This window comes from Paraprevotella clara YIT 11840 (assembly GCF_000233955.1).
Taxonomy (GTDB): Bacteria; Bacteroidota; Bacteroidia; order Bacteroidales; family Bacteroidaceae; genus Paraprevotella; species Paraprevotella clara.
The window spans coordinates 115,343-173,013 of record NZ_JH376593.1 but is presented as its reverse complement, the minus strand read 5'-3'; the positions used below and the strand labels follow the sequence as shown (position 1 = coordinate 173,013).

The 57,671-nt window shown below is 46.0% G+C and carries 40 protein-coding genes (2 of these 40 running past the window's edge); 23 read left to right on the top strand and 17 right to left on the bottom strand.

All coding sequences use genetic code 11. The annotated features are described in order from the left end of the window. Together HMPREF9441_RS05675 and HMPREF9441_RS05670 are read right to left on the bottom strand one after the other, a co-directional pair. Window positions 1-2,182: the beginning of a LamG-like jellyroll fold domain-containing protein gene (locus HMPREF9441_RS05675; protein ID WP_008619003.1), read on the bottom strand. 7,796 nt of this gene lie to the left of the window's left edge; only the first 2,182 of its 9,978 coding nucleotides appear in the window; the start codon lies at window positions 2,180-2,182; its stop codon lies beyond the left edge, outside the window. A gap of 20 nt (window positions 2,183-2,202) precedes the next feature. Next, a complete protein-coding gene (locus tag HMPREF9441_RS05670; protein ID WP_253270810.1) occupies window positions 2,203-6,594 on the bottom strand; it encodes a V-type ATP synthase subunit I domain-containing protein in 4,392 nt (1,463 codons plus the stop codon). 1,061 nt (window positions 6,595-7,655) lie between these two features. Between HMPREF9441_RS05670 and HMPREF9441_RS19035 the strand changes: the two genes are divergently transcribed. Continuing rightward, window positions 7,656-8,042, top strand: a complete 387-nt coding sequence (locus HMPREF9441_RS19035; protein WP_244949638.1) for a helix-turn-helix transcriptional regulator — start codon at window positions 7,656-7,658, stop codon at window positions 8,040-8,042. A gap of 19 nt (window positions 8,043-8,061) precedes the next feature. Then, the gene (locus tag HMPREF9441_RS05660; protein WP_008618999.1) at window positions 8,062-9,108 is read left to right on the top strand and encodes a helix-turn-helix transcriptional regulator; all 1,047 of its coding nucleotides are present in this window, start codon (window positions 8,062-8,064) and stop codon (window positions 9,106-9,108) included. On the opposite strand, the gene mutS is transcribed toward HMPREF9441_RS05660, so the two are convergent. After that, window positions 9,083-11,704, bottom strand: coding sequence for a DNA mismatch repair protein MutS (gene mutS, locus HMPREF9441_RS05655; protein ID WP_039864964.1), 2,622 nt, complete (start codon window positions 11,702-11,704; stop codon window positions 9,083-9,085). The genes HMPREF9441_RS05660 and mutS overlap by 26 nt on opposite strands. A 566-nt stretch (window positions 11,705-12,270) precedes the next feature. On the opposite strand from mutS, the gene HMPREF9441_RS05650 reads away from it, so the two are divergent. The 6 genes from HMPREF9441_RS05650 (at window position 12,271) to porZ (ending at window position 20,754) form a co-directional block, all read left to right on the top strand. After that, the gene (locus HMPREF9441_RS05650) at window positions 12,271-12,810 is read left to right on the top strand and encodes a flavin reductase (RefSeq protein ID WP_008618997.1); all 540 of its coding nucleotides are present in this window, start codon (window positions 12,271-12,273) and stop codon (window positions 12,808-12,810) included. A gap of 17 nt (window positions 12,811-12,827) precedes the next feature. Next, window positions 12,828-15,665 (top strand): leucine--tRNA ligase, encoded by a 2,838-nt coding sequence (leuS, locus tag HMPREF9441_RS05645; RefSeq protein ID WP_008618996.1) that lies wholly within the window; start codon window positions 12,828-12,830, stop codon window positions 15,663-15,665. Between the two features lie 70 nt (window positions 15,666-15,735). Further along, the gene (locus HMPREF9441_RS05640) at window positions 15,736-16,626 is read left to right on the top strand and encodes a YitT family protein (RefSeq protein WP_008618995.1); all 891 of its coding nucleotides are present in this window, start codon (window positions 15,736-15,738) and stop codon (window positions 16,624-16,626) included. Between the two features lie 6 nt (window positions 16,627-16,632). Beyond that, window positions 16,633-17,223 carry a non-canonical purine NTP diphosphatase gene (locus HMPREF9441_RS05635; RefSeq protein WP_008618994.1) on the top strand — a complete coding sequence of 197 codons (591 nt, stop codon included), beginning with the start codon at window positions 16,633-16,635 and terminating at the stop codon, window positions 17,221-17,223. 61 nt (window positions 17,224-17,284) lie between these two features. Continuing rightward, the gene (locus HMPREF9441_RS05630; RefSeq protein WP_008618993.1) at window positions 17,285-18,319 is read left to right on the top strand and encodes an acyltransferase family protein; all 1,035 of its coding nucleotides are present in this window, start codon (window positions 17,285-17,287) and stop codon (window positions 18,317-18,319) included. A 131-nt stretch (window positions 18,320-18,450) separates the two neighbouring features. Further along, entirely contained in the window at window positions 18,451-20,754 is a 2,304-nt protein-coding gene (gene porZ / locus HMPREF9441_RS05625; protein ID WP_008618992.1) for a type IX secretion system anionic LPS delivery protein PorZ, read from the top strand. Here the strand turns inward: porZ and HMPREF9441_RS05620 are convergent. The 4 genes from HMPREF9441_RS05620 to nadA form a co-directional block, all read right to left on the bottom strand. Then, window positions 20,744-21,850 (bottom strand): DegT/DnrJ/EryC1/StrS family aminotransferase, encoded by a 1,107-nt coding sequence (locus HMPREF9441_RS05620; RefSeq protein ID WP_008618991.1) that lies wholly within the window; start codon window positions 21,848-21,850, stop codon window positions 20,744-20,746. The two genes, porZ and HMPREF9441_RS05620, sit on opposite strands and share 11 nt — an antisense overlap. A gap of 435 nt (window positions 21,851-22,285) precedes the next feature. Further along, entirely contained in the window at window positions 22,286-23,236 is a 951-nt protein-coding gene (locus tag HMPREF9441_RS05615) for a GNAT family N-acetyltransferase (protein WP_008618977.1), read from the bottom strand. A 14-nt stretch (window positions 23,237-23,250) separates the two neighbouring features. Then, window positions 23,251-23,637, bottom strand: coding sequence for a sugar 3,4-ketoisomerase (locus HMPREF9441_RS05610; RefSeq protein WP_008618975.1), 387 nt, complete (start codon window positions 23,635-23,637; stop codon window positions 23,251-23,253). Beyond that, a complete protein-coding gene (gene nadA, locus HMPREF9441_RS05605) occupies window positions 23,637-24,629 on the bottom strand; it encodes a quinolinate synthase NadA (protein ID WP_008618974.1) in 993 nt (330 codons plus the stop codon). The genes HMPREF9441_RS05610 and nadA overlap by 1 nt, the downstream gene beginning before the upstream one ends. A 458-nt stretch (window positions 24,630-25,087) precedes the next feature. Here nadA and HMPREF9441_RS05600 point away from each other — a divergent pair, with 458 nt between their 5' ends. Continuing rightward, the gene (locus HMPREF9441_RS05600) at window positions 25,088-25,618 is read left to right on the top strand and encodes an RNA methyltransferase (RefSeq protein WP_021979827.1); all 531 of its coding nucleotides are present in this window, start codon (window positions 25,088-25,090) and stop codon (window positions 25,616-25,618) included. A 3-nt stretch (window positions 25,619-25,621) separates the two neighbouring features. Here the strand turns inward: HMPREF9441_RS05600 and HMPREF9441_RS05595 are convergent, their stop codons facing one another. Beyond that, the gene (locus tag HMPREF9441_RS05595) at window positions 25,622-26,248 is read right to left on the bottom strand and encodes a DUF4294 domain-containing protein (protein WP_008618970.1); all 627 of its coding nucleotides are present in this window, start codon (window positions 26,246-26,248) and stop codon (window positions 25,622-25,624) included. 182 nt (window positions 26,249-26,430) lie between these two features. On the opposite strand from HMPREF9441_RS05595, the gene HMPREF9441_RS05590 reads away from it, so the two are divergent. The 3 genes from HMPREF9441_RS05590 (at window position 26,431) to HMPREF9441_RS05580 (ending at window position 31,179) form a co-directional block, all read left to right on the top strand. Further along, window positions 26,431-28,200, top strand: coding sequence for a sialate O-acetylesterase (locus tag HMPREF9441_RS05590; RefSeq protein WP_008618969.1), 1,770 nt, complete (start codon window positions 26,431-26,433; stop codon window positions 28,198-28,200). 177 nt (window positions 28,201-28,377) lie between these two features. Further along, complete coding sequence (locus HMPREF9441_RS05585; RefSeq protein WP_244949636.1) at window positions 28,378-30,354, top strand: helix-hairpin-helix domain-containing protein; 1,977 nt, start codon at window positions 28,378-28,380, stop codon at window positions 30,352-30,354. Window positions 30,355-30,402: 48 nt separating this feature from the next. After that, window positions 30,403-31,179 carry a radical SAM protein gene (locus HMPREF9441_RS05580; protein ID WP_008618967.1) on the top strand — a complete coding sequence of 259 codons (777 nt, stop codon included), beginning with the start codon at window positions 30,403-30,405 and terminating at the stop codon, window positions 31,177-31,179. A gap of 252 nt (window positions 31,180-31,431) precedes the next feature. Here HMPREF9441_RS05580 and HMPREF9441_RS05575 read toward each other — a convergent pair whose 3' ends face one another. The 9 genes from HMPREF9441_RS05575 to HMPREF9441_RS05535 form a co-directional block, all read right to left on the bottom strand. Then, entirely contained in the window at window positions 31,432-32,784 is a 1,353-nt protein-coding gene (locus tag HMPREF9441_RS05575; RefSeq protein WP_008618965.1) for an MATE family efflux transporter, read from the bottom strand. Between the two features lie 89 nt (window positions 32,785-32,873). Then, window positions 32,874-33,977, bottom strand: a complete 1,104-nt coding sequence (locus HMPREF9441_RS05570) for a 6-bladed beta-propeller (protein WP_244949635.1) — start codon at window positions 33,975-33,977, stop codon at window positions 32,874-32,876. Window positions 33,978-34,066: 89 nt separating this feature from the next. Continuing rightward, entirely contained in the window at window positions 34,067-35,656 is a 1,590-nt protein-coding gene (gene nadB / locus HMPREF9441_RS05565; RefSeq protein WP_008618963.1) for an L-aspartate oxidase, read from the bottom strand. Between the two features lie 83 nt (window positions 35,657-35,739). Then, the gene (locus tag HMPREF9441_RS05560) at window positions 35,740-36,783 is read right to left on the bottom strand and encodes a hypothetical protein (RefSeq protein WP_008618962.1); all 1,044 of its coding nucleotides are present in this window, start codon (window positions 36,781-36,783) and stop codon (window positions 35,740-35,742) included. 8 nt (window positions 36,784-36,791) lie between these two features. Continuing rightward, window positions 36,792-37,523, bottom strand: coding sequence for a hypothetical protein (locus HMPREF9441_RS17380; protein WP_244949634.1), 732 nt, complete (start codon window positions 37,521-37,523; stop codon window positions 36,792-36,794). A gap of 219 nt (window positions 37,524-37,742) precedes the next feature. Next, the gene (locus HMPREF9441_RS05550; protein WP_008618959.1) at window positions 37,743-38,159 is read right to left on the bottom strand and encodes a hypothetical protein; all 417 of its coding nucleotides are present in this window, start codon (window positions 38,157-38,159) and stop codon (window positions 37,743-37,745) included. Between the two features lie 26 nt (window positions 38,160-38,185). Next, on the bottom strand, window positions 38,186-38,737 hold the full coding sequence (locus tag HMPREF9441_RS05545; protein ID WP_008618958.1) for a hypothetical protein: 552 nt from the start codon (window positions 38,735-38,737) through the stop codon (window positions 38,186-38,188). A gap of 4 nt (window positions 38,738-38,741) precedes the next feature. Next, a complete protein-coding gene (locus HMPREF9441_RS05540) occupies window positions 38,742-44,855 on the bottom strand; it encodes an RHS repeat-associated core domain-containing protein (protein ID WP_008618957.1) in 6,114 nt (2,037 codons plus the stop codon). Between the two features lie 5 nt (window positions 44,856-44,860). Continuing rightward, entirely contained in the window at window positions 44,861-45,154 is a 294-nt protein-coding gene (locus HMPREF9441_RS05535) for a T9SS type A sorting domain-containing protein (protein ID WP_244949633.1), read from the bottom strand. A gap of 705 nt (window positions 45,155-45,859) precedes the next feature. Between HMPREF9441_RS05535 and HMPREF9441_RS05525 the strand changes: the two genes are divergently transcribed. The 11 genes from HMPREF9441_RS05525 to HMPREF9441_RS05470 all read left to right on the top strand — a co-directional run. Then, window positions 45,860-47,074 carry a D-alanyl-D-alanine carboxypeptidase/D-alanyl-D-alanine-endopeptidase gene (locus HMPREF9441_RS05525; protein ID WP_008618954.1) on the top strand — a complete coding sequence of 405 codons (1,215 nt, stop codon included), beginning with the start codon at window positions 45,860-45,862 and terminating at the stop codon, window positions 47,072-47,074. Between the two features lie 638 nt (window positions 47,075-47,712). Continuing rightward, complete coding sequence (locus tag HMPREF9441_RS05515; protein WP_008618951.1) at window positions 47,713-48,066, top strand: NADH-quinone oxidoreductase subunit A; 354 nt, start codon at window positions 47,713-47,715, stop codon at window positions 48,064-48,066. Further along, entirely contained in the window at window positions 48,057-48,671 is a 615-nt protein-coding gene (locus HMPREF9441_RS05510) for an NADH-quinone oxidoreductase subunit B (RefSeq protein ID WP_008618950.1), read from the top strand. Before HMPREF9441_RS05515 ends, HMPREF9441_RS05510 begins: the two co-directional genes overlap by 10 nt. Then, window positions 48,668-50,284 (top strand): NADH-quinone oxidoreductase subunit D-related protein, encoded by a 1,617-nt coding sequence (locus HMPREF9441_RS05505; protein WP_008618949.1) that lies wholly within the window; start codon window positions 48,668-48,670, stop codon window positions 50,282-50,284. The genes HMPREF9441_RS05510 and HMPREF9441_RS05505 overlap by 4 nt, the downstream gene beginning before the upstream one ends. 21 nt (window positions 50,285-50,305) lie before the next feature. Continuing rightward, entirely contained in the window at window positions 50,306-51,406 is a 1,101-nt protein-coding gene (nuoH, locus tag HMPREF9441_RS05500) for an NADH-quinone oxidoreductase subunit NuoH (RefSeq protein ID WP_008618947.1), read from the top strand. Window positions 51,407-51,421: 15 nt separating this feature from the next. Further along, on the top strand, window positions 51,422-51,919 hold the full coding sequence (locus HMPREF9441_RS05495; RefSeq protein WP_008618941.1) for a 4Fe-4S binding protein: 498 nt from the start codon (window positions 51,422-51,424) through the stop codon (window positions 51,917-51,919). A 6-nt stretch (window positions 51,920-51,925) separates the two neighbouring features. After that, window positions 51,926-52,441: an NADH-quinone oxidoreductase subunit J family protein gene (locus HMPREF9441_RS05490; RefSeq protein ID WP_008618939.1), complete on the top strand. Its 516-nt coding sequence runs from the start codon at window positions 51,926-51,928 to the stop codon at window positions 52,439-52,441. 16 nt (window positions 52,442-52,457) lie between these two features. Continuing rightward, the gene (nuoK, locus tag HMPREF9441_RS05485; protein WP_008618937.1) at window positions 52,458-52,769 is read left to right on the top strand and encodes an NADH-quinone oxidoreductase subunit NuoK; all 312 of its coding nucleotides are present in this window, start codon (window positions 52,458-52,460) and stop codon (window positions 52,767-52,769) included. Window positions 52,770-52,797: 28 nt separating this feature from the next. Further along, window positions 52,798-54,687 carry an NADH-quinone oxidoreductase subunit L gene (nuoL, locus tag HMPREF9441_RS05480; protein WP_008618935.1) on the top strand — a complete coding sequence of 630 codons (1,890 nt, stop codon included), beginning with the start codon at window positions 52,798-52,800 and terminating at the stop codon, window positions 54,685-54,687. 34 nt (window positions 54,688-54,721) lie between these two features. Further along, window positions 54,722-56,224, top strand: a complete 1,503-nt coding sequence (locus HMPREF9441_RS05475; RefSeq protein WP_008618934.1) for a complex I subunit 4 family protein — start codon at window positions 54,722-54,724, stop codon at window positions 56,222-56,224. Window positions 56,225-56,232: 8 nt separating this feature from the next. Next, window positions 56,233-57,671, top strand: the 5' portion of a protein-coding gene (locus HMPREF9441_RS05470) for an NADH-quinone oxidoreductase subunit N (protein ID WP_039864960.1). 4 nt of this gene lie beyond the right edge of the window; only the first 1,439 of its 1,443 coding nucleotides appear in the window; the start codon lies at window positions 56,233-56,235; the stop codon falls past the right edge of the window.

Here is a 57,671-nt window from a genome sequence, read left to right as displayed (position 1 = left end):
GCGTCTGTTTCTCTGCCAAGGCGGCATCGTCCAGCTTGGCGAACAACTGGAAAGCCAGGCTGTCGGATCTGACAATGAAATCTTTGTCCCCGTCATTTTCCTTCTTGTTTTTGAGGAACGTGGAGTCATTCACTTCCAGATAGTACTCACCGGTCATGCGGTAGCTCTTGCCGCTGATGTCGGCCGTGGTTTCCAGACTGACCTCGACATTGGGCACACCCTGCCCGCTCTCGAAGGTGATGCGCCCGAAGATGTTGCCCGTTGCCGTACAGAAACCATAACTGTAATCGTGGGTCTTCACCTCTTCGTTGGCACACTCCTTCGAGCCTTCTATCATATATTCATACACCTTGCCCGGAACGGCCTTGGTGTCGGTATAGGAATAGTTCACCACACCACTGATAGCTTCCACAGTACCTATCTGCACGAAATCCTCCGTGTTGTCCTTGCCGGCATACTCACGCCGCTGCACAGAGAACACGTCCAACGAGCCCGATCCTTTGCCCACTTTCCAGTCCAGTTCCACGCGGTCGCCGAAATAACCCTTGGAAGACTTGAAATACTCCAGGCTGGCCACCTCGGAATCGTTCAATCCCTCGGGGATGGTGTCCCATACTACTATTCCGTTTTCATCTTTCCTTGATTTCAGGTAGTTTTCCACCGCCACGGGCTTCTGCTCCTTATACACCCCATGTTCGTGGTCCTCACCGGGAACCATCCTTATGGCCCAATTATAGAGCACGCAACTCTGCGCTATGAGCACCGTGTCGATACACTCTATCAACTTTTTGCCGCCTATGGTAACCTGCCGGGCGGAAAGATAGTCCTTGCAGTCAAAAACGATTTCCTCTTCCTCGGTGAAAGTCTCCCCATCGACCGACATCTTGGGAGTAAGGACAAACTTGGCCTTGTCCTCAAGCACCACATCGTTTCCTTCGGGATTGTAGTCCCAATACCACTTCAACTCCACCTGGCGCGCCTCCATCAACTTGGCCGTAGCGAAAGAATCCACCTTACTGTGCACCTGCTCCTTATTGATAGAAGCTGTCTTAAAAAGATATCTACCCCACTTGGAAGGAAGTTCACGCCAAATCTCATACGTCACTTTTTGTTTCGGATTATGAATCGTTTCCTTGTCCAGGAAAGTCGTCGAATCTTTTTTAAACGTGAATTTTTTAGTCTCGTCTCCGCCCTCTATGCTTTTCTCAATGATAAATCCGCCGGTACCACCGTCGAGCATGGTTCCGTCTTCTTTACCAGCAACAGTCCACTTCAACAAGGTGGCGCCATTCTTGTCCTGAGTGGCCGTCAAGGTCTTCACATGGTTATATTTGGGCACAATGAAATCCGTGGCCTTGGAAACCTCATAATTACCTTTCTTAAATCTCTTAAAACTATAAACAGCTGTCATCTGGCCTTTCTGTTCGATTGAATCCAGCTTGATATTAAAGAGGTTATTTCCAGTCTGGCTGCCAAGATTGCACTTATACTGCAGAGTCCCGACACCGGAAGACGCACCCGAAGCTTTTACCTGAACATCTCCCTCCTTACTGCCCGGCACGGTTTTATCGGAAACATCCGGAACTTTGAACTCATATGCTTCGGTCTTGGTCTTCGTTGCAGTAATGTCATAGTCACTGGCATTATTCTTATCCACCCTAAGATATACAGAGAATTCACATTTCTCTGCCAAAGCTTTTTCTTTCAGATAGAACCTCAACGTCGCATGCGTTTTAGAGCCGCTCTTGTCCGAATTCACGTTCGTCCAATTATTATAATCCACATTTCTTTCCACGTTGTTCTCATGCGAACCATTACCGGCAATAGTCACCTGCTCAATGTAATCATCTGCGTCGTGGTCTCTTTTGGCCTTCACCCAATACCACGAAGCATCCCCCTGTGGATCACCGGCACCGGGAAACGAATACAAATTCACAATATCTGTATACTTACCACTCCCCACTTTGATTCTGATTACGGAACTTCCATTGTTATGCAACCCTTCATCCTTACCGTCATCGTCATAAACAGGGATCGTGATGACGAAAGCCCCTGTCGACTTATCAAATGAAGACGAGATATCTCCTGCGCCCATATCGTAGGCCTGTAGCGGTATCGCCGCCCCCAAGAACAGACACAAGGCATACAGCCATCTCCATTTCTTTACATGTTGTTGTCTCATAAATTATTGTTTTAAATTGGTTATTTCTCCTTGATATACATCTTCTTGCCTCCCACGATATAGATACCTTCGGGCATGCCGCGGAACGCATCTTCGTCGGCCAGACGCACTTTCTTCACAAACCTTCCCTGCAAGGTATAAACCGGAACTTCCTCGGAATCGGCATATACCTTATAAATAGAGGTAGCCTCCAGTTCCTTGCGCACACGCTCTATTTCTTTGGCCAACCCCACGGTTGTCAGTTTCAGGTCTTCATAAAGAGTGGCAGCCTCACTAGTCTTATCAGCACGCGACAAGGCATCTTCGGCCAGTGCCACGGCAGCTTTCAGGGGTTCGTCCTTTACCTGCAAGAGCAAGGCTTCCGCACGGATAATGGAATCGTTGAGCGCGAGCATAGCCCGGTCGTACAAGGCGGCATTGTCCTTATACTTTTCGGACAGTTCGGGCCAAACGGCTTCCAATGCCGGAATGCGTCCGTCTTCCACTTCCAGCGCATCCTGACTGCGGCTGATGGCCTCGGCAATGGTCTGGTCGGCCATCAGCACCACCAAGGGTTCAGACTTGCCTATCACATCCAAAATCTCGGCCTCTTTCTTGGAGCAAGCTACCGATGCTTCCCTGTGGCAACGGCTCACGGTGTCGGTCATCAGGCGTATCGCCATCGTATCGGTATATTCCAAATAGGATTCCGACCGGCGGTAAACGTCCATAATTTCAGAACTTTCCCGATCTGCGCCATAATAGAAAACATGCTTGGACAGTGCGTCCTCACGGGCATCGGCCAACGCCTTGTGCAGGCGCGCCAGATTGTCGGCCAGCATCTGGTTCAGTTCGTCTACTTTCCCTTTCAGAGAGCCGGTGGCTGCGATAAGTTCGGCATACACCACGGCACCTTCTTCCATCGGGTCAAGATGTCCGACCATATCCTCGGCCTGTGCCAATAGTCCGGCCAGACTTTCGTCGGCAGTCCGTTCCAGCAGTTCCGTCGCCGTTTCCACTGTTTTACGCATGGCATCGGCAGCCTCTACATAAAGTTCCAGTTGCTCTTCATAAGCCTGTTCCAACACTTCCATCTGCCCGGTGATGGCTGCGATGCGGGCATCCATGGCATAACGGGCATTGATAGCGTTCGAGATTTTATCGCCAAATTCAAGGTTTGCCATCAGGGCATTCAACACTTTGGCACGATCAATAACTGCCTGAATGGCCGTTTCTTTCTTCGCACAACTGTCAGCCGCATAAGCATAACAGGTATCCAACTTCTCTACCATGGCTTGCAACGTAAAGATGTTCTTCTCTTCTTTTTCAATATAATCGGTAGCGATATTGTAGATATCCAGAATTTCCGAATCCGGATCGGCTGCACCATAGTACATCGCATGCTTGTTCTTGGCACTGATACACAAAGACTTCATGTCGGAAAGGGTGGTCTGGTATTTACGTACCGTCACGCTTACGGAATCTCTCAAGTTCAACCTGAACTTCATCAAAGAATCCAGGCAGCAACTTTCCGTCCGCGCCCATTCGGCACGTTCCAAAGCCTTGTACAGTCCTGTGCCTTCGCTTTGCTCACCATAGTAAACCTCCATTTCTTCGCGGCCAACCACAATCTCTTCTGCCAACTCCTCGTTAGCCTTACAGAAAGCGTTGTAGGCCTCTTCCACCTGTTTGATCCGGTCACGACGTTCTATCAGCAATTCCAACGAATAGGTTATCAACCCTTCTTGTCGCAACTCGTCGGCAAATTCTTTGTTTTCTTCGAGGTAAGGCCCCACATTAGACGTAGGCACGGAGTATTTGTCTGAACCGTATGTTTCGAAATTTTTCACCAACTTGTCATATATACCTATGTAGTCATTAGCCACGCCCCTTCGTGCCGTGCCTTCAACCTTCATTAACGCATCGTCCAAATCGGTTCTTATGTTTTTCACATTGGCTATCACGGAATAACGCTCATCGGTGTCGATGTTATTATACTCATCGGTTGCCGCCTTAATGGCCTGGTTCAACGGTTCGTTACTGGAATAATTCTGGTCGTATTTCAACTTAGTGTCGTCGATAGCCTTCTTCAAATCGGCCACGGCCTGTTGCCATTCGGCATCCGCTTCGGACACCATCGTTTGCAAATCGCGCAGATAACCGCTCAGCACATTCATATCGGTGCATACACGGTCTCCGCTTTCATCATCTGCAGCAACCAAAGCGTCTTCCACTTCTTTTATACGGCCGGTATACTTATCCGGAATATCCTCTGCATAACGCTCTTCCATCTTGCCATATACGCTTTCAATCAAATAAGCATCCAACCTCTTTACCAGTATCTGGTATTGGTTTAACGTTTGTTTAATTTCGTTTTCCAACGCCACGATATAGTTCTGGAGCACGTATGTCTCCAAGGAGTTTTTCACAGCATCGGCAGCCAGAATCTTATCTTTCAACGGGTCGTAATTATACTTTTTATTTAATTCAGTTGCATTATTGATAAGTTTTTCAAGTTCTAACTGATACTCATAGGGGTCGGAAGTTCCTCCCGTATTGTCATACACCTTATATAAAGTATCATAAGCTTGCTTCAACTCCGATATATTTTCAGTTTCTCCCAGAGTTTTTTTAGCGGATTCTATTGTTGTCTTCAAAGTTTCCAAACTCAAAGAGGTGTTCCACCTGTCGTAATAGCTTTGGGCTTTATCAATCATTTCCTGCAAGTTCCTCTTGCATTCCTCACTCTCATTTTTCCTGTCCTCTATTTTGGCATCGATGTCGCTCCACAGCTTTTCGGCAGTCTCGTTGGTAACCTGTCCTGTACGCTCTATCAAAGCCTGCAAGGCGCCATCTTCGTCGCCGTAAGTAGCCAGGCACTCTTTCAAATCGGCTATCCGCTGCTTGGCCATGCCTCTGTTCGCCGCCAATTCACAGGCTTTTTCCAATGCTGTCGTGGCAGACTTGATTTCGCTGTCTTTCACGCCCAAAGAACCGGCTCCGGCATGAACGCCTTCTGCTTGGGTTATTGCTGCCGACAAATCACTATCTTGCCAAGTCTCGTTGCCTTGTTGCGCCTCTTCAATCTTACCGTTCAAGGTAGCGGCCAAATTGTCATAATAATTTTTAGACACCGCATACTTTGCATCCAAATTTGCGGCTTCTTCTGTATAAACAGACAGAATCAAAGGCAATTCGTTGAAGACATCCTTTGCATGGTTCACAGCCTCAGACAAATCCTTACGGTCTTCGCTTTCTACTATTTGCGCCAGTAACAGTTCGGCTTTCCCGATTTCTTCTTCCAGTTTATTCCTGTTTTCTGTCCGCAAAGTGTTCAAGGTTGACAAGGAATTCGTCATCTCCACCCTTATGCTGTCCAGCTCCTCGTAAGTGATATCCGCCCGCTCATTGGCCGATTTACACTTTTCAATCTGGTCGTTTACTGTCTTCCATGCCGGTGTGTCGTCATTCCTTTCGTCCTTCTTGAAATATGTATTAAGGGTATTCGTAGTTTGCGTAATGTCCGTTTTCGTCAACTCTTTCAAGTCGACCATCCGGATAGCATCCTCCAATTGATCGGAATATGTTTTGATTTTTGTCAAATTACATGTCTCGCCGTTTATCATATAATAAGAAACGGTACTGTCTTTCACCTCAATCGTCATTTCACCGAAGGCATCCTCTTTATATACCACACATGACAGCGTACCGTTTTCTGTATACGTCCATTTGTAAACTTCCGTATAGGCCTGATTTGTTTTCAGACTTTCATATGGTCCTCCACTTAAAATCGTATTCATATAGCCTTCAAGAATCCTGCTGAATTCCACCAGATAATTATTCGACTTACCTTCTGCTATTTTCAAGAAGTCAGTCAAATCCGTACCTTTACCGATCTCTTCCACCTTTTCGACGGTCAAGACCGTATTCGCTATATACTTCAGTGTGTCTGCCACCTTCGATGCATCCTCTCCAAAGTTGGATTCTATGAATATCGAATCGGTGACAACAGCATCATCATAATAGTAATTATACAACCTCAAAGCTTTCTGACAGTCTTCCTCCATTTTGTCTAAACAGACTTTTTTGGAGTTAAACTCACTGATTTTCCCATTCAGATCATTTTTGGCATCCTCGACCTCCTTAAGAGTAGCTAAATCATTAGCCAACTTTTGTGCGGCATTCTCATAAGCTTCTTTCAAAGCACCATCCCTGTCTTTGTTAACTTCTGCTTCAGACATCAATTTCTCCAAGGCTTCTTTGGCTTGTTCCAAAGCCTCAGTGTCATCAGCAGGCGATGCCTCGGCAGGAGTCATGTTTTCGACTCGCGGCCACTCTTGCGGCCCTGTTCGCAACCATGCCCCGTTTGTCCAGGCCCATAAGACTCCGCCCGAGACCAACATGAAGCATGCTGTAGTAACTGTTTTCTTCATTCTCATTTTTTACATTTTTGATTTTTAGGTTTGTTCATTCCTTACCATACTTCAGAGGCAATCATGCATTGCATGCAAATCTCATCGTCTCCACTACGACATACTGCCGCATCTACATTAAATCACATTTTTCTTTCATTCGACATAATTAAAATTATTCAATAAAAAATACCTTGTATCCGCTATCAAAACCAGATTGTGCTACAGTCGTGGTAGTACAACCTGTTCCAAAACGAATCGGGGCACTATTATCCCCTTATTAATTTATTTTAAAATTATACTTTTTAAAGAGTTTAATGAAAAATAAAACAACCTATTTCAATCTCAAACGGAAGAAATAAGACTAACATACCTTAAAAAGCAGGATTACGACAAACATATACACTTAAAATAGCTATATTTGTATAGAATAAAATTTATATCTAATAACTATGGCTACTTTTTCTCTTTTTAATCGATTTCATCGGAAAATTAAGAGTTTTTTTGGAGGATATATAGAACACAATCATATAGACTACCAACGCCTATTAGTATATGTATACTTCGTGATAACGACGTATCTACTTATATTTTTCACCTTATTCAAGGGGTTTAGTGCAAAAACGGCCTTCTCGGCCTACATACAGATGGGGGTTTGTATCCCTTCATTATTAATATTCATACTGTTCCTAACACATAAATTCACACTGAAGCAAGCCTTATGCACTCACTTAGTATTATGTAATTCTTTCAATATTTTCCAAATGATTTTCTTGGCATACAACAATGAAGATAACCTTCCCTTTGTGGTTGTGCATACGGTCATACAAACCGTACTACTCTTTCTCTCACTGATTTCTTATTTAAAATTCTATCCTTTGTTCATCGCTTCATCCACTATAATATCCCTCTGGATATGTTGTATAATTACTGACATTCCTACATTGAACGACATATTCTGGATCATAGCGGTATTTCTTATTATTATAGTCCTTTTAGGCAACAGGCTTGTCAAGCTCATAAATGAACTCAGCCATACCAATAAACAACTTGTTGCAACCCAATATGAAGTATTCTCGCTTTTGGACTTAGACAAATCCGCACTAACCAGCTTGTTGGAACTGGCTGAAAACAAGAAACTGTCCTCCGAAGAAATAAACGGCCTGATGGATGGATTAATAGATAAGAAAAACATGCCGGACATCAAACAGCATATCTCGGAATGGTACACCCACTCCCAAAACAAGAAAAATATCATTGCCCAAAAGTTACCCATGTTATCTGAAACCCAGCAAGAAATATGCCGCCTTATTTTAGAAAACCATTCAACCGGAAACATTGCCAAAACATTAGGTAAAAGCCCGTCAAACATCACATGCCAACGTTCCAAAATACGCGCCAAACTCCATTTAAAAAAAGAAGAGGACCTGAAAACCGTATTACAGGAACGAATACAGAAGAGAATTTAATAACTTTCATTAAACCGATATGGAGAAACAAAAAAACAATAAACTGCATCGCCAACTCTTCGTAAGTCTCAGACACCATGTAGGTGATTCATTCATCGAGAAGCAAAGACTGCTCATATATATATATGTGAGTATAGGAGGAGGGTTATTACTGATACTAAACCTTATAGGACTATCAGGCCCCATGGGAAAATATTATTTCATAGCTAACAGTATCAATTTGTTCTTCATAACCTTTTTACTATTGGCTTTTCTACGCAAATACATAAATTTGGAAAACGCTGTTATCGGCCTTATGTCAGTATGCCAACTGTTTTGCATATCAGAAATGCTATTTATAACTTTTACTCTACAAAACTATGCCATACTTATTATAGGTAACATGATTCTGCTCATAGGCATTATCTTTCTCTCTACTCTCAGCCATTTAAAACCGTCTATCATTTCGATACAAACCCTGATATCGCTAATTGTTTATACCATCTGTTGCTTTACCCTGAACGACTCTATCCAGCCTCGTACTTATGGCGTATTGGTAATAACTTTTATTCTTTCCGGATTTTTAGGATACCACCTGACTAGAAAACTCACATCCATCACACAAATAAACAACAACTTGGAGCAGATACAAAAGGAAATGATATCCCTATTCAATATTGACAAGAATCATATCAATCATTATATCCGGCAATCACACACACAAGGATTGACAGAACAGCAAACCAACCAATATCTGAAAATCTTATTAGAAAACCAAGGCACACCAAGACAAAAAAGTATAGAAAACCATATAGCAAAATGGCACGAACAAACCCGAATAGACTATCAGAACATCAAATCCTTCTTTCCGGAATTGTCTCCTTCTGAACAGGAAATCGCTACTTTGATACTAAAAGGATACCAACTTAAAGAAATCTGTAGCCTGACCGACAAAAAGGAATCTAATGTCAATTGCCAACGCTCCAACATACGCAGAAAATTACAAATTCCTCCCGAAAAGAAACTACGCCACGCCCTGCTGCAAACAATCACACAAAAAACTATTTTCCACCCACAATCTTCTTAATGCCATCCAACTTATTCAAAGCCTCCATAGGAGTTAAGTTATTGATGTCGAGATGCAATATCTCATCCCGAATTTGGCACAGCACTGGGTCGTCCAGTTGGAAGAAGCTGAGCTGCACGCCGTTGTCTGCCTGCATGACCTGCTTTGCTCCACGGCTGTTTTTCATCACATCCTTGCTGTTGGCAGATTCCAGTTCCTTCAATATGGTATTCGCCCGCGACACGATGCTCTTCGGCATGCCGGCCAACTTGGCCACGTGGATACCGAAGGAGTGCTCGCTTCCTCCCCGTTCCAACTTACGCAGGAAGATGACTTTCTGATCCACTTCGCGCACCGACACGTTATAGTTCTTCACGCGGGGATACAACTTCTCCATCTCGTTCAGCTCATGGTAATGCGTGGCGAAGAGCGTCCTTGCCCTCCCTTTTTTATTTTCATGGATGTATTCCACGATAGCCCACGCGATGCTGATACCGTCGTACGTAGACGTGCCACGTCCCAATTCATCGAAAAGCACCAAGCTACGCGAGGATATGTTATTCAGGATATTGGCTGCCTCGTTCATTTCCACCATGAACGTACTCTCGCCCATGGAAATATTGTCGCTTGCTCCCACACGGGTGAATATCTTGTCCACCAATCCGATATGGGCAGATTCGGCCGGAACGAAGCAACCTATCTGGGCCATGAGCGTTATCAAGGCCGTCTGGCGCAACAGGGCTGACTTACCGGCCATGTTCGGACCCGTAATAATAATGATTTGTTGTTTCTCCGTGTCCAGATAGACATCGTTGGCAATATATTGTTCCCCTACCGGCAACTCCTTTTCAATCACCGGATGACGCCCTTGTTTGATGTCCAGCACATCGTCGTCTTGAATCACCGGACGGATATAACGGTTGTCTTGTGCCACTTGGGCAAAAGACAGCAAGCAGTCCAACCGTGCCAGTAAATTGGCATTAATCTGAATGGCCGGTGTGAATTCGGCCAAGGCCAACACCAGGTCATTATACAATTTCGTCTCGAGCACCAGGATTTTATCCTGTGCGCCCATAATCTTTTCCTCGTATTCCTTAAGTTCCTGGGTAATGTAACGCTCGGCATTTACCAGCGTCTGCTTGCGTATCCAATCGGCAGGCACTTTGTCCTTATGCGTATTCCGCACTTCCAGATAATACCCGAAGACATTGTTATAGGAAATCTTCAGACTCGGAATTCCGGTGAGTTCCGTTTCCCTTTGCTGTATCTTCAGCAGATAATCCTTACCTTCAAAAGCTATATGGCGAAGCTCGTCCAATTCCCGGTCTACTCCTTCGGCTATCACTCCCCCCTTGTTGACCAACAAAGGCGGGTCGTTCTGTACTTCGCGGGCTATGCGGTCGCGGATGGAAGCACATAGGTTCAACTGCTCCCCTATCCTCTTCAAAGTCTCGTCCGAAGCATGCTCGCAAGCTGTCTTAATCGGTTCGATGGCTTGTAAGGCCACTTTCAGTTGCACCACATCGCGCGGCGACACCCGTCCTACGGAAACCTTGGAAATGATGCGTTCCAAATCGCCCATCAGATGCAACTGGTCGCTAATCAGTTCCTTAAACTCCGGTTCGCGGAAAAAGTAATCCACCACATCCAAACGCTCGTTGACCGGTTTTTCGTCTTTCAACGGAAACAATATCCAACGGCGCATCAAGCGAGCGCCCATCGGGGTAATCGTACGGTCTATCACGCCCAACAGAGAATTACCACCGTCTACCATGGAATTCAACAACTCCAGATTGCGCACCGTGAATTTATCCAAACGGACGTAACGTTCTTCTTCGATACGCGAAATGGACGTGATATGCCCGATCTGGCTGTGCTGGGTCATCTCTAAATATTGCAGAATCACGCCTGATGCCACGATGCCGCATTTCAAATGGTCGATGCCGAAGCCTTTCAGATTTTTCACTTCGAAGTGTTTCAGCAACTTTTCCGTAGCCGAACGTTCGGAAAAGACCCAGTCGTCCAACTCGAACGTAAAAAACTTTGTTCCGAAATTACCCTCAAACAGATTCCGTTTTCCACGCTCGAAAAGCACTTCTTTCGGCGAAAAATTCCCCAAGAGTTTGTCTACATATTCAGACGTACCCTCTGCCGTGAGAAACTCTCCCGTGCTGATATCCAAAAAGGCTACGCCGCAAACATTCTTATTGAAATGTACGGCAGCAAGGAAATTGTTTTCCTTGTAACTCAATACATTGTCATTCATTGAAACTCCGGGAGTCACCAACTCCGTAATCCCCCGCTTCACCAATGTCTTGGTCAGCTTAGGGTCTTCCAACTGGTCGCAAATGGCCACACGCCGCCCTGCCCGGATGAGTTTAGGCAAATACGTATCCAAGGCATGGTAAGGGAAGCCAGCCATCTCCACCGGTTCGCCGTTCCTTCCGCCATTGCTACGTTTTGTCAAGGTAATACCCAATATTTCAGAAGCAACGACAGCATCCTCACAATAAGTTTCATAGAAATCCCCACAGCGGAACAACATGATCGCATCGGGGTGTTTCGCTTTCAAATCATAAAATTGCTTCATCATCGGGGTCAACCCTTCTTTTGCCATAATCGTTAACTTTTTAGAATCAACCACAAAAATACGATTATTTTTTCTGATTTGAAACGGATGATTCTGTTTTTCTACAAGATACAAAAAACGGGACAACCCTCAGATCACAAGAGGAAAGCCCCGACAAACAAATCTTTAATCTCTCAAAATTTTTCTCATAAACAATAAACGAACTATTCGTTTGCTTTTCCTATTAAACTACTGCTTCACGCAGTCCTATGCTTAACATTATACTGTAACAATCTTTTTTACCTCAATCTAATACCTAATCTATTGCATCTCACGATGCTTTCAATATCGTCTCTTGTTTTAAGACAATGCAAAGTTACACGATATTCCTGAAAGATGCATACTTTCAGACGTAATATTCCCATAAAACCTTTTTTTCTTGATTTACGTCAAGGAATATCCTGAAAATATTCGCTGCGACCTGTAAAATCCGTATCTTTGTTTCCACGAAAATAGGAGGCGGCTCGGCAAAGACAAATCAGAAAACTGCGTTTTCATTTGTCTCTGCGCTCGCCTTTCACTATCTTTGCACCTTATTATAAAAAGAAAAGAGCATGAAAAAGATAGAAGTCTCTGAACTTACGGAGAATTTTTTCGAAACGATCAGCAAAGAATGGATGTTAGTCTGTGCTGGCGATGCCAACCGATATAACATGATGACCGCATCATGGGGCGGAATAGGGTGGTTATGGAACAAACCTGTAGCTTTCGTATTCATTCGTCCCGAACGCTATACTTTTGAATTTACGGAAAACAACGACTTCATGACGCTCTCTTTCTTGGGGAAATCGCCCAAGGCGCGTGAAGTATATAACTTATGCGGTTCAAAATCCGGACGGGATATAGACAAGACACTCGAAAGCGGACTCACGCCATATCCCCTTGAAGACGGCAAATGCGTGACTTTTGAACAGGCACGGCTCGCTTTGGCCTGCAGGAAGTTGTATGCCGACAATCTGGCTCCCGAAGCTTTCCTCGACCCGTCGCTCAACGAAAGATGGTACGGTAAACAAGGCGGTTATCACAAAATGTATATTGTAGAAATCACCGGCGCATGGATAAACGTGCATCACTCTATAAACGGATTAAAATAAAAATATCAACATATAACATGGAATACAATTTTAGAGAAATAGAGCCGAAATGGCAGAAATATTGGGTAGAGCATCAGACTTACAAGGTTGTGGAAAACAAAGACAAGGAGAAGTTCTACGTACTCAACATGTTTCCTTACCCCAGTGGTGCAGGACTTCATGTAGGACATCCGTTAGGTTACATTGCTTCGGATATTTACGCACGTTACAAACGTCTGCAAGGATTTAACGTGTTGAATCCCATGGGATACGATGCTTACGGACTTCCGGCCGAGCAATATGCCATACAGACGGGGCAACACCCGGCCGTTACCACGGCGGCCAATATCAACCGCTACCGTGAACAGTTGGACAAGATTGGTTTTTGCTTCGACTGGGATAGGGAAGTACGTACTTGCGACCCGGCCTATTACCACTGGACGCAATGGGCTTTCCAAAAGATGTTCGACAGTTATTATTGCAATGACAGGCAGCAAGCACGCCCTATTGAAGAACTGATAAAGGCATTTGATAAAAATGGTACGGAAGGCTTGAACGTGGCTTGTAGCGAGGAACTGCGGTTCACTGCCGACGAATGGAAAGCCATGGACGAAAAGAAACAGCAGGAGACGCTCATGAATTACCGCATCGCCTATTTGGGCGAAACGATGGTGAACTGGTGTCCGAAACTCGGTACGGTACTGGCCAATGACGAGGTAGTGGACGGCGTGAGCGAACGCGGAGGTTATCCCGTCGTTCAGAAAAAGATGCGCCAATGGTGCCTGCGTGTCAGTGCATACGCCCAACGCTTATTGGATGGATTGGACACGGTGGAGTGGACGGATTCATTGAAAGAAACGCAACGCAACTGGATAGGACGCTCTGAAGGCACGGAAGTGCAATTTAAAATAAAAGACAGCGATAAGGAATTCACTATCTTTACCACACGGGCCGACACCATGTTCGGCGTCACGTTCATGGTGTTGGCTCCCGAAAGCGAATGGGTACCGGAAGTTACGACCGAAGCCCAGAAGGCGGAAGTGGAAGCTTATCTCGATGCCACCAAAAAACGTACGGAACGCGAACGCATCGCCGACCGCCGCGTAACCGGCGTGTTCTCGGGTTCGTATGCCGTCAACCCTTTCACGGGCGAAAACATCCCCATTTGGATAAGCGATTACGTGTTGGCCGGCTACGGGACAGGAGCCATCATGGCCGTACCGGCACACGACAGCCGTGACTATGCCTTTGCCAAACATTTCAACTTGCCTATCATCCCGTTGGTGGAAGGTTGCGACGTAAGTGAAGAAAGTTTCGATGCCAAAGAAGGAATCGTAACCAATTCGCCACGCACCGGGGTGACTCCCTATATTGATTTCTCGCTCAACGGACTGACCGTCAAGGAAGCCATTGCAGCCACAAAAGAGTATGTCAAAACGCATGGATTGGGTAGGGTAAAGGTAAACTACCGCTTGCGCGATGCCATTTTCAGTCGCCAACGCTACTGGGGCGAACCGTTCCCTGTATATTACAAAAATCAAATGCCTTACATGATTCCCGAAGATTGCCTGCCGTTGGAATTACCGGAAGTCAGCAAATTCCTCCCCACGGAAAGCGGGGAACCGCCATTGGGACATGCCACGAAATGGGCATGGGATACCGTGAACCGTTGCGTGACGGAAAACTCACGCATCGACCACCAAACGGTTTTCCCGTTGGAACTGAACACCATGCCGGGATTTGCAGGCAGTTCTGCCTATTATCTCCGGTACATGGACCCGAAAAACGACCATGCACTGGTAGACAAGGACGTGGATGCTTACTGGCAAAACGTAGACTTATACGTGGGCGGTACAGAACACGCTACCGGCCATCTGATTTACAGTCGTTTTTGGAACAAATTCCTGCATGACTTGGGTTACAGTTGCAAAGAAGAACCGTTCCAAAAGCTCATCAACCAAGGCATGATACAGGGACGGAGTAACTTTGTGTATCGTATCAAAGACACCAACACTTTCGTTTCGCTAAATATGAAAGACCAATACGACACTACGCCTCTGCATGTGGATGTCAATATCGTATCGGGCGACGTGCTGGACATCGAAGCTTTCCGTAACTGGCGGCCGGAGTATCACGATGCGGAATTTATTCTGGAAGACGGAAAATACATTTGCGGATGGGCCATTGAAAAAATGAGTAAGAGTATGTTCAATGTGGTCAATCCGGATATGATAGTAGAGAAGTTCGGAGCCGACACGCTCCGCCTGTATGAAATGTTCCTCGGTCCGGTGGAACAAAGCAAACCTTGGGACACCAACGGCATCGACGGCTGTCATCGTTTTCTGAAGAAGTTCTGGGCCTTGTTCTACGACCGCACAGGTAATTTCCTGCTCACAGAAGGGGAAGCCAACAAGGAAGCACTGAAATCGTTGCACAAGCTTATCAAAAAAGTCACGGCGGACATCGAAGCTTTTTCTTACAACACTTCTATCAGTGCATTCATGATTTGCGTGAATGAACTTTCTCAACAGAAATGCCATAACCGGGACATTCTTCGCACGTTGGTCATCCTCATGGCTCCCTTTGCTCCGCATATCGCAGAAGAATTATGGCATGCTCTGGAAGAAGCAAATAGCGTATGCGATGCCGAATGGCCGGAATGGAAGGAAGAGTACCTGACGGAAGACAGCATGAAACTGAGCATTTCCTTCAACGGGAAAACCCGTTTCACATTGGACTTTCCTGCAGATGTCGACAATGCTTCCATCGAAAAGACGGTACTGAATGACGAACAAACCCAAAAGTACACGGAAAGCAAGCAAATCGTCAAGGTCATTATCGTGCCGAAGCGTATCGTAAATATAGTATTAAAATAGTGTCAAACCTTTTGGAGACTACTTGTTTTTCAAGTAGTCTCCTACATAAAAATCTTTGTATTCAATAAATATGAAATACTCAAAAGAAGATATTTGGCAAGAAACCAAAGATTACATTAGTCTTTTTATAGGACTTACTATTTATGCGTTAGGATTCACCGCTTTTATCTTACCTTACCAAATTACAACCGGTGGATTATCCGGTGTATCCGCTATCATATACTACGCCACAGGTTTTCCTGTACAATATACTTATTTCTTGGTTAACGCAGCCTTACTTATCGCTGCCATCAAAATTTTAGGCTTCCGTTTCTGTTTAAAAACGATTGTAGGTACATTGGCCCTGACATTCGAATTCGACCTTTTCCAAAAACTTTTGTCTGACGAAAGCGGACAACTTCCTATGATTCTGGGAGATCAGACTTTTATGGCCTGTGTACTTGGAGCTTGCTGCGAAGGAGTAGGGCTCGCCATTGTCTTTTTAAGTAATGGTAGTACAGGAGGAACTGATATCATAGCTGCCATTGTCAACAAATACCGCGACATCAGTTTAGGACGCGCACTTATGTTTTGCGATATTGCCATCGTATCTTCCAGCTATTTTGTATTTCACGAATCGCAAAAAGTAGTATTCGGATTTTGCGTACTCATCATTTCCATGATTATGTTGGACTATTATATGAACAGTGCACGCCAATCCGTACAGTTTCTTATTTTTTCCAACAAATATGACGAGATAGCGGAAGCCATAGGCAAACAACTCGACCGAGGAGTCACCATTCTTAACGGGGAAGGCTGGTACAGCAAGGAACCGAGAAAGGTATTGGTTGTTTTGGCAAAACGACGTGAAGGTATAGAAATATTCCGTCTCATTCACCGTATTGACCCCAAAGCCTTTGTTTCGCAAAGTAATGTAGTAGGTGTCTATGGAGAAGGATTCGATAAATTAAAAATAAAATAACGGAACATGAAAAAACGACTTGTTTTTGCCACAAACAACGCTCATAAATTGGAAGAAATAAGAGCTATCTTAGGTAACAGCATCGAAATATTAAGTCTTGCCGACATCCATTGTCATGCCGACATTCCCGAAACAGCCGATACTCTTGAAGGCAATGCCCGACAAAAGTCACGGTACGTATACGAACATTATGGGTTAGATTGTTTTGCCGATGATACCGGACTGGAAGTAGAAAGCCTTGGAGGGGCACCGGGCGTGTATTCCGCACGTTATGCCGACGGACAAGGACATGACTCTCAAGCCAACATGAATAAACTCCTGAAAGAAATGGAAGAAAAAAATGATCGAAAAGCACAATTTCGCACCATTATCTCGTTAATAGAAAAAGGAGAAGAAAGGCAGTTCGAAGGAATTGTGAAGGGACAAATTACCAGAGAAAAAAGAGGAGAATCCGGATTCGGCTACGATCCTATCTTTCAACCCGACGGTTATGAAACCACATTCGCCGAATTGGGTAGCGACATCAAGAACCGCATCAGCCACCGCGCACGTGCAGTAGCTGCCCTTTGTGATTATCTAAGAAAGAATAATTATTGACTTAAAAAATCCACAGATTATATTCTCAACAAAATGAATTTGCCAAATAAATAAGTATAGAATGGAAAAAGCAAACATAAAATCCTATGATACTTCTCCAAAAATCAGATATGCATGGGTAGATTATGCCAAATTTTTCTCTATATTTTTGGTTGTATCCTACCATATTCCTCACCGCGCTGACGGATACGTAGGAGAATTATTGTCCTTACTGAGAATGCCTGCTTTTTTCATGATAGCAGGATTTCTTTTCAACACAAACAAATTCCATTCACTCAGTTATTTCCTAAAACACAGAAGCATACAATTATTAATACCCTATATATCCTTTTTTACATTTTTCTATATTTCATGGTTACTCTTTGGGCGAGACTGGATAGGAGGAAATGAATTGGATATCCCGCTATGGAAGCCTTTAATGGAATTCGCTTATGGAACCCCCGTAACCATTATTGCCCCATATTGGTTTATTTGCTGCTTGTTCAGTATGCAAATAATCTATTATTTACTCATTCGACAATTTCCTAAACCCATAGTCATAATTATCGTATCGATATGTCCCCTTTTACATTGTATTCCATGGACTTCTTATTTACCTTGGAATTTGTCGGCAGCATTGCTATATATTCCTTTTTATGCTTTTTCCAACATGAACAAGGATTTTATCCAATCTTTGACATCAAAACATATCTTAGGCGCCATCATTGCTTTTTGCATAACACTCGTATGCATACGATATGGTAATTATAGCAATATGATATTCAAAAACATACAGATTGTAATATGCGGCCTTTTAGTAATGCCAATATACACCATTTTCATAAAGGCTTTCTCACATCTGAAAATAGACAAAGCCGTTTCTTTTATTGGCAAAAATACGATTATCATTTTAGCTCTGCAAAATTACATCATTGGATGCTTTAAATTATATTTCAAAAGCATAATAGAGTATGGAGGATATGCTACCAATATAATATTGACTCTATTAACCATCATCATTTGCTGCTTACCTATCAAACTAATCAATTCTTATGTGCCTTTTCTCGTAGGTAGAGGGCCTTACTTTGAAAAGAAACTTAATAAGACGAAGACATGAAGATAAAATTTTCAAGCCTTATAAATATCCATTGTCGAATGAAATCGACAAATGAAAAAAACATCGTAAAGCACAATTTATCAGCATTATCCCGTTAATAAAGAAGGAGTATAAATTTAATAGTAAATCTTATGAATAAATATATTTTATGGTTTATATTCTTTATATATACGACCATTTCATTCGGACAGGCTATCGGTTCTTGGAAAGCTTATCCGGCATTGCAAATATCTACTTATAATATACCGGTAGGACATAAAGTATATTCTCTTTGTAATGGAAATCTTTTCAGTTACAACACCGAAGATACGGAAGTCTACGTGTTCGATAGACTTAACGGATTGCACGACACCAAAATACAATTCATAAGATATAGCAACGCAAGCCAAAAGCTTATTCTTGTATATGAAAACGGAAACATAGACTTAATCTATCCGGACAACGAGGTGGTCAACATGAAGCAATTAAAAGACAAAAACTATTCTAACCTCATCATCAATAATGTTTCCGTAGTAAACGAAAAAGCATATATATGCACGAACTTCGGTATAGTCGTGGTGAATACGGATAAAGAAGAATTCGAAGCTACATACGACTTAAACTTGAACGTATACAGTTGTACGGCAGATGCACATTACATCTACCTTTGTTGTTCGGAAAACGGTTTCAACATAGGCGACTTGAACCTTAACTTATTGGATAAAAACAATTGGAAGCACACCAGCACTAACTTCTTCCACGAACTTACATTCTTCAAAGGTAAACTGATTGGGTATAACAAGAGTACAGGGTTATTCACCATCGACCAACAATATTATACAATCACAGCCTTGGTAAAAGGAGGCTACTCATTTTTTTCTTGCTCCGAAGACGTCATGCTCACCGGAAACTCTTCCCATATTTATCTGTTCAACAACGTCACAGACAAACAGGAAATCAAACAAGACAATCCATTCAATTATTTAGTTTATAACAACGGTACATATTGGGCAAGCCAAGGCATAAAAGGATTGCAACCTTATGTTCTTTCAGGCAAGACACTCTCTGCCACGCAATCTGCCATCCAGCCTAACAGCCCCATCCGCGACTATTTTTGCAACATGCACTACAATGGCAATCGTTTGCTCATTGCCGGCGGAGATTTGAACTATAATAGTATCAACAGAGAAGGCACTATCATGTATTACGACAACGGAACATGGTATAATTTCATTGAAGACAACATTGCGGAACAAACAGGATTGACCTATACCAACATATCCAGCATAGCCCAAGACCCGAATGACCCAACGCATCATTTTGTAACTTCTGCCGGACACGGACTTTATGAATTCAAAGACTTAAAATTCGTACAACGGTTCGACTACACAAACAGTCTGCTGAGAACACTTCAACCAGTACAATCTACTCCAGAAAACTATGTACGCTGCGATGCATTAACATATGACACAGAAGGAAATCTATGGATGGTGAATTGTCAAGTAGACACCGTCTTGACCATATTGAAAAAAGACAATACCTGGACAAGACTGTATTACGAAGAACTTAAAACAGCCCCCAACCTTCCTGATATGTTTTTCGATGACAAAGGAAGACTATGGGTTCTCTCTAAAAGAAATTCTACCAACAAAGCTGGTATTTTCGTATTGGATTACCACGAAACTTTGGAAGACACATCAGATGATATACATATAATAAGGAAAGATATCACCAATCAAGACGGTGTTGAGTATGCTCCATACTATTTCTATAGCTTTGCACAAGACCTCAACAATCAAATATGGGTGGGTACAAGCGAAGGACTCTTCGTCATAGAAGACCCGGACGACTTCATCCAAAACGACGACTTCAGGTTTACCCAAATCAAAATCGCCCGTAACGACGGAACGGACTATGCCGACTATTTGCTCAACGGTGTTAATATCAGCAGCATAGCCATTGACGCAGCCAACCGGAAATGGATAGGGACGGTTGCAGACGGTGTTTACCTGGTAAGTGCAGACGGACAGGAAATATTACAGCATTTCACTACGGACAACTCTCCACTCATATCCGATGAAATACAGAGCATAGCCGTCAATCCGCAAACCGGAGAAGTCATGATAGGTACCTTTTTAGGGCTCGTATCGTATATGAGCGATGCCAATACTCCTGCCACAGAATTAGATAAAAGCAACGTGCGTGTGTATCCCAATCCCGTAAAACCGGACTACAACGGAGTTATCGCAGTAGACGGGCTGACCCTCAATGCTGAAGTCAAAATCACTACCGTCACAGGACAATTGGTATATTCCGGTCGTGCTAACGGCGGTCTGTTCACCTGGAACGGACGGAACCAAAGCGGCAAAAGAGTCTCTTCAGGAGTCTACAATATCATCTCCACCAATGCAGAAGGAAAAAAAGCCATCGTGAACCGCGTCACTTTCATCCATTAAAAGTATTTACGGCAGTTACCACCGAATTGATTTCCTCATCTGTCAATAAAGGAGACATCGGCAAGCTCAATTCCTCACGATGAATACGCTCTGTCACCGGCAATGACAGCGAAGCGTACGCTGACAATGCACCTTGCCGGTGAGGTGGGATAGGGTAGTGTATCAGGGATTGCACGCCATAATGCTCCAAATGTTCACGCAGCCTATCACGTCCGGGAGTGAATATCGTAAAAATATGGAATACATGCGCATCTGTCTCGGTTGCCATTTGTGGCAAAACCATTTCCGGATTCTTTATTTCCTTCATGTATCTGCAAGCTACCCGGCAACGGCGTTCGTTGTCTTCGTCCAACCGCCCGAGCTTCACATTCAAAACCGCTGCCTGCAACTCGTCCAGACGGCTGTTGATACCCACGTATGGATGTACATATTTGGCCGAAGAACCGTAATTGGCCAACATGCGTACCCGCTCAGCCAAATCCTTATCACTGGTCGTGACAGCTCCGGCATCTCCCAAAGCTCCCAGATTCTTACCGGGATAGAAACTGAATCCTGCGGCATCCCCCAAAGCACCGGCTTTCACACCTTGATACACCGCACCATGAGCCTGCGCACAGTCCTCTACCACCAACAAACCGTTTTTACGGGCCGTACGGCTTATCTCATCCATCCGGCACACCCTGCCATAGAGATGCACCACCATGACCGCTTTTGTGCGCACAGAAATCAAATTTTTCACTTTCCCGGGATCTATGTTGCAAGTATCCCATTCAGGCTCGCAAAATACCGGTTTGAGTCCGGCACGCATGACCGCCAATATGGAAGCTATGTAGGTATTTGCCGGCACGATGACTTCGTCTCCCGCCTTCATCCGCCCCATACTGACATAAGCCATAAAGATAAGCGTAAGGGCATCCAGTCCGTTCCCCGTCCCCACGCAATACCCGACCCCGCAATAACGGGCAAACCGCTGCTCGAAAGTCTCCACCTCTTTCCCGAACAGATACCATCCGGAACGTACCACCCGTGCTACAGCCTCCGACAATTCCGGTTCGAAAGAATCATTGATTTTCTTTAAATCCAAATATTTTACCATGACTTTACTTCAAACATTTCAGAAAGCTAATTTACGACTATTTTTCTTTCAGGGAAATTTTTCGAGCTTTTAATTTCCCTACTCACAAATCCCAATCCACCTTCCGGAATCACAAGGAAATTATCATTCACGGAACCTCCATACTCCCTATATGACAAACGGTTAAGGTGAAGGCTTAACACTTTTTATATCATTCAGGCACTGCATTTCCGGTAAAAGCCGGTGAATGCACGGTGAAACCTTCTGTCCCACAAAGTTCACCTTAACCGCTTGTCATCCAAACAGTATGAATGGGTGAAGCTTTTTTCAAGCAAAAAGTCGATTAGGAGAGGAGTTCATAAAGCCCTCAGCACATCGTAAAATCATTCTCAGCAGATCTGAAAATCATTCACAGGAGATTGAAAAATCGTTTGCCGCACAAAATAACACGACTTTTCACACCTCCATTTCGTACGTATCATACACCACTGCCCGTCCGCCGAAACCTTCTTTTTGGAATATCAACCCTTCATTCAATACACGGCCACCTTCCTCCACGGAAGTCCCCATATCAAAGTAAGGAACATCCTTGTATGCCTCGTGAATCAAATAGTGGAACAACAAATCCACGGCTCCGCACGCCCTTCCTTCGGGAGTGGAACCGATATATTGTACATGAACCACCCTTTCCGTCACGTACAACACGCAACCGACCACCGTACGCCCCTCCGCACGACAAACCCTGTACAGCAATATCTGTTGCGGAAACCGGTGATGTAACAACATGATTTCTTCCAAGGTATGCACGGGACGCGACTGGTGGCGTTCCATCAGATTCCCTTCCAATACTTTCCAAAAGGCCGAAAAATCTTCATCACGGCTGATGGACAATCCCTCACGTACGGCGTGCTTCACCTTACGTCGCCGAAGCGTACTGAATCCCCAAGCCGTTGCAGAGGGGATGACCGTGGAAACTTTACGGCCTGACAGGCGTGCCCCGAAGCGGTACAACGCATACAAATCCTCTTCGCTGGGATAACGGGCATATATATAAGGTACGGGTGAGTAAATCCACTTGCCTACCGATGTATACGTCCGTAAATAGCGAAAGATTTCCCCAAACAACTCCAACATGAGCGCAGCCGTCATCTTCTCATCCGTCACGACTCCGCCATACGTCAGTCCACGATGGCTGCAAAACTCCGTCGCCGTACAGTGTGCGGGCAGCAAAGCATGCAGCCGTCCGTCCCTGTAAGCCATAAGGGAGAAGTCTGCGAAACGGTCGGCATGATAATCCATATAACCGCGCATGAAAAGGAAAGTCCCGTTACGGGAATCCCGTACGAAATCGTCCCATTCATCCTTACAGCCATCGCTATACCGCTTTATTTCCCATCTGCTTTCCATCTCCACACCTCCATCTATTCATGAATCATACGCAGAAACTCTTCGTAAGAGTTGATATACATCTCAGGCCGGTAAGGCTGGGAAGACAAGACCAACAACACGGCATCTTCAGAGAAATGCAGCAACTCGTTCCACGTCAGCGGCGGAATGAGCAGCCCCTTGTCCGGTGCGTCGAGCACATACGTCCGCCGTCCGTCCTTGTCTTCCAAGGTTATTGTCACGCATCCTCTCACGGCCACCAAGTACTGATAGGTGATACGGTTAGCGTGCTTGCCGCGTTCATGCCCCTTGGGTACACCGTAAATCCAGTATGCCCGCTTTACTTCAAAAGGCAAATCCTTTCCGGTTTCAGCCACGGTAAGGCTGCCACGTTCATCGGTAAAAGTCTTCAAACGCTTCATTACAATCCTAACTTCTCGGAGATTTCCAACATTCTGTGAATCGGTTTGACAGCCTTTTCCGCCACTTCCGCATCCACTACGATTTCCGGCCACTCGTATTTCAAGGTATTATAGAGTTTTTCCAACGTAATCAACCTCATGTAATTACATTCGTTGCAGGCACACGTACTGTCGTCCGGAGGAGCCGGAATGAAGGTTTTCTCCGGACAAGCCTTCTGCATCTCGTGTAATATGCCGCTTTCCGTAGCCACAATAAATTCCTTTTCTTCATGACGGATGGCATATTTCAGCAATGCTGCGGTAGAACCGACCACATCTGCCAGTTTCAACACAGCTCCTTTACATTCCGGATGAGCCAGCACCTTGGCCTCGGGATGGGATTTTTTAAGTTCCAATATTTTCTCTACGGAGAATTTTTCATGCACGTGGCAAGCTCCGTCCCAAAGCAGCATGTCACGTCCGGTAACGGAATTGATATAGTTGCCAAGATTCCGGTCCGGACCGAAAATGATCTTTTCATCAGAAGGGAAACTTTCCACAATCTGGCGGGCGTTGCTCGAAGTGACCACCACATCCGTGACAGCCTTGGTGGCAGCCGTAGTATTGACGTACGAGATGACCGTATGGCCGGGATGAGCTGAAACAAACCGGGAGAATTCATCCGCTGGACAACTTTCGGCCAGCGAACAGGTGGCATTCAAATCCGGAACCAAGACCTTTTTGTCAGGACAGAGAATCTTATTGGTCTCTCCCATGAAATGCACACCGCACATGACGATGATATCCGCTTCGGTCTTGGCAGCTTTTTGAGCCAGTGCCAGACTGTCTCCCACGAAGTCAGCCAAATCCTGGATGATTCCTTCCGTATAGTAATGCGCCATGATGACGGCATTCTTCTTCCGGCAAAGTTCCCTGATCTCACTTTTCAAATCAAGCTCCTTTGCTATGGGTTCATCCACAAACCCCTTGTCTATCCACTCTTTCTTAACCATATATATATTATTAATTCTTATTTCTATTTTTTGAAAAAATCTAATGTAAATGATGATAGGCTGTTGATAGTGTCGATAAAAAAGAAGCCTGAAACTTGTTTTTTAAGTTATCAAAGCGGGGTATCGGGTAATATATCACTTTTCAACATGAGCCTTGGGTCTCTTATTCTTTAAACTGAATGCATTATCGTATGTTCTTTATCGTTTTTAACGAGTTGTTCATAACCTACAAAGTTAAAAACTTTAGGGGAAAAAGGCTGCATAAACCTGATGAAAATACGGTTTAAAGTTCATTTCTATCTTTTACTAATTTATTTGGTGGTTTGAAATATTCCTGTAACACTACTGAATTTCTAAATCCAAAGTTTCTTTTTAATAATCTGTTTACGATTTGTGAACGAGTTATCAAGTAGTTTTTATGGGTTTTATTATCTTTGTGAACAAATATGTTGAAAGCAATGAGAAAACTTAAAATAACGGAACTGAATAGAATCTCTACCGAAGAATTCAAGACGGTTGAAAAACTTCCTTTGATTGTGGTACTGGACCATGTAAGAAGCTTATATAATGTAGGTTCCGTATTCCGCTCGTCCGATGCTTTTAGGGTAGCATCCGTGTATCTGTGCGGAATTACAGCCACTCCGCCGCAAGTGGAAATCCATAAAACGGCATTGGGGGCGGAAGATTCCGTGAATTGGGTATATTATGAGCGTACGCAAGATGCGGTGGAGCATCTTAAGGCCGAAGGTTACGAAGTTTGGGCTGTGGAACAGGTGGAAGGTAGCATTATGTTGCAGGACTTCCAGCCGGATAAAGCAAAAAAATATGCCATTATATTAGGAAATGAAGTGAAAGGTGTGCAACAAGAAGTTGTCGACCAGTGCGACGGGTGTATAGAAATACCTCAGTTCGGGACGAAACATTCTCTAAATGTTTCTGTTACGGCCGGGATATTGGTGTGGGAGTTTGCCCGTAAGATGAAGTTGTGAACATTATAATGTACCAGCTTCCACCATTCTTACAACCCGTTCCGTCAGCCGGTCGTCGGCTTCTGGATCATAGTCTTTTTTTAGGCTGGCTCCGAATATGCTGGCAAACGTTTGGTAGAATCCGGCTTTGAAAGGGCCGAAAAAGGCTTTCACTATTTCGAAAGAACTTTGGTTGCATTCGCGGTTCACTAACTTGATGAGCAGTTTCCCCTGTGAATAAGTCAGCTTTTTCATTTGTGGGGTATATTGCTTTTTTATACCTTTCTCTACGGCTCGTATGTGAGCGTCTTTTTCTTTTTTAGTAGGTAGTTTTTCCAGATACTCATAAGTTTCGGATATGGTCTGATTAACCATTTTAGCAATGGGAAGTGTTTTTTTTACGTTATAAACCAATTTGTTATACCGCATGGCTTCCCTTTTGTTCTTAAACTTCAGTGGGGGATATACCGGTAGTTCGGGCATGATAATCACGGTGATGGAGTCGCCTTGATAGAACTCCTTCTGTACTTTTTTGTAAAACACGACTTTTATTCTCGGTTCTCCATCAATAGGAACAAACTCGTCCTGGGCTTCCACTTGCAAAGTAAGAGCACCTAATAAGAACAATATGATAAGCCTGTATATTCCCATATCCGCTGCAAAAATATAAATTAAAAACTTTCATCGCATGTTTTTTACAAAGAATAGTTCATTTTTTGTAGTATTTGCAATCGTTGTATGACGTGAGATAAAATATCTGCAACATTGCGTGGATTTTCAAATACTGTTTTTCCATACCTTTGCTTTCAGTCTTATCTATAAAGTTATTAAATATGAAAAAACTGTTTTTTTACATCCTTTTGATAGCGTTTTCAGAGTCTATTTCCGGTAGTTTTAGAATGACAAAAGACAATTTTCTTTCAGGCAAAAATGCAAGTCTTCAATATAGCGGAAATGGAGCAGGGAGAGACAAGTGGCAGACAGTAGATTCAACTTTCCATATTTATTTGTGTTTTGGGCAATCTAATATGGAGGGTAATGCAGATATAGAAGATGTTGATATGAAAGGGGTGGACAAACGTTTTCAAGTAATGAGTGTCTGTGATGAGGACCTTAAGATGGGACGTACGCCTGGAAATTGGTATACGGCTGTTCCTCCGTTGTGCCGTTATGGAGCTAAATTGAGTGTGGCGGATTATTTCGGCCGCACTATGGTGGATAATTTGCCGGAATCTTATAAGGTAGGTGTGGTGATGGTGGCCATAGGAGGAGCCGGTATAGATTGTTTTGACAAGGACAATTATGCAAAATATTATGAAAATGCCGATGAATGGCAGAAATATTTGATGGGTTTATATGGTGGGAATCCTTATGCGAAATTAGTGGAATTTGGCAAAAGGGCTAAAAAGCGTGGGATTATCAAAGGCATTTTGTTACATCAGGGGGAAAGCAACAATGGGCAAGCGGACTGGCCGGAGAAAGTGGGGAAAATCTATAGGGATTTGCTTCGTGATTTGGACCTTAAAGAAGAAGAGGTGCCTCTGTTTGCGGGGGAAATGCTGAGTGAGGCAGAAGGGGGAATTTGTGCAGGACATAATGAATATGTTGCCGTGCTGCCGTGGCTGGTGAACGCACATGTCGTTTCATCGGAAGGCTGTAAAGGGGCGAGTGACGGACTTCATTTTACTTCTGAAGGTTACCGTGAGATGGGACGACATTATGCCAGGGTGGTCTTAAATAAAATATATGGCATTCCGTTGGGCATGCCGGACATGGCCGTGATAAATATGGATATGCCGAACAAGGATTTGGAAGTACAAATCGGGAAGGGGCAGAAGTTGGAATTGATGGCTACTTTTGAAGACGGGCATACGGAAGATGTGGCTTATATGGCTAAGTATGAAATAGAAAATACTGAAGTGGCAGGCATCAAGGACGGGGAGGTACGTGGCCTTTCGCAGGGGTGTACGGAAGTGAAAGCCATTTATACGGACCCGGTGGGAAAAGTGTCCAGTCTGTCATTTACCCTCAATTCCACCTGTTTTCCTTTCAGTGAAGAGTTCATTGAAACTGCATTGTTCGGGAACGGCACGTACCGGGAGGCCGCGAGGGCGTTTTTTCCGGGTGAGAATGGGCAGATGGGATGGAAGTATACCTATGGATTGGATATGAGTGGTTACAAGTACTTGGTGTTAAAATTGGATAAAGTCCAAAAAGTGGGAGCTTGCATTATGCTTTATACAGAGAACAATATCTGGTCTGATTGTTGTCAATATCCTGTGGGCGAGGAGGTCTTGGTGGCTGTTCCTCTTCATGACATCACTTACACGAGTGGAGAACTTCAAGGCGAACCGGTGGACGTTTCTCATGTCATGATTGTCGCCCTGTATGCCGGTCAAGGTGGTGTTATTGATGTGGCTGACATGTATTTGACTAACAATGAGGATTATTCGTCCGATGCCGTTTCTGTATTTTCCGTGAAATCAAAAACATCAAAGGCCGATGGAATAGTATATGACTTATCCGGCGTTCGGATGAATGGCACGGATAATTTACCTAAAGGCATATATATAAAAGATGGAAAGAAGTTTGTAGTGAAATAAAGTTTTCGTTACGTAGTGAATACGGATTCTTATGCAGTGATTATTTATAGGGGATAATTTGTCATACTGAAAATAGTTGTTTATATTTGAAGTATGACAGAAAAACACTGTAAGTTTATTTATCTACACCGGTTGTGGATAAGCGTGTTAATGTTTTGTGTTCTACAAATATATCCTGTGGATAAAGTCGGCGCACAGCATTATTCCTGGGAAGAATTTGTAGAGAAGATTTCTGTGGATGAATATGAAGACGGAGAAGATTTGAGTCCTCTTTTGGAAGAGTTGGCCGCATTGCACGAACATCCTTTCAACCTGAATACGGCTACGAAAGACGATTTGGAGCAATTACCTTTTCTGGACGGAGATGAAATAGAGGAAATCTTGGCATACGTATACCGTTACGGTCCGATGCAATCGTTGGGAGAATTGATGTTGATAGAGGAACTGGACTATCAGACCCGCCAGTTTCTTACTTTGTTCGTCTATGTGGAAAATCCTGTGGAAGAAAAAGAGAAGTTACGGTTGAAAACCTTGTTGAAAGGAGGGCGACATGAGGTGACGAGCCGGTTGGATGTGCCTCTGTATAAACGTGATGGATATAAAATACCCGAAGATGAGGTGTTGTTGAAAAACCCCAATAAGGTGTATCTTGGTAATTCGTTGTACCACAACATACGCTATACTTATCAATACAGGAACAGGCTGTTTTGGGGATTCACGGCGGAGAAAGACGCAGGAGAACCGTTTGGCAGTTATGGCAATAAGGCATACGATGCTTATTCTTTCCATTTTCTGTTGAAAGATTGTGGTAAACTCAAGGCATTGGCATTGGGAGACTATCGGTTGGGGTTCGGCGAAGGCTTGGTGGTGAACAGTGATTTTTCTTTGGGAAAATCCACTTTGTTCAATATGGGTGACACGAGACCGTCCATCAAGAAATTCTCTTCCACGTCAGAAACTTCTTTTTTCAGGGGAATAGCGGCTGCTTTCCGTTTTGGAAGGGTGGACATGTCAGCTTTCTATTCCTATTTGCCCACCGATGCCACTTTAAGGAAAGACGGTACGATATCTTCGTTGAAAACCGACGGTTTGCATCGTACTTTGTTGGAGCTGTCTAAAAAGCATAATGTCACGGAGCAGTCTGCCGGAACCGACGTGACTTGGAATACGGAATATTTTTCTTTGGGTGCGATTGTCTTTTACCAGCATTTCAGCCGTTCTTTCTCAAAAGGCACGGAACTTTACCGGCAATATTATCCGGATGGAAAGGATTTCCTGAATGCCGGCCTGCACTATCGTTGGCATCGTGACAGGTTTTCGTTTTCCGGCGAGACGGCGTTCAGCAACGTGTATGGCGGTTGGGCCACGCTGAACAAAGCCATTTACCGTTTCAACCACCGGTACAGCATGGTGGCTTTGCAGCGGTTGTTTACTTACCAATATGTAGGATTGCGTGCCAACAGCTTTTCCGAAGGCGGGGCGGTCAGGAACGAAAGCGGATTTTATACGGGAGTGGAGGCATCTCCGTTGAATGAGTTGAAGTTGTCCGCTTATGTGGATTATTTTTATTTTCCGTGGGCCAAGTTCGGGATACCTCATACCTCCGAAGGGGTGGAAGGGACATTTCAGGTCGATTGGGTTGTTTCCGGAAAATGGGAACTGTCCGGACGTTACCAACTGAAGCGTAAGGAACGCTATGGACAGCCTTACCTGTATCATAAATTGAAGATACAGACGCAGTGCATGCCTTCAAAAGTTTGGGAATGGCGCGGAGTGGCAAGGTACACAAGGGTGAGGGACGTGTATGGACGGCATGTCGGAGGATACATGGGAGGGAGCATCCTGAAATGGAAGGACCGGAAAAACCGGTTGAATGTGGCCGGGTCGTGTGTGTATTTCGATAGCGAGGACTACAAGGCACCGATGTCTTTTTATGAGCCATCCTTATTGTATGCCTTTTCTTTCATGACGATGTACGGACAAGGGATGAGGGCGGCGGTGAATGCCCGGTGGAACGTGGCGCGCCGTTGGATGCTGATGTGGAAATACGGGATTACCGGATATTTCGACCGTAAGGAAATAGGCGACGGGTTGCAACGTATCGGGGGGCGATGGAAAAACGACCTTTCTTTCTTGTTGCGTTACAAGTTTTGACGGGGATTGTGCTACCTTTGCATGGATTTGTGAATTAAAAACGAAGTTATGGCTACAGTGATTTATCCTTCTCCCATATTCGGACCGGTACACAGCCGTCGGTTGGGTGTTTCTTTGGGCATCAACCTGCTTCCGGAAGACGGGAAGTGGTGTACGTTCGATTGTGTGTATTGTGAGTGTGGATTCAACAAGGATTTTCGTCCCAAGAAGCCGTTGCCCACACGTGAAGAAGTGCGCATGGCTTTGGAAGAACGGCTGAAAGGCATGTCCGCGAACGGGCCTGTGCCGGATGTGCTGACGTTTGCCGGAAACGGGGAACCCACCCTTCATCCGCATTTTGCGGAAATCATAGAAGACACCCGCGCCTTGCGCGATCGGTATTTCCCGAAGGCTAAGATCAGCGTGTTGAGCAATGCCACCCAAATATTCCGGCCGGAAGTTTTCGAGGCTTTGAGGAAAGTGGACAACAATATCCTGAAATTGGATACGGTGGACGAAGGTTACATTCGCCGGGTAGACCGTCCTACGGGGCGTTATGAAATAAGTCGGGTGGTGGAACGCCTGAAAGATTTCCGAGGCAAAGTTATTATACAGACGATGTTCATGAAAGGCATGTCGGAGGGTGCGGATGTGGACAATACTTCCGACCGTTTTGTGGAACCGTGGTTGCGTGCCGTGAAAGAAATATCACCTTCCCAAGTCATGATTTATACCATAGACCGCGAAACGCCCGACCATGAGTTGAAAAAGGCCACACGTGAAGAATTGGACCACATTGCCGGACGCATCCGGCAAGAGGGATTGGAGGTTTCCGTCTCTTATTGAGAAGCGCTGCGGGCGGTCTACGGACCGCATAGCCGTATTTTCCATATATTATCGACAGGAAGGCCTGTATGGGGATGAATATCTGTAAGGATGTTTGTTGTTTCTTATATATTTGATATTCAAATGCTTGTCGTTTATAAATCAATCTGCGCCAAACGGAAAATCATTTGGCGCAGATTGAAAAATCGTTTGGCTGAGAACGGAAATTCGTTCTCCGTAGAATGATTTTTGTATGTAACTTTCCTTTAAAATTCAGGAGGCTTGCGCATAACATCTCTTCCGAGACAAACGTTTGTGTACGTAAAGGTAAGCCGGGATGAGGAAGAGGTCTGCGGCAAACCAAGCCGAAGGGTCACCGTAACAAACTCCCGTATATCCTAAAATCGGGACCAGGAACAGGCTGACAGCCGTGCGGTCTACCATTTCGAACACGCCGGACATCATGGCCAGTTTACTGTATCCTAATCCTTGGATGCTGTACCTGAGCAGGCACAGCAGTCCTAACGGGATGAAATAGGTGCAGGAGGTGACGATGAACTGGTTGGCCTTTTCTATGATTTCATATTCATGGAAATCCACAAACAGGTAGATGATGTGGCGGGCGAAAAGATGCAACACGATGAAACAAAAGATGCAGTAGAGGCAAACCATGAAAAAGCTGGCGCGCAGCCCCATGTTGATACGTTCCGTTTTTCCCGCCCCGTAGTTCTGTCCGCAATATGTGGCCATGGCAATCCCCATGCTTTCCAACGGACACATGAAGAACATTTTGATGCGCATGCCGGCGGTGAAGGCGGCCACGCACGACGTACCCAAGGCGTTGTTTGCGCTTTGGAGCATGATGCTTCCGATGGCAGTGATAGAGAATTGCAGTCCCATCGGTACGCCCATGTCCAACAGTCCCTTTATGTAGTGTTTGTCCAAGGCGGTTTCTCCCTTTTCCATTTTCAGGATGTCGAATTTCCTGAACATATAATACAGGCAAAGCAGGGCGGAGACGGCTTGCGAGAAGACCGTGGCGATGGCGGCTCCGGCCACGCCCCAATGTAGTATGAGGATGCAAAACAAATCCAATACGATGTTGAGGATGGCGGCCATGAGGAGGAAATAAAACGGGGTCTTGCTGTCGCCTAATGCCCGGATAAGGCTGGAGAGCAGGTTGTACAGGAAAGTGAAAGGAATGCCGATAAAAGTAACCAAAAGATAGAGATAGGCATGGTGAAGGATGTCGTGCGGCGTCTGCATCATGAACAGGATTCTCTCGCAAAGCAGGGAAGTGACGACAGCCAACACGACGGAAATGATGAGGGAAACCCAAAGACTGTTGGCTACGTAACGCCGCAAGTCGCTGTATGAACGTGCGCCGAACGCCTGGGCTACGGGAATGCCGAAACCGCAACAGCAGCCGGTGCAGAATCCGATGATGAGGAATACGACCGATGTGCTGGCACCCACGGCTGCCAAATCATTGATGCCTAAATATTTTCCTACGATGGCTGCGTCTATCAGACTATAAGTCTGTTGGAGCAAACTTCCCAAAATGAGTGGGAGCGAGAAGTTGAATATCAACCGCAGGGGTGAACCCTCAGTCATTTCTTTCGTCATGGCGAATATCCTTTTTTCCTGAAAAACACATTCTTTTGCGGGTGCAAAATTACGGAATTTACCGGAATTGTTTTATTAAATCCGTCAAATTAGGTGGATTTTTTTATTTTCGTATGCTCGGTATGGGAAAGGATATAATCCAGATTAAAGATAAATAAAGCCGGATTTAATGATAAGTTATCCTTGTCACGGATTTCCCAATATACGAGATGATCTTTGATGAGAAAGAAAGGTGCTGTAGTATATTGTTTATTGTCGAAGTCAATCGTGAACAAACGTGTAGTTCCTTTGTCTTCATTGTATTGGCATAAAAGAATTTCATTGTCCGGAGACACGCATGAGAAATATATCATGTGGTCTACTCTTTGATAATAACGGGCCATTCCGGCGAATGGCTTTCCTCTTTCTTTTGCTTTGTTTACATAATCTATCCGCTCGTACACGTTTTTTCTTGTAATGTCATCCGGAAGTGCATGTTCTCCGAAATCAATGGCAAACAATGGCGTAAGAAGATCGTTGTGGATAGTGAATAAAGTGTCGCATAGCATTTCCCAATACAGCACATTTCCTTTTTGGTTTATGGAAATATCATCGTAAGTTGAAAATCCGGTGGATAAAGACCTCCCTTTTATGGACTTGCCTGACGTAAGTTCTTTATTCAAAAAGCATAATGTCTTTCTGTCTGTAGATTCACCTCCATAGCTGTTCAATACGATGTAGCCATTATTCCATGGATATATATGAAAGGGCTTTATATCTTCTTCCGCTATGTCACATCTTTGAACCGACAGAAGCTGACCTTTTAAATTGAACCGTAAAATGGTATTTTTACTGAAATCATAAAGTCCTACTGTCCCATTTTCAAAAAACACATTGGATATTTGAAGGTATTCATTCGTGGCGTGTCCTTTTTGTGATATACTGCCTATGAAATTTCCGGTTGATGTGAATGTGTACAAGAAGTTGCGTGAATGAACCACAAAGGTATCTTGATGTACATTGAGATTACATATATCGTAAATTAGGGAATTGTCCGTAGTCTCCAATTTTACGATTCGTCCGTCGGATTGGTTGATGTGTGTTATTTCTGAGAAATCAACTTTTGTGGATTTAAAGTCCGTTTTATCCCTGTTTGTACATGACACAAACAGGCATATGAATATGACACATACGGAATGTATTATACTTCTCATCATTTCCTCAAATATTAAGAAATGCTCTTTTCGGGAAAAGTAATTTCTTTTTCCTTATGTGGCTGTCCTTTGATAACTCAGTGATGGTTTTATTTCTGGTCGTAAGCATGTTTGGGGTAATCTATCGTATAATGTAATCCGCGGCTTTCCTTACGTTCGATGGCCTGTCGCGTGATAAGGTAACCCACGTTAATCATATTACGTAGTTCGCAAATGTCTTTGGTCGCCTTGACACGTTTAAACAGCTCTTCGGTCTCTTCGTACAATAAGTCCAGACGTGTCCATGCCCGTTTCAGGCGCAGGTCGCTCCGCACGATGCCCACGTAGTTGCTCATGATTTGTCCCACTTCCTTCATATCCTGCGCGATGAGTACTTTTTCTTCGTTGCTCATCGTACCCTCATCGTTCCATTCGGGTATTTTATCATTGAAAGCATATTGGTCTATGACCTCCAAGCTGTGGCGGGCTGCCGCGTCGGCATACACCACGGCTTCGATAAGTGAATTGCTGGCCAACCGGTTGCCGCCGTGCAGTCCGGTGCAGGAACATTCGCCCACGGCATAAAGCCGCCGGATACTGGAGCAAGCGTTGAGGTCCACCTTAATGCCGCCACACATGTAGTGGGCACAAGGCACGACGGGAATATATTGCTTGGTCATGTCGATGCCAATGGAGAGACATTTGGCATAAATGTTCGGGAAGTGGTGTTTGGTTTCTTCCGCGTCCTTGTGCGTCACGTCTAAGCACACGTGGTCCAAGCCATGTATTTTCATTTCCTTGTCGATGGCACGGGCTACGATGTCGCGTGGGGCGAGGCTGAGCCGCTTGTCGTATTTCTGCATGAATTCCTCGCCGTTGGGCAACCGCAGGATGCCGCCGTATCCACGCATGGCCTCTGTGATGAGGTAAGCCGGATGCGTCTCGCCCGGATGGAAGAGGGCCGTGGGGTGGAACTGCACGAACTCCATGCCTTCCACCGTACCTTTGGCACGGTAGACCATGGCGATACCGTCACCCGTGGCAATGTTGGGGTTGGTCGTAGTGGCGTAGACGGCTCCCGTACCACCGGTGGCCATCAGGGTGACTTTGGAGAGGAAAGTATCTATCTTTTGGGTATCCGGGTCTAAGACGTATGCCCCGTAACATTCAATGTCCGGCGTGCGGCGCGTCACCTCGATGCCCAAATGGTGTTGGGTGATGATTTCCACGGCAAAGTGGTTTTCCAGAATCGTGATGTTCGGATGGCGGCGTACGGCTTCCATCAGTCCGCGCTGGATTTCAAAACCCGTGTCGTCGGCATGGTGCAGGATGCGGAACTCCGAATGCCCGCCTTCACGGTGCAGGTCGAAGTCCCCCTTTTCGTTTTTGTCGAAGTTTATGCCCCATTTCACAAGGTCTCGTATGCCCTGTGGTGCGTTTTTCACTACTTGTTCCACGGCTGCAGGGTCGCTGATGAAATCCCCTGCAATCATGGTGTCTTTGATATGTTTCTCGAAGTTGTCCACTTCCATGTTGGTCACGGAAGCTATTCCTCCTTGTGCCTTGGCCGTGTTGGCCTCTTCCAATGTGGTTTTACATACGATGGCCACCTTGCCTTTGCCTGCATCTGCCACTTTCAGGGCGTAACTCATTCCGGCTACTCCCGAACCTATCACTAAAAAATCAAATTTGCGTATCATGCCGTCAGTTCATGCTGTTGATGTTAGACGTTGCAAAACTACTTAAAAACTCGGTTGGTTGTGCGTTCGCCGCTGGATTTCTTTTAAAAATAAAAGTGCAGTCCTCCGTTTATAAAGATACGGTAGAACTCTACGGATTGGTCCATGGAGCCGGGAATCACTCCATTTTTGTCATAGACATTTCCATAAATCACTCCTGCGTTCACTCCTATGCCGACGTGTTTGCTCAGCAGGTAGTCCGCACTGAGTTGGTAATGCAATCCCATCCCTTTTACAGTTTTTCCCATACTGAAATCCATCTCCTCCTCAACATTCAGAATGAAGGCGCCTACTCCGATGCCGTATCGTAATGACCAATGTTTGTTGGCCGCCCTCATAACGAACTCAGGTCCGATATAATCCAAGTGTATCCGGCTTTTGGGATTGGCGGTTTGTTCCTTGGGGTAATCGGGATTGCGTACGAAGTTGGTATGATATGCCCCGGAGCGGTAACCGGAATAGAGAATGCCTACACCCATGAACTTTTTACCCACCCAGTCGATTCCTCCCTGGAAATCCACCCCGTTTTTGAACGTGCCGCTGAGGCCGCCCGGAATGTCATGGTAAGCTTTGCTGAACACATGACCGAAACCTCCGTTTCCGTATATATGGATAGGAAGTGGGGGCGGGAGCTTACGTGGCTTTATGCTTTTCCGGCTCGCCAGTTCCAAACTGTCTGCTTTCCTTATTTGTTCCCTTTGTTGGGTTTTCATGCGTAGCATTTCCCCTTTTATCTGGTGGCAGGAAACGAGAATGGTAGGTTCTTTATGTTCGGTGATAGCCAAGGCGTTTCCTCCCGCTTTGGCCGTTTCAGCCTTGGCCAGTGCTACGACCTGGTCATAACTGAAATGTGCGGTATATCCGTTTCCTTTTACAGCCACTTTGCCCAGGAGTTCGGCAGAGTAAGGCCGGTTCGTTCCGGTTTTGAATACTTGTACGTCGTCAGCTTGCGTAGCGGGATAAGAATGATAGATTTCCGTGGCCACTTTCGGACTACAGCCTGTAACGAGCAAGGCCACGACCCATGCAAACCATTTGCCTATTGCGTAGCAACCATTCTCTTTTTTATTTTCTGTTCTTTTTGCCATACGCCTTTTTATATAATAAGATGAGATTCTTTCAGTTTGGCAATCCTTTTGTCCATGGAATTGATTCGAATCCGTTCCATGATTTCTTCTCGTTGGTCTATTAGTTGATAAAGTTCTGCCTCCCATGTTTCTAAATCGTAACCATAACATTGTTTAAAGTATTCTTTATCCCAAGTTTGGATTTGCTTTTTGGTTTTATTGCAAACCCATTGAAGCAAGTCTTCATTGTTCGTGTAAAGAGCTATCATCATACTATAAATCAATAATTCACGTTTTCCATCAAATCTTTGGAGTTTAATGAGAAGATCATGTTCCCTCAGATAATCCAAATAGTTGAAAATATCTTTTACATAGACATTTTCTTGTAACAAATTGGATGACTGTGACTGTACACACTTTACAGCTTCTGTAAAATTACTTTTATATTTTAATAATTTACTTTGATGGTTTAATATAGGTACATCTAATTGGAGATTTTTATTGTTCCGAAATTCGTGATGGAATATGTAGAACTGCATGCAATCTTTTAACGAGTCTTTCCATAATGGATAACTGATGAATATGGGACGATAATCATCATATACCTTTTGGAAATATAGTCCTATGACAATAGGGCCTTGTTTCATTAATAGCATATTTGATGAGTATCTTGATAACATTGGAAACGCTTTTTTCCAATCAGTCAGAGGTAAACTTTTCTTAGGAGTGCCTGATGTAAGTTTACTTCTTCTATCTTCCATATTACGATTTAACATGGATGAAATCCATTTATATATTTTGCTTTTTATTCTTCGCATGTTTATATAGTGCCTCCTTTTATTCTATAATGGGTACGTTCTTTCCGTTTTCTATTTTCCAGCCAAGGATTTTGTATTTATAATAACCGAATTTTAATCGATTGATGATGTCGATATAAGAAATAACTCCTCCTACATTTATTTTATTTATGTATTCCTTACTTAATTTTCCTTGTAAAATAGGAGGTTCGTTAATACGCCATACAAATTCTCAGATGGGTTTACTTTTATCATATCATAGACTGTAGGATATATGTATTGATGTGCATCTCCGAATAATGCTTCTTTATACTCTTCCCCTATATTCTTAGATGTCCCTATCTTATGCCATGCATTGGATTCTATTCCAAACTTTAGAATGGTATGCGCATAAAACTCAACTTCATCTCTTACAATCTCTTCAATCTCTGGTTCGTAGTCCATGAGATATTTGGTTTTAAATGCACGTATGACACTACTATTTAAATATTCCAAATCGTTGGCTACGTATTGGAAAAATCGTTTGCATTCGTTGTCTATTTCCGCACAGAACACATTTCCGATTCTTGTTACTATTCTTTTCTTTTTAACTGTTTCCATATATTTAAAATCTTATTCATCATTCGTCATTCTGTAATGGGCACATTTTTATCATTCTCTATTTTCCAACCGGGTGTTTTATATTTATAATATCCAAGTTTTAGTCGGTTGATAATGTCTACATATGGAATAACTCCTCCCATTGTTATTTTCTTCTTATATTCATTGTTTAGTCTACCTACAAAGATGTGAGGATTGTTGATTTTACTAATTACCCAATTTTCTGCCGGATTAATATCAGGCTTTTGGTATATAATGGGAGATATATCTCCAAATAAAGCCTCTTTGTATTCATCTCCGATATTTTTGGATGTTCCCACTTTGTACCACGCATTAAATACAATACCGAACTTCAAAATAGTGTGTGCATAAAACTCGACTTCATCCTCTACAATCTCTTCAATCTTTGGTTTATAGTCCATGGGATATTTGTTTTTAAATACACGTATGACACTACTATTCAGTTCTTCCAAGTCGTTGGCTACGTATTGGAAAAAGCGTTTGCATTCGTTGTCTATTTCCGCACAGAACACGTTTCCGATTCTTGTTATGATTCTTTTCTTTTTAATTGTTTCCATATATTTAATATTTTATGTTGTACTTGTTCCAATATTGGGGTGCTATAGAATTAATCTTATTAAATAATTGTCCTCCATTCTTCTCTAATCCATATAGATTGATTTGGTTTTGTTCCCAAATTCTGGCATTTAGTTTATTGAACATATTCAATTCGACTGTTTTAAATTTTAAAGTAGCTCTGTTTGTTCCAGAATTGAGATGTTCCGCAAATCTGATTTGTGGGTCTCTACTGGTAATCCCCACATATCTTACAACTCCGTCATCATCTACACCATAATATCCGGAATACATCTTTTCCGATGTATTAGTTGATGGTGAAGAGATTGAAGAAGCATCTTCCCTATATAATAAAGTATTTGACGAGGAAGGTGTGTATGTTTGTGTAGGTGCTTTTCCCGTCCAAAAGTCCTTTCCTTGTATTCGTGCGCTGATACCGCCGGATATTCCTCCCACAAGTCCGCCTGAAGCACCGCCCATGATGGCTCCCATGATTCCGCTTTCCAATGCGCCTCCGAAATCAGCCCCTTCAAGGAGTGAGTTGCCAGTGTTTTGTATGAATCCCGAAGCCATACCTGAAGCCAATCCGACTTGTGCCCCGTTGACAAAGCCAGTCATTCCTGCAGCCCATTGTGCGGAGGTAATGCCCAGCATGCCTCCGAACCCAGTGGCGGCAGCTACTCCGGCAGCGGCTCCCACGCCTCCTGCCAGTCCACCTATGGCAAAGTATCCCAACCCTTTTTTGAATCCTTTCCATCCACCCCCTGCAGCTTTGATTTCATCCCAATGCATCGCCACGTTTGCCGTGCCGCCGATTAAAGCGGCAACTCCTACGATAATCCAGAAGAATTCCCCGTTTTCATCCACATAGATGAGCGGGTTGTTCATGCAATAGGAATAGCGGTTGAGTCCTTGTGAGAAGTCGGGGAATTGCACGTATGGGTCGGGCGAGAGGAAACGTCCCGTCCATGGGTCATACAGTCGGGCATTCATGTGGACGAGGTTGGCCACAGGGAGTTGCTCATGTCCGCAGAATCCACGTCCGAGGAAGGTGGAAGATGGAGTACTTCCTCCGGTAAGGGACATCTTTGCTTGACTAAGAGGTTCCCATCCCATAGGGTTACGCAAGTGTCCCCAAGCATCATAACTCAGTTCCTCCTGCCTGTATCCGTCATCCCGTACGACATTCGTGATACTCCCCAACGGGTCGCGCAGGACATGGTAAAGTTCCGGCTTGGTGTTATTCCGTTTCCTCCATACTATGGGGGCATCATAATATCCGCCATGTAAATACAGTTTCTCGATACGGTCGTATTTCAGTGAATCCAGTTCATAACATCCACCCAAGTAATAGCGGGTCATGTAATGGATTGTCCCGTTTTGGTAATAGACCGATTTCACACGGTCAAAGTTCCCATTATAGGTGAACTTGGCCGCACTCATCCAGTCGTAGATGGAATCGGGAAGGTTGGAGGAATTGTAGGTTATTTCCTGCAAGCCCGTGGGGGTGGGGTATTTGGCCGGATTTTCTACGCCGGTATGGGCATGCGGGTTAGCCTGTAACCCATAAGTATAGTCCCCCACGTCGGATTTGCGTATGATGTTGCCGGATGGGGAATATTCCACCGTGGTTCTCCCATCGCTTGCCAAGCGGTTCATCCCGTCGTAACTGAAAGTCTCGGTTCTATTACGCAACTTATCGGTACGGGAGAGCAGGTTGTTACGCGACGTATCGAAAGTATATGAGAAGTTCTGGTGGGTCACTTTTCCCATGTTTGCCTTGCGTGACGTGGGGTAACCGTAGGCATCGTAACCATACTGCCGGGTGAGTTGTCCGGTTTGAACCAATGTGGGCAATCCCATCCCATTTTCCCCGTCCAACCGGAAGATGGAAGTTCCGTCCGGAAGAGTTGCCTCCACCAGATGGCCGTTTTGGTAACGTAAATTTTCAGTGGTCAGTTCTCCGTTTTGTGAAGTGTAGGTGATGGAGCTTATTTGTCCGTCCTTATAGGTATAATCTTTCCGGAGCCATTTCCCGTCCGGTGCGTCTTCCCGGTAGGATGCCAACCTTCCCACATTGTCGTAAGTATATGATATGAACGTGTCATTGAATCCCTTGATGGTAGCGATTTCCCCATACGGAGTGTAAGTATACGCCACATTGGGTGAAGTGCCTGCACAGTTTGTCAAGCGATTGTACTCATCATAGAAATAACGCGTACGTTCTCCTTTGGCGTTCTGTTCCCATGCCTTCTCCCCTGAATTCTCGTAACCATAAGTTGTCCGTCCGAACCCCGGGTCGTTTTTTGCGCTGCACCTACGTGAGGCGTTATATTCGAAAGTAATTTGTGAACCGTCCGGTGCCGTGATGGTTGAGGGTTGCAAGTCTGGTTCCCAAGTGTAAAGTGTAGTGCCTCCAGGGTCGTCTACCTGTACGAGTTCGCCGTGTGGTCCATACGAACGTGAGGTTTCTACTCCGTTTTCCGTAGTGGTCACGGTATACCCCTCAAGGCTACCGGTGTAACTGTATGTCGTGGTATGTCCCGGTCGGTCGGTAGCGGAAAGCATCCGATCGAGGTTGTCATAGGTGTAAGTTGAATAATATGAGGGGGTGGTTTGGGTATAGGGTGATGACTTGCGGGTCACCCTTCCATAATTGTCATATTCCGTGTCCACGTAACGCCATTTCCCATCGTAGGTCATTTCGGCGGTACGTACTTCCCGCCCCAATGCGTCATACACCGTTTTGCAGTCAGGTTGTCCAGTTTCCTTGACGGTGACGGCATACAACCCTTCATTTCTATCCGGTATCCATTCATATTCTGTTGTCACGTTTGTCCCGTCCGGACGGTTCACAGTTTTCTCCTTTCCGAATTCATCGTAACTGTATGTCGTGATGTTTCCACGGCTGTCGGTATGGGTTGAGAGCCTTCCTTGCATGTCATAGGCATACTGTTCTGTCGTGCCTGTTTCGGAAGTGTGTTTGGTTTTTCTTCCATAAGTGTCGTACTCCCAGGATTCGGAGATGCTTTCTGCTCCTCCGCTCCACCCAGTTGTGGATTTGATCAGGTTTCCTTGTTTGTCGTATTGGCAGTCATAACGTGTTTCTTGTCCGAGGTATTCCCGTTTGTCCTGCGGCATATCATAAAGCCAGGAAGGGTATGTGGTGCGTTTGGTTACATTTTTTCCATCCTCCGTGGTAGTCCTGACCGTTTGTTCATGGATACGTCCGAGGATATATTCTTTTCCGGGTGGGATGTATGCCAGCATGGTGCATACGTCTGCATTTTCTCCTTTCCGTGTCTTCGTTTTATATCCTGTTTGGACAGAAGTATAGATGGTTTCCGTGCGCCGTACGGAGTTGTCTTCATATTCTATTTCCTCAATATTCGGGTATCCGAAACGGTAGTCTTCATAACGGTAATCGGTGGACATGTCCCTGACATTGTCGAAATATTCCTTATCCGTCAGGTTGATTTCCACCATTCGGTTGGGGTGTTCGATGACCTCGTAGTAATAATAAGATTCAGAAATGCCTTCGTTGTATTCATATTCCAATACGCCATGGTTTTCAGGGTCATACTCACATACTCTTTCCTTGCCTTTGAAATCTACGGTGCGGGTTTGTGTGAATCCACAAAACCCCATTCCCGTGAGATGTTGTATGCCCCCTTCGTAATAGTAATGTTGTCCGTCTACTTGTTTTCCGTCCACGTAGGTTTCCGAAACGGCTATCAAAGGTTGTTTCCCGTAAGCGGATGTATAAGGGTAAGGAGCCGAGATGTAGTAACTGTATATTCCTTCTTTTTTCCCGCTTTCGTTCATCAGGGCATATTCATTCTTTTCCACCACCCCGAAACTGTTTACCACTCCCGTGAGGAGGCATTCTTCAGAGTCGTTGCGTTGGAAAGAATACTTTATAAGCTTTTCACCGTCTATACTGACAAATTCTGTGGAATATCCATTTTTAGTTTGTACATTGGCCGATAATACGGTGTGACGTTTATCTTGTCCGGGTTTGATGGATTTGTACAGATTGAACTGTTTGGTGTATTTGTCGAATATGAAAATATGGAACTTTTCATCCGCACATTCGATGATGTCCGTCACTCCGTCACCGTTTATGTCGGTGGGTATATATAAATAGTGGTCTTCTTCTCCGGTAGAAACTTCTTTTAAATATGGTAATGTAACGTTATGGATACTATCTTGTGAATTTCCTTTGGAAAAGGCAATGTAAACTTTTGGGATACTACCCTTTTCTTGTTTCCGTTTATAGTAGAAACGGTCTGCCAGTCCATCTGAATTGAAATCGCCCATTATGAACCATTCTGAGTCCGCTACGGGGGTGGTTTGGTAATTATTGGTTTGGCGGGGTAACCAAGTGTTCCCCGAAACATCGAATACAAAAGTTTGAGCCTTTCCGTCAGTTGATTTGTAGTGGATTTCACTTTTCCCGTCACCGTCATAGTCGGCTACGATGAGTTCGTCTGTAAAATTGTACAGTTCTTCTTCATTGGTATCTTCACTAGGGAACGAAACATGGTAGGGGAACAGGTGCCCTTGATAAAGGATTTTGTTGCCTTTCAAATCGAACAGGTAGCACGTTGAGGGTAAGTTTGTGTTGCCGAAGGGCTGGTGAGCGGATATAGCCAGAATCTCCATTTTTCCATCCCCATTAAAATCTCCCGGATAATAAAACTTGGGCTGTATACTCCGCATGCCTTTTGCACTGGTATGTACGGTGGGGAACTTAAAAGTCCGCGTGAATGATGGGGATGGTTCATCATAGATGGAAAAAACCGGGCCGTTATGAACGGTAAAACGAACTTGATCGTATTGCTTGTCCACCACTTCATTGTTCACTTGTATCAGAAAGTCTCTTCCCCGTCCGGATATGTCTGCGGTCAATAAGTCAACAAATCCTGTTCCACAAGGAAAGCTTTTTTTAGCCTCTCCGTTTCCACTACCTAAAAGTGTATAGGTATAAATGTAATCCGAAAGATTGAAAGGATTATAGAAACATTCAAAGTCTTTGGTATTATCCTGTATGTAAGGTGTCTTTCCTGAAACAGAAGCCAGTATGTCCGAATACCCGTTACCCATCATCCGTCCCACTACAAATTGTGCGCTATGGGCTTCTTCGCCTCCGTGCCATATATCCGGACAGTTTACTTCTTCCGTAGTATATGTTAATTGTGACTTGTTTTTTCCATAATAAAAAATCAGTGGATTGATTTTCTTTCCTCCAGCTTCATAAGTAATGTTTTGCAACAGGCTGGGCTTTCCGGCAAGATGTTCTGCGTTTTGGTATGACAGTGTGTATTTCCCTAATTCTTTCGTTCCGAATTTGCAGGTAATTGTCTGCAACCGGGTATTTTCGATGATTTCTTTTCCCCCAAGGTAGAAGGCCACAGGATCCGGACGTCTTTCATATCCGAATTCCACCGAGGCTCCGTTATAATTGATTTTTTGAACTTGGTAGTGGTTGTGTTCATAATTGAAGTTGTATTGGTAAGTGATGGTGTTCCCCCACAAGTCGCTCAGTTCCGTAAGGGGATAGTATAATTGGTTTTCCGTATTATCCTTGTAACCGAATACGGCTGTTTTCCCGTCCGGATAACAAACGTCGAAATATTGCAAAACATCACCGGTATAGTGTGTTTTGGCGCGGATGTAACCTTGCTCTGTAAGGAAAGTGACGGAATCCACTCGTAACAGTCGTAATCCGTCAAGCATAAAGGCATCGCTGCGGTTCATGCCAATCTGTTTCACATCCCCGTCATAATGGATGGTATGTGACGTACGGTAAATATTGGAAAGTCCGGCCAACGACCACCCCACTCCTATTAGCCCGTTTCCTTGTTGGCTGTTGTAGGTCAGAGCCAGTCCGGGATTCAGATTCCGTATGCCGGGATACGTGGCTATAGGAACGGTATAGGTCTTGGCTCCCGTGGAAGATATTCCGGACGAAAGGTCTATTTGTCCTACTGCATAATCTTTTCTTATGGTATGATGGGTCGGTACGTAATCGTTGTCAATAGCCGGGTACCCCTCTTGTCCGAGGGCAGAAAGGAGGCAGCACGCACAAAGGAAGAAAGAAAGCAGGCCCCGTTTCATAAGCGTTACTTTTTAATGATTTTCCAAGTGGTTTCTTGTCCACCTGCCACGATATGCAGCAGGTAAATGCCATTCGTGCAATGGCTCAGGTCGAGTTCGGAAACGGAGGAGGTTGTTTCTTTTACGTCCACAACCGCTCCGCTCATCGATGTGATGCGCAAACAGGCTTTTTCTTCAGGGGCGAGTCCTTGGATTTCCACTTTCAGGTGCCCTTCCGTTGGGTTGGGCCAAATACGGATCTGTTTTTCAGAGAGCATGTCGGAATAGAAATTATCCTCTTTTTTTTCTTCCGATGACATATTTCGTTTGACAACATCTGAATTTTGCAACACGATTTCCCTCTTTACGCGGTTGCCTAACGCATCATACGCAAACCTTATCGCATTCTGAGAGAAAGCGGAAAGGTGAAGCAACAAGCTAAAAAAAACAAATAATGCTCTCATAATATATAGGTTTTAGTTTGTTTTTCTGCTATCGTCTCAAAGGTATATGTCTTTTTTTAAATAAACAAAAAATACAAGATATTTTTTTGCTTTCTGTGGATTTAATCCGTAAAAAGTGTAACTTGCACTAAATTTTAGTTTTATGATACGGACATTTCATGCAAAAATTAATAAGAAGATATTGTTTTTCAGTTTGTTGCCTGCTACAGTGTTGGCCATATATTTCTTTTGGGTAAAATTGCCTTTGGCTGCATTGTGTTGTATGGTCTTTTTGGTTTTCGTGGTGGAACGTTTGATTCATACGTATTATGTTTTTACCGATGAAGGTTGCTTATTCATTCATCAGGGGCGGTTTTCCAAAGTCAGCAGGCATTCTTTGTCCGACATAGAAAAGGTAGATATCGTAAGGCCGTCTTCTTTGTCCTTTTTAAAGAATAAGGATACTGTCATGTTGACGTTTTGTGACGGTTCGATTAAATTTATCACACCTTTTCCGGCTGAAGAGTTTTGCCGGTATTTCAAACGAAAACAGGAAGATTTTCTTGAAAAGACAGATGGCTTATGAATATGAGGCTTTTTAGAGTACTTTTTGGGTTCTTTTGGTTTGTTGGGGGAGTTGGTAATCCCTTGTTTTCTTCCGAGAGAATTTCTTGTGAACCGCTTGAGGAGGAGGCTTCGTGGTCGGTGTGTTTGCAGGACGGACTGGATAGTTTGTTGCAAGATGAGCTATTGCTTACTTCGCAATTAGGTTTGTGTGTGTATGATTTGACCGATGATACTTTGTTGTATGCTTACCAGGCCAAACAGCGTATGCGTCCGGCTTCCACCGAAAAATTGGTAACGGCTGTCGCTGCGCTTTCCGAATTGGGGAGTGATTATCGCTTTGCAACCCGTTTGTTCTACACGGGCGAAATCCGGGGACGTGTTTTGCATGGAGACCTGTATGTCGTGGGAGGTTTTGACCCTTGTTTCGGGAAAGAAGATTTGCTTTCTTTCGGCAAGGCTTTGAAAGAATCGGATGTGGATTCCATAACAGGGAGACTGTATGCAGACGTGTCGATGAAAGATACCTTACAATGGGGATGGGGTTGGTGCTGGGATGATGACATGCCGGTGCTGACTCCTTTATTATATGGAAAGAAGAATATTTTCATAAGGACATTCAGCGAGGTGTTGCATGGCTTGGGCATCCGCCATGTTTTTGGAGGACAAGCCCGTTGTCCCCAAAATGGCGTATTGTTAGCCGGACGGACACGTCAGTTGGCAGACGTTTTGCATCCGATGATGAAAGAGAGTGATAATTTATGTGCCGAAGCCCTGTTTTATCAGTTGGCAGCCCGTACAGGAAAACCATACGCTTCAAGAAAAGAAGCTATGTACTACATTGAGCGGTTGATAGGGCGGTTGGGCTATGATCCCGGAAAATATATAGTGGCCGATGGGAGCGGGGTTTCTTTATATAATTACTTAACACCGGAACTTGAAATTGCTTTTCTGAGATACGCTTATCGTGATGAGGCTGTTTTTTCACCTCTTTATATTTCTTTACCGATAGCCGGAGTTGACGGTACGTTGAAAAAACGTATGAGGAAGGGAAAAGCCTACGGAAATGTAAGAGCTAAGACCGGAACTTTGGAAGGAGTATCCACATTGGCCGGTTATGCACGGTCGGGGAATAACCATTTGCTGGCCTTTTGTATTATGAATCAAGGTGTGGAACGTGTGGCGGCTGCACAAGACTTTCAAGACAAAGTTTGTGAATGGTTATGTCGGTAGTTTTTAAAGTAGCACTTAAATCGTTCTAATTTAGATATTTTAATCCTCTATAAAATAAGCTTTAAAATAATATATGTACCTTTGCGCCCATTAAAGAGACGAGGAAATGAAGCATAAACTCTGTATGTGGCTACTGTTTTCCATGTCTTTCTTAATGGCTTTTGCCACGATGGAAAAACATGGTTCATCGGCGTTTTGTGCTGAGGCAAGTTCCCCGTCAGTGGAAAGTCTTGGACAAGAAGTTACATATTGGACATCCGATACTCCTTATTTCTTTTTTACTTCCGATTACATAGCCCCGTTGTCTTTAGCTTTGGATGAAGGGTCTGAAACGTCGTGTTTCAAGTACATGGCGGTCTCGGAAAGATTATCAGGTTTTCTTTATGCTTCCATAGGCTGTTTTTTATCTCCTTGCAGGTCATTATACTATTCTTATGATTCCGGACCCGGCAGGGATTATTATGTCTTTACCTTGAGACGGATCAGGATGTGACCCCTACGGAAGCCTATATTATATAAATAGGTATCATTTCAGAGTGCCATATCTTATGGTCCTTTTCCCCTCGGAAAAGAAAACAAAGGATATGCCTTTTACAGCGAAATAATCTTTGGTTGTTAAATTAAATATAACTTTAAGAATGACGGATTTCACATTGTTAACGGTCGTGGTGCTTACGGCAATTGCCTTGGTGACGGCAGCCTTGCTGATAGCGCGCCTTGCGGCTCCCCGTACGTTCAATCCTCAAAAAGGTGAGCCATACGAGTGCGGTGTGCCCACGCGGGGGGAAGCTTGGTTTCAGTTCCATGCCGGTTATTACCTGTATGCCATCCTGTTCCTGATATTCGACATCGAGACAGTGTTCCTGTTTCCGTGGGCGGCGGTGGTAGGTCGTATCGGCATGCAAGGGCTGTTGAGCATCGTATTTTTTATTGCAGTATTGATTCTGGGCCTGGCTTACGCCTGGAGGAAAGGAGCGTTGGAATGGAAATGAAACACGGGTTGCCCAAGATAAAGGATATGGAGCCGGGCGATTTCAAGAATAACGATTACCTGTTGCGCATGGCTGAGAAACTGAACCGCGACGGGGCGGGTATCGTATTGGGCACGCTGGATGATCTGATCAACTGGGGTCGCAGCAATTCGCTTTGGTCGCTTACTTTCGGCACGAGCTGTTGCGCCATAGAGTTCATGGCCCTGGGGGCGGCGCGTTATGACATGGCGCGTTTCGGCTTCGAGGTGACGCGCAACTCGCCGCGCCAGGCGGACATGATCATGGTGTTGGGTACGATAACTTACCGTATGGCCCCGGTACTGAAGCGGTTGTACGACCAGATGGCCGAGCCGAAATACGTGGTGGCCGTGGGGGGATGTACCATCAGCGGAGGGCCGTTCCGGCGGAGTTACCACGTGGTGAACGGGATAGACCGCATCATCCCGGTGGACGTGTACATTCCCGGATGTCCGCCGCGGCCGGAAGCCTTTTTCTACGGGATGATGCAGTTGCAACGTAAAATCAAGATGGAGCGTTTCCTCGGGGGGCGCAACCACAAGGAGAAACCGGACGAAGCCGGGGAAAGAAAGGAGGCCGGAGTATGATAGAAGAAAAGATAAGGCAGTGGTGTGCGGCCACCACGGTGGAAGAGGCCGGCGAGAGAGTGGTAGTGGTCCCGGATCGGGACGTGGCGGAGGTATGCCGCCGGCTGCACGACGACGCGGAAGAACCGATGGACTTCATGCGGGACCTTGTGGCGGCGGACGGCGACGGCCGTCTGAGCGTGTTCTACCAGTTGGAGTCGACGCGGACGGGCGGCCGCGTGACGTTGCGCACGGACACGGACGGGCGCGAGGATCCTTTCCTGCCCTCGGTGTGCCGGATATGGAAGACGGCGGAAATCAAGGAACGCGAGGCATACGATTTCTTCGGCATACGCTTCACGGGGCATCCCGACATGCGCCGCCTCTACCTGCGTGAGGATTGGGCGGGTTATCCGCTCCGCAAGGATTATGACATGGACAGCAACCCGCTCAACATGGAGAATGAAGAAAACGCCGACGTGACGGAAGAATATGACTTGCGTGCGGACGGGACCATCGAACGGCGCGAGAACGTGGTGTTCCGCCCGGATGACTTCATTGTCAATATTGGCCCGCAGCATCCTTCCACACATGGCGTATTGCGTATGCGTACGTCGTTGGACGGCGAGATGGTCAAGAAGATAGACCCCATATTGGGATATATCCACCGGGGTATCGAAAAGATGAACGAGAGCCTGACTTATCCGCAGACGCTGGCGCTGACCGACCGTTTGGACTACCTGAGCGCCCACCAGAGCCGCCATGCCCTGTGCATGTGTATCGAGCAAGCCGCGGGTATCGAGGTTTCCGAACGTGCGCAATATATCCGCACGATAATGGACGAATTGCAACGTATCGATTCCCACCTCCTGTTTTATTCCTGTCTGGCCATGGACATGGGAGCGCTGACGCCTTTCTTCTATGGCTTCCGGGAGCGTGAGATGATTCTCGACATTTTCGAGGATACCACCGGGGGACGGTTGATTCAGAACTACAATGTGATTGGCGGCGTGCAGGCCGACCTGCATCCCGATTTCGTGCGGAAGACGAAAGAGTTTATCGTGCACTTGCGGAGTATCATCCATGAGTACCACGATATCTTTACCAAGAGCGTCATTGCCCGCACCCGTCTGAAGGGGGTCGGCTTGCTTTCGCGTGAGGATGCTATCTCGTTGGGCTGTACCGGCGGGACGGGCCGTGCTTCCGGATGGGCCAACGACGTGCGCAAACATCATCCCTACGCGATGTACGGCAAGGTGGACTTTAAGGAAATCACCTATACGCATGGGGACGCTTTCGATCGCTATATGGTGCGCATGGATGAAATCATGGAATCCTGCAGAATTATAGAACAGTTGATAGATAATGTACCCGAAGGGGAGTTCCGGGTGAAGACGAAGCCCATTCTCAAATTGCCCGAAGGCGTGTTCACGGCTTCCGTCGAGGCCAGCCGCGGCGAGTTCGGCGTGTTCCTCATCAGCCGGGGGGACAAGACGCCTTACCGTTTGCATTACCGAAGCACGGGGCTGCCCTTGGTGCATGCCATGGACACCGTGTGTCGGGGCGGGAAGATAGCCGACCTGATTGCCATCGGCGGTACGATGGACTTCGTGATACCGGATATTGACAGATAACATACAGACACATTTAAACATATGAATCAAGCATTTTTGGATTATTACAGTCTGGAACCGTTTACGCAGTGGATACACCGTACGTTGTGCGGTGTGATGCCTGAGGACTGGGCTGTTTTTATCGAAGGGTTGGCGCTGGGCATAGTCATTTTGTTGGCATACGCTGTGCTGGCCGTGGTGCTCATTTACATGGAACGCCGTGTTTGCGGTGCTTTCCAGTGCCGTATCGGACCGAACCGCGTGGGAGGCAAAGGCGGATTGTTGCAAGTGCCTGCCGACGTGTTGAAGATACTGACCAAGGAAATCATACGCCTCAGGAAGTCCGACCATGTGCTTTATGAACTGGCGCCTTATCTGGTGATTCTGGCTTCCGTCATCTCGTTTTCTTGCCTGCCCTGGCACAAGGGAGCAGAGATTTTGGATATGCAAATAGGAATATTTTTCGTGTTGGCCGCTTCGAGTATCGGGGTGATCGGTATTTTGTTGGCCGGATGGAGTAGTAACAGCAAGTACACGATTATCGGTGCCGTCCGCAGCGGTGCCATGATTATCAGCTATGAGCTGTCTTTGGGTATTACGGTACTTACGATGGTTATCCTGAGCGGGACGATGAGCATCAGCGGCATTGTGGAGAGCCAGGCCGGAGGATGGAACATTTTCAAAGGACATATCCTGACACTGGTGGCTTTTGTTATTTACCTTATTTCCGGTAATGCCGAAGCCAACCGTGGCCCGTTCGACCTGGCTGAAGCCGAGCAAGAGCTGACAGCCGGTTACCATACGGAATATTCCGGTATGCATTTCGGCTTTTTCTACCTGGCCGAGTATCTGAACCTTTTCATTACGGCCGGTATTGCCACTACGCTTTTCTTAGGGGGGTGGATGCCTTTGCATGTGGCTGGGCTCGACGGGTTCAATGCCGTGATGGACTATATTCCCGGCATTGTGTGGTTTCTGGGCAAGACGTTTTTCGTCATATTCCTGTTGATGTGGATCAGGTGGACCTTCCCCCGTTTGCGTATCGACCAGGTGCTGACGCTGGAATGGAAATACCTCATGCCTTTGTCGCTCGTAGTCATGTTGGCCATGGTGGTAATGAAGGTTTTCGGATTGGTTTTTTAAAACGATAGTAATGAAATGAGTAAATTCACGAAATATATAAAGAGATATTGGCGTAGCACGGAGAGTCTGGCGGGAGGGCTGAATACGTCCATCAAGGTGTTCTTCCGGAAGAAAGTGACGGAGCAGTATCCGGAAAACCGGCATACGACGCTTTACATACCGGAACGTCATCGGGCACAGTTGGAAATGATTCATAACGACCGGAACCAGCATCATTGCGTGGCCTGCGGGTTGTGCCAGATGGCCTGTCCCAACGATACGATTCGTGTGGTATCCGAGGTGAGGGAAGATGCAGAAGGAAAGAAGAAGAAGTATTTGGTGAGGTATGAGTATGATTTGGGTTCCTGCATGTTTTGCCAGCTTTGTGTCAATGCCTGTCCGCATGATGCCATACGTTTTTCCAACGATTTTGAGAATTCGGTTTTCGAGCGTGACAAGTTGCTGCTCACGTTGAACCGGGAAGGTTCGGTGTTGGCGCCGGCTCCCGAGAAAAACAAACCTATAAAAGCATAATGTAATATGGAAGGAATCACTCTTGGGCAAGTAGTTTTTGGAATTGTCGCACTGATGATGGCGGTCTGTTCGGTGCTGGCTGTGACGTCGGGCCGTATTTTACGTGCGGCTACGGCTTTGCTGTTTGTGCTTTTCGGGACGGCCGGTCTTTATTTTATGTTGGGCTATACCTATTTGGGAGCGGTGCAGTTGTCGGTTTATGCCGGAGGTATCGTAGTGCTTTATGTCTTCTCCATCTTGCTGACCCGTTCGGACAAAAACATGAACGAACGTATCCCGCGGGGACGTTGGTTTGCAGCCATACTGACGGTATTGGCCGGTTTCGGATTGACGGTATTCCTGCTGTCGTCTTACGGTTTTGCACGTTTCTCCGTTCCTCCGTTGGTGGAACTGGATCCGGTGAAAGTCGGCAACGCACTTATCGGAATGGAGAAATACCAGTTCGTACTGCCTTTCGAGGTAGTCAGTGTGTTGTTGTTGGCCTGCATGATCGGCGCCATCATGATTGCACGTAAACGTTGATTAAACAAACAAAGTTATGGAAATAGATGTTTTTTATTATCTGATACTGAGTACGGTGATGATGTTTGCCGGTATTTACGGCTTTTTCACGCGCCGTAACCTGTTGGCCACGCTCATCTCCGTGGAGCTGATGCTGAATGCCACGAACATCAACTTTGCCGTGTTCAACCGTTATTTTTATCCGGGTGCACTTGAAGGCCATTTCTTCACGCTCTTCGGCATAGCCATCTCGGCGGCGGAAACGGCTGTGGCTATTGCCATTATGATAAATGTGTACCGTAATATCCGAAATATCCAGACGGATGACGTCAGCGACCTGAAGGGTTGACGTCGGAAACTGATAAAAAAAGAATAATATGGAATATACGATATTGATACTCCTCCTGCCCGTACTGAGCTTTCTGGTGTTGGCTTTGGCAGGTATGAAGATGTCCCACCGCGCAGCCGGTCTGATTGGTTCGTTGTCATTGGGAGCGGTAGCCGTGTTGAGTTATGTCACGGCATACGGTTATTTCACCTTGCCGCGCTTGGCCGACGGGACGTTTGAAACCCTGATACCTTATAATTTTGTATGGCTTCCTTTTGCGGCCGGCCTGCATATCGACATGGGTATTTTGCTCGATCCTATTTCGGTGATGATGCTGGTGGTTATTTCCACCGTTTCGCTCATGGTGCACATCTATTCTTTCGGGTATATGAAAGGGGAGAAGGGTTTTCAGCGTTATTACGCTTTCCTGAGCCTGTTCACCTTTTCGATGCTCGGGCTGGTGGTAGCCACGAACATTTTCCAGATGTATGTGTTTTGGGAATTGGTGGGCGTGTCTTCTTACCTGCTCATCGGGTTTTATTATACAAAGCCTGAAGCCATCTCCGCTTCCAAGAAAGCTTTTATCGTGACACGTTTTGCCGACCTCGGATTCCTTATCGGTATCCTGATTTACGGTTATTATATGGGTACGTTCACCTTTGCGCCTGCCGAGGAGAATCTTATGCAAGGCGCATTGATGCTGCCGTGGGCATTGGGGCTGATGTTTGTGGGCGGTGCCGGTAAGAGCGCCATGTTCCCGCTCCACATCTGGTTGCCCGACGCTATGGAAGGCCCTACGCCGGTCAGTGCGTTGATTCATGCGGCCACGATGGTCGTGGCCGGAGTGTACCAGGTGGCACGGATGTTCCCGCTTTATATCGCCTATGCGCCGGAAACGTTGCACATTGTGGCCTACGTCGGGGCTTTCACGGCTTTCTATGCCGCTTCCGTGGCTTGCGTGCAAAGCGACATCAAGCGGGTGCTGGCCTTTTCCACCATATCCCAAATCGGGTTCATGATGGTGGCTTTGGGAGTCTGCACGGGTATGCCGAGCCATGAAGGCGGCCTGGGTTATATGGCTTCCATGTTCCATCTTTTCACCCATGCCATGTTTAAGGCTTTGCTCTTCCTCGGCGCGGGCTGCATTATCCATGCCGTGCATAGCAACGAGATGTCCGTGATGGGCGGTTTGCGCAAGTATATGCCGGTGACGCATGTCACGTTCCTCATCGCCTGCCTGGCTATTGCCGGTATTCCGCCGTTCTCCGGTTTCTTTTCCAAGGACGAGATTCTGACGGCTTGCTTTGCTTTCAGTCCGGTGATGGGTTATGTCATGACTTTCATTGCCGGGATGACGGCTTTCTACATGTTCCGTCTGTATTACTGTATTTTCTGGGGGCATGAAAATAAAGAACTGCATGCCGGACACGTGCCGCATGAAAGTCCGCTTACGATGACCTTTCCGTTGATGGTGCTGGCTGCCGTGACCTGTTTGGCCGGTTTCATCCCCTTCGGGCATTTCGTCACGGGCGACGGTTTGTCTTACGACATTCATCTGGACGGTGGCGTGGCAGCCACGAGTTGCGTGGTGGCCGTGCTGGCCATAGCTTTGGCTACTTTCATGTATGCCCGTAGCGAGCAGCCGGTGGCCGATGCCTTGGCCCGGCGTTTCCCGAAACTGCACCGTGCGGCCTACCGCCGTTTTTATATGGACGAAGCCTGGCTGTTCGTCACCAAACGGATTATTTTCCGCTGCGTGTCTGCCCCGTTGGCGTGGTTCGACCGCCATGTGATAGACGGTTTCATGAACTTTCTGGCTTGGGCCACCCGTGCTTCGGCGGAGGAGGTACAACCTATGCAGAGCGGACGGATACAGGCTTACGTGATTTGGTTCCTGAGCGGCATTATCCTTTTGACTCTGGTTTTGCTGGCCGTCTGATAATTCTTTAACGAGGTAAAAAAGTAAAAACGATATGAATATATTAAGTCTTTTCGTATTGATTCCCCTGTTGATGATGCTCGGGCTGTGGATGGCCCGGGGCATCAACCAAGTACGGGGAGTGATGGTAGCCGGTTCTTCCGCGTTGTTGGTGCTGGCGGTCTGGCTTGCCGTGGATTATCTCCGGCTTCGTGCGTTGATTGCCAATCTGCCTTTTCCGCAGCCGGAGATGCTCTACACGGACAGTGTCGTGTGGTACGCTCCCTTGCATATCTGTTATTCCGTCGGGGTGGACGGCATTTCCGTGGTCATGCTGCTGCTGAGCGCCATCATCGTGTTCACGGGCACTTTCGCCTCATGGAAACTGAAACCCCTCACGAAAGAATATTTCCTGTGGTTTACCTTGCTCTCCACGGGCGTATTCGGTTTCTTCATTTCTACCGACCTTTTCACCATGTTCATGTTTTATGAGGTGGCTCTCATTCCGATGTACCTGCTCATCGGTGTATGGGGCAGCGGGCGTAAGGAATATGCCGCCATGAAACTGACGCTGATGCTGATGGGCGGGTCGGCTTTCCTGCTCATCGGTATCCTGGGCATCTATTACGGAGCCGGGGCGCAGACGATGAATGTGCTGGAGATTGCCAGCTTGCATAATATCCCCGAAGAGATGCAGCACCTGTTCTTTCCGGCGGTGTTCTTGGGTTTCGGCGTATTGGGTGCCTTGTTCCCGTTCCATACATGGAGTCCCGACGGCCATGCTTCCGCCCCTACGGCGGTGTCCATGTTGCATGCCGGCGTGTTGATGAAACTGGGTGGCTACGGGTGTTTCCGCATTGCCATGTACCTGATGCCTGAAGGACTGGCCCAGTGGGGCGACTTCTTCCTGATACTGACTACGGTTTCTGTGGTTTACGGGGCTTTCAGCGCCGTGGTGCAGACCGATTTGAAATACATCAATGCCTATTCTTCCGTAAGCCATTGCGGCCTGGTGCTTTTCGCCTTGCTGATGGCGACCCGCACGAGCTGCACGGGCGCCATCCTGCAAATGCTGAGCCACGGGCTGATGACGGCCTTGTTCTTTGCCCTTATCGGCATGATATACGGCCGGACGCACACCCGTGACGTGCGCGAGTTGAACGGATTGATGAAGGTCATGCCTTTCCTGGCTGTGGGGTACGTCATTGCCGGTCTGGCCAATCTCGGCCTGCCCGGTCTGAGCGGTTTTGTGGCCGAGATGACGGTATTCGTGGGTTCTTTCGAACATCCCGACGTGTTCCACCGCGCCTGCACCGTCATCGCCACGATGAGTATCGTCATCACGGCAGTGTATATCCTGCGTGTGGTGGGCAAGATTCTTTATGGCACGTGCCGTAACCCCGAGCATCTGAAGTTGACGGATGCCACGTGGGACGAGCGTTTTGCCGTCATTTGCCTGATTGTGTGTGTGGCAGGACTGGGACTTGCCCCGTGGTGGGTGAGCGACACCATCAGTTTCAGTGTAGAGCCTATTGTTTCACATTTTAATCTTCCCTGATCCAAGTTATGAACAGTAATTTATCTGCTATATTGTCCTTGCATGCCGAGCTGTCGCTGGTGTTGATTCTGTTGGTGGCCCTCTTGGCCGACCTTTTCATGGGCCGCCATCGCCAGCGTTGGTTTCATCCGGTCATTTGCGTGTTGATGGCACTCCAGATAGGATTGAACCTTACGCCCGACACCCGCGCACTCTTCGGCGGCATGTACGTCAACACCCCGTTCACGTCCATCGTCAAGTCCATCCTTTCGGCCGGCACGTTGCTTATCTTCCTCCAAAGCGGCGAATGGCTGGGGCGGAAAGACACGCATTATAAACAAGGTGAGTTCTACGTGCTGACGCTCTCCACCTTGCTGGGCATGTTCTTCATGGTGTCCGCCGGGCATTTCCTGATATTCTACATCGGATTGGAAATGGCCAGCATCCCCATGGCCTGCCTCGTGGCCCTCGACAAATACCGCCACCACAGCGCGGAAGCCGGAGCCAAGTTTATCCTGAGCACGATGTTCTCTTCCGCCCTGCTGCTCTATGGCCTGTCGTTCATCTACGGCACTTCCGGCACGCTCTATTTTGCCGACCTTCCAACCATGCTCCAAGGCGGCGCGTTGCAGCAGTTTGCCTTGGTGCTCTTCTTGGCCGGGATGGGCTTCAAGATGAGCCTCGTGCCGTTCCATCTGTGGACGGCCGATGTTTACGAGGGTGCGCCTACCGGCGTGACGGCCTACCTCAGTGTCATTTCCAAGGGAGCCGCCGCCGTGGCCTTAGCCATCGTCCTGCGTTTCGTGTTCCCTTTGATGAAAGAAGACTGGACGCTCGCTGTGGCCCTGCTTTCCGTCGCCAGTATCACCGTGGCCAACCTGATGGCCATCCTGCAGGGCGACATGAAGCGTTTCATGGCTTTTAGTAGCATCTCGCAGGCCGGTTACATCCTTCTGGGCGTGCTCGCAGGCACGGCGCAGGGCATGGCCTCGCTGGTGTTTTATGTGGCCGTGTATGTGGCGGCCAACGTGGCCGTCTTTGCCGTTATCGGTACCGTCGAACAGCACGCGGCCGGCCGGACCGACCGCGACGCCTACCGCGGACTTTACCGCACGAACCCTCGCCTGACACTGGTGCTGACGTTGGCCCTGTTCTCGTTGGGCGGCATCCCCCCGTTTGCCGGTTTCTTCTCCAAGTTCTTTATTTTCGCGGCGGCCTTTGCCCAAGGGTGGTATTTGGTTGTGTTCCTCGCGTTGGTGAACACCATCGTCTCCCTTTTCTACTACCTGTTGGTGGTCAAGGCCATGTACATCTCCGAGCCCCTTACGGCGGACGGCCTTCCGGTGGTGGCTCCCTTGCGCAGCCATCCGGGCGTGCGCCTCACGTTGGCGCTCTGCACGGCGGGTGTCTGCCTGTTGGGCGTGATGAGTTTCGTCTACGAAGGCCTGATGCATTGGGCCCAGATGTT

Bases quoted from the DNA above. Each gene is read 5' to 3' on its own strand.
- mutS (WP_039864964.1), bottom strand. From the start codon at position 11,704: ATGGCAAAAGAAGGGTTGACCCCGATGATGAAGCAATTTTATGATTTG.
- HMPREF9441_RS05580 (WP_008618967.1), top strand. From the start codon at position 30,403: ATGGCTACAGTGATTTATCCTTCTCCCATATTCGGACCGGTACACAGC.
- HMPREF9441_RS05490 (WP_008618939.1), top strand. From the start codon at position 51,926: ATGGAAGGAATCACTCTTGGGCAAGTAGTTTTTGGAATTGTCGCACTG.
- HMPREF9441_RS05535 (WP_244949633.1), bottom strand. From the start codon at position 45,154: ATGTCATCGGAAGAAAAAAAAGAGGATAATTTCTATTCCGACATGCTC.
- HMPREF9441_RS05540 (WP_008618957.1), bottom strand. From the start codon at position 44,855: ATGAAACGGGGCCTGCTTTCTTTCTTCCTTTGTGCGTGCTGCCTCCTT.
- HMPREF9441_RS05515 (WP_008618951.1), top strand. From the start codon at position 47,713: ATGACGGATTTCACATTGTTAACGGTCGTGGTGCTTACGGCAATTGCC.
- HMPREF9441_RS05610 (WP_008618975.1), bottom strand. From the start codon at position 23,637: ATGAAGCGTTTGAAGACTTTTACCGATGAACGTGGCAGCCTTACCGTG.
- HMPREF9441_RS05670 (WP_253270810.1), bottom strand. From the start codon at position 6,594: ATGAAGAAAACAGTTACTACAGCATGCTTCATGTTGGTCTCGGGCGGA.
- HMPREF9441_RS05615 (WP_008618977.1), bottom strand. From the start codon at position 23,236: ATGGAAAGCAGATGGGAAATAAAGCGGTATAGCGATGGCTGTAAGGAT.
- HMPREF9441_RS05660 (WP_008618999.1), top strand. From the start codon at position 8,062: ATGGAGAAACAAAAAAACAATAAACTGCATCGCCAACTCTTCGTAAGT.
- HMPREF9441_RS05630 (WP_008618993.1), top strand. From the start codon at position 17,285: ATGGAAAAAGCAAACATAAAATCCTATGATACTTCTCCAAAAATCAGA.
- HMPREF9441_RS05620 (WP_008618991.1), bottom strand. From the start codon at position 21,850: ATGGTAAAATATTTGGATTTAAAGAAAATCAATGATTCTTTCGAACCG.
- HMPREF9441_RS05570 (WP_244949635.1), bottom strand. From the start codon at position 33,977: ATGAGAAGTATAATACATTCCGTATGTGTCATATTCATATGCCTGTTT.
- HMPREF9441_RS05590 (WP_008618969.1), top strand. From the start codon at position 26,431: ATGAAAAAACTGTTTTTTTACATCCTTTTGATAGCGTTTTCAGAGTCT.
- HMPREF9441_RS05510 (WP_008618950.1), top strand. From the start codon at position 48,057: ATGGAAATGAAACACGGGTTGCCCAAGATAAAGGATATGGAGCCGGGC.
- leuS (WP_008618996.1), top strand. From the start codon at position 12,828: ATGGAATACAATTTTAGAGAAATAGAGCCGAAATGGCAGAAATATTGG.
- nadA (WP_008618974.1), bottom strand. From the start codon at position 24,629: ATGGTTAAGAAAGAGTGGATAGACAAGGGGTTTGTGGATGAACCCATA.
- HMPREF9441_RS05550 (WP_008618959.1), bottom strand. From the start codon at position 38,159: ATGGAAACAGTTAAAAAGAAAAGAATAGTAACAAGAATCGGAAATGTG.
- nuoK (WP_008618937.1), top strand. From the start codon at position 52,458: ATGGAAATAGATGTTTTTTATTATCTGATACTGAGTACGGTGATGATG.
- HMPREF9441_RS05505 (WP_008618949.1), top strand. From the start codon at position 48,668: ATGATAGAAGAAAAGATAAGGCAGTGGTGTGCGGCCACCACGGTGGAA.
- HMPREF9441_RS05475 (WP_008618934.1), top strand. From the start codon at position 54,722: ATGAATATATTAAGTCTTTTCGTATTGATTCCCCTGTTGATGATGCTC.
- HMPREF9441_RS05650 (WP_008618997.1), top strand. From the start codon at position 12,271: ATGAAAAAGATAGAAGTCTCTGAACTTACGGAGAATTTTTTCGAAACG.
- nadB (WP_008618963.1), bottom strand. From the start codon at position 35,656: ATGATACGCAAATTTGATTTTTTAGTGATAGGTTCGGGAGTAGCCGGA.
- HMPREF9441_RS05640 (WP_008618995.1), top strand. From the start codon at position 15,736: ATGAAATACTCAAAAGAAGATATTTGGCAAGAAACCAAAGATTACATT.
- HMPREF9441_RS05525 (WP_008618954.1), top strand. From the start codon at position 45,860: ATGAATATGAGGCTTTTTAGAGTACTTTTTGGGTTCTTTTGGTTTGTT.
- HMPREF9441_RS05545 (WP_008618958.1), bottom strand. From the start codon at position 38,737: ATGGAAACAATTAAAAAGAAAAGAATCATAACAAGAATCGGAAACGTG.
- HMPREF9441_RS05575 (WP_008618965.1), bottom strand. From the start codon at position 32,784: ATGACGAAAGAAATGACTGAGGGTTCACCCCTGCGGTTGATATTCAAC.
- nuoH (WP_008618947.1), top strand. From the start codon at position 50,306: ATGAATCAAGCATTTTTGGATTATTACAGTCTGGAACCGTTTACGCAG.
- nuoL (WP_008618935.1), top strand. From the start codon at position 52,798: ATGGAATATACGATATTGATACTCCTCCTGCCCGTACTGAGCTTTCTG.
- HMPREF9441_RS17380 (WP_244949634.1), bottom strand. From the start codon at position 37,523: ATGGAAGATAGAAGAAGTAAACTTACATCAGGCACTCCTAAGAAAAGT.
- HMPREF9441_RS05595 (WP_008618970.1), bottom strand. From the start codon at position 26,248: ATGGGAATATACAGGCTTATCATATTGTTCTTATTAGGTGCTCTTACT.
- HMPREF9441_RS05635 (WP_008618994.1), top strand. From the start codon at position 16,633: ATGAAAAAACGACTTGTTTTTGCCACAAACAACGCTCATAAATTGGAA.
- HMPREF9441_RS05495 (WP_008618941.1), top strand. From the start codon at position 51,422: ATGAGTAAATTCACGAAATATATAAAGAGATATTGGCGTAGCACGGAG.
- HMPREF9441_RS05600 (WP_021979827.1), top strand. From the start codon at position 25,088: ATGAGAAAACTTAAAATAACGGAACTGAATAGAATCTCTACCGAAGAA.
- porZ (WP_008618992.1), top strand. From the start codon at position 18,451: ATGAATAAATATATTTTATGGTTTATATTCTTTATATATACGACCATT.
- HMPREF9441_RS05560 (WP_008618962.1), bottom strand. From the start codon at position 36,783: ATGGCAAAAAGAACAGAAAATAAAAAAGAGAATGGTTGCTACGCAATA.